Source organism: Pleomorphochaeta caudata, assembly GCF_055395745.1.
On record NZ_AP042458.1, the window covers coordinates 2,479,876 to 2,537,546 of the forward strand.

At 28.8% G+C, this 57,671-nt stretch carries 48 protein-coding genes and 1 tRNA gene (1 of these 49 running past the window's edge); 18 read left to right on the forward strand and 31 right to left on the reverse strand.

What is annotated here, in order from left to right:
• Positions 1 to 40: 40 nt before the first annotated feature.
• The 9 genes from ACZ5RS_RS11450 to ACZ5RS_RS11490 all read right to left on the reverse strand — a co-directional run bounded on the left by ACZ5RS_RS11450 (position 41) and on the right by ACZ5RS_RS11490 (position 8,528).
• The gene (locus ACZ5RS_RS11450; RefSeq protein WP_464635544.1) at positions 41 to 991 is read right to left on the reverse strand and encodes a hypothetical protein; all 951 of its coding nucleotides are present in this window, start codon (positions 989 to 991) and stop codon (positions 41 to 43) included.
• Positions 978 to 2,102 (reverse strand): glutamate 5-kinase, encoded by a 1,125-nt coding sequence (proB, locus tag ACZ5RS_RS11455; RefSeq protein WP_464635546.1) that lies wholly within the window; start codon positions 2,100 to 2,102, stop codon positions 978 to 980. Before proB ends, ACZ5RS_RS11450 begins: the two co-directional genes overlap by 14 nt.
• A gap of 20 nt (positions 2,103 to 2,122) precedes the next feature.
• Entirely contained in the window at positions 2,123 to 3,412 is a 1,290-nt protein-coding gene (locus ACZ5RS_RS11460) for a glutamate-5-semialdehyde dehydrogenase (RefSeq protein WP_464635548.1), read from the reverse strand.
• A gap of 135 nt (positions 3,413 to 3,547) precedes the next feature.
• Positions 3,548 to 4,624 (reverse strand): ABC transporter substrate-binding protein, encoded by a 1,077-nt coding sequence (locus ACZ5RS_RS11465; RefSeq protein WP_464635550.1) that lies wholly within the window; start codon positions 4,622 to 4,624, stop codon positions 3,548 to 3,550.
• Positions 4,624 to 5,271, reverse strand: coding sequence for a hypothetical protein (locus ACZ5RS_RS11470; protein ID WP_464635552.1), 648 nt, complete (start codon positions 5,269 to 5,271; stop codon positions 4,624 to 4,626). The genes ACZ5RS_RS11465 and ACZ5RS_RS11470 overlap by 1 nt, the downstream gene beginning before the upstream one ends.
• 2 nt (positions 5,272 to 5,273) lie before the next feature.
• Positions 5,274 to 6,044 carry an ABC transporter ATP-binding protein gene (locus ACZ5RS_RS11475; protein WP_464635554.1) on the reverse strand — a complete coding sequence of 257 codons (771 nt, stop codon included), beginning with the start codon at positions 6,042 to 6,044 and terminating at the stop codon, positions 5,274 to 5,276.
• A complete protein-coding gene (locus ACZ5RS_RS11480) occupies positions 6,041 to 7,072 on the reverse strand; it encodes a FecCD family ABC transporter permease (RefSeq protein WP_464635556.1) in 1,032 nt (343 codons plus the stop codon). Before ACZ5RS_RS11480 ends, ACZ5RS_RS11475 begins: the two co-directional genes overlap by 4 nt.
• Positions 7,065 to 7,433 (reverse strand): winged helix-turn-helix domain-containing protein, encoded by a 369-nt coding sequence (locus tag ACZ5RS_RS11485; protein WP_464635558.1) that lies wholly within the window; start codon positions 7,431 to 7,433, stop codon positions 7,065 to 7,067. Before ACZ5RS_RS11485 ends, ACZ5RS_RS11480 begins: the two co-directional genes overlap by 8 nt.
• 267 nt (positions 7,434 to 7,700) lie before the next feature.
• Positions 7,701 to 8,528 carry a polysaccharide deacetylase family protein gene (locus ACZ5RS_RS11490; protein ID WP_464635560.1) on the reverse strand — a complete coding sequence of 276 codons (828 nt, stop codon included), beginning with the start codon at positions 8,526 to 8,528 and terminating at the stop codon, positions 7,701 to 7,703.
• A gap of 290 nt (positions 8,529 to 8,818) precedes the next feature.
• Between ACZ5RS_RS11490 and ACZ5RS_RS11495 the strand changes: the two genes are divergently transcribed.
• Positions 8,819 to 9,247 (forward strand): AraC family ligand binding domain-containing protein, encoded by a 429-nt coding sequence (locus ACZ5RS_RS11495; RefSeq protein WP_464635562.1) that lies wholly within the window; start codon positions 8,819 to 8,821, stop codon positions 9,245 to 9,247.
• Positions 9,208 to 9,633, forward strand: a complete 426-nt coding sequence (locus tag ACZ5RS_RS11500) for a helix-turn-helix domain-containing protein (RefSeq protein ID WP_464635564.1) — start codon at positions 9,208 to 9,210, stop codon at positions 9,631 to 9,633. The genes ACZ5RS_RS11495 and ACZ5RS_RS11500 overlap by 40 nt, the downstream gene beginning before the upstream one ends.
• Positions 9,634 to 9,688: 55 nt before the next feature.
• On the opposite strand, the gene ade is transcribed toward ACZ5RS_RS11500, so the two are convergent.
• A complete protein-coding gene (gene ade, locus ACZ5RS_RS11505; protein WP_464635566.1) occupies positions 9,689 to 11,425 on the reverse strand; it encodes an adenine deaminase in 1,737 nt (578 codons plus the stop codon).
• Positions 11,426 to 11,752: 327 nt separating this feature from the next.
• On the opposite strand from ade, the gene ACZ5RS_RS11510 reads away from it, so the two are divergent.
• Positions 11,753 to 13,048 carry an NCS2 family permease gene (locus tag ACZ5RS_RS11510; protein WP_464635568.1) on the forward strand — a complete coding sequence of 432 codons (1,296 nt, stop codon included), beginning with the start codon at positions 11,753 to 11,755 and terminating at the stop codon, positions 13,046 to 13,048.
• Positions 13,049 to 13,160: 112 nt separating this feature from the next.
• Here ACZ5RS_RS11510 and ACZ5RS_RS11515 read toward each other — a convergent pair whose 3' ends face one another.
• Both ACZ5RS_RS11515 and ACZ5RS_RS11520 read right to left on the reverse strand, forming a co-directional pair.
• Positions 13,161 to 14,186: a branched-chain amino acid aminotransferase gene (locus ACZ5RS_RS11515; RefSeq protein WP_464635570.1), complete on the reverse strand. Its 1,026-nt coding sequence runs from the start codon at positions 14,184 to 14,186 to the stop codon at positions 13,161 to 13,163.
• Positions 14,187 to 14,251: 65 nt separating this feature from the next.
• Positions 14,252 to 16,177 carry a YgiQ family radical SAM protein gene (locus tag ACZ5RS_RS11520; RefSeq protein ID WP_464635572.1) on the reverse strand — a complete coding sequence of 642 codons (1,926 nt, stop codon included), beginning with the start codon at positions 16,175 to 16,177 and terminating at the stop codon, positions 14,252 to 14,254.
• A 132-nt stretch (positions 16,178 to 16,309) separates the two neighbouring features.
• Between ACZ5RS_RS11520 and ACZ5RS_RS11525 the strand changes: the two genes are divergently transcribed.
• Positions 16,310 to 17,950 (forward strand): B12-binding domain-containing radical SAM protein, encoded by a 1,641-nt coding sequence (locus ACZ5RS_RS11525; RefSeq protein ID WP_464635574.1) that lies wholly within the window; start codon positions 16,310 to 16,312, stop codon positions 17,948 to 17,950.
• 60 nt (positions 17,951 to 18,010) lie between these two features.
• Here ACZ5RS_RS11525 and ACZ5RS_RS11530 read toward each other — a convergent pair whose 3' ends face one another.
• Both ACZ5RS_RS11530 and ACZ5RS_RS11535 read right to left on the reverse strand, forming a co-directional pair.
• On the reverse strand, positions 18,011 to 19,225 hold the full coding sequence (locus ACZ5RS_RS11530; protein WP_464635576.1) for an NADP-dependent isocitrate dehydrogenase: 1,215 nt from the start codon (positions 19,223 to 19,225) through the stop codon (positions 18,011 to 18,013).
• A gap of 196 nt (positions 19,226 to 19,421) precedes the next feature.
• Positions 19,422 to 19,493, reverse strand: a tRNA-Val gene (locus ACZ5RS_RS11535).
• Positions 19,494 to 19,604: 111 nt separating this feature from the next.
• Here ACZ5RS_RS11535 and yfcE point away from each other — a divergent pair.
• Positions 19,605 to 20,138, forward strand: coding sequence for a phosphodiesterase (yfcE, locus tag ACZ5RS_RS11540; protein WP_464635578.1), 534 nt, complete (start codon positions 19,605 to 19,607; stop codon positions 20,136 to 20,138).
• Here yfcE and ACZ5RS_RS11545 read toward each other — a convergent pair.
• Positions 20,121 to 21,629, reverse strand: coding sequence for a sensor histidine kinase (locus tag ACZ5RS_RS11545; RefSeq protein WP_464635580.1), 1,509 nt, complete (start codon positions 21,627 to 21,629; stop codon positions 20,121 to 20,123). The genes yfcE and ACZ5RS_RS11545 overlap by 18 nt on opposite strands.
• Before the next feature lie 21 nt (positions 21,630 to 21,650).
• The gene (locus tag ACZ5RS_RS11550) at positions 21,651 to 22,361 is read right to left on the reverse strand and encodes a response regulator transcription factor (RefSeq protein WP_464635581.1); all 711 of its coding nucleotides are present in this window, start codon (positions 22,359 to 22,361) and stop codon (positions 21,651 to 21,653) included.
• A 172-nt stretch (positions 22,362 to 22,533) separates the two neighbouring features.
• Between ACZ5RS_RS11550 and ACZ5RS_RS11555 the strand changes: the two genes are divergently transcribed.
• The 4 genes from ACZ5RS_RS11555 (at position 22,534) to ACZ5RS_RS11570 (ending at position 27,834) form a co-directional block, all read left to right on the forward strand.
• Positions 22,534 to 23,136 carry a hypothetical protein gene (locus tag ACZ5RS_RS11555; protein ID WP_464635583.1) on the forward strand — a complete coding sequence of 201 codons (603 nt, stop codon included), beginning with the start codon at positions 22,534 to 22,536 and terminating at the stop codon, positions 23,134 to 23,136.
• A 357-nt stretch (positions 23,137 to 23,493) separates the two neighbouring features.
• Positions 23,494 to 26,166 carry a bifunctional acetaldehyde-CoA/alcohol dehydrogenase gene (gene adhE / locus ACZ5RS_RS11560; RefSeq protein WP_464635585.1) on the forward strand — a complete coding sequence of 891 codons (2,673 nt, stop codon included), beginning with the start codon at positions 23,494 to 23,496 and terminating at the stop codon, positions 26,164 to 26,166.
• A 133-nt stretch (positions 26,167 to 26,299) separates the two neighbouring features.
• A complete protein-coding gene (locus ACZ5RS_RS11565; protein ID WP_464635587.1) occupies positions 26,300 to 27,550 on the forward strand; it encodes an MFS transporter in 1,251 nt (416 codons plus the stop codon).
• Between the two features lie 50 nt (positions 27,551 to 27,600).
• The gene (locus ACZ5RS_RS11570) at positions 27,601 to 27,834 is read left to right on the forward strand and encodes a hypothetical protein (protein ID WP_464635589.1); all 234 of its coding nucleotides are present in this window, start codon (positions 27,601 to 27,603) and stop codon (positions 27,832 to 27,834) included.
• 72 nt (positions 27,835 to 27,906) lie between these two features.
• Here ACZ5RS_RS11570 and ilvB read toward each other — a convergent pair whose 3' ends face one another.
• The 9 genes from ilvB to ilvN all read right to left on the reverse strand — a co-directional run bounded on the left by ilvB (position 27,907) and on the right by ilvN (position 39,063).
• Positions 27,907 to 29,592 carry a biosynthetic-type acetolactate synthase large subunit gene (gene ilvB / locus ACZ5RS_RS11575; protein ID WP_464635591.1) on the reverse strand — a complete coding sequence of 562 codons (1,686 nt, stop codon included), beginning with the start codon at positions 29,590 to 29,592 and terminating at the stop codon, positions 27,907 to 27,909.
• 8 nt (positions 29,593 to 29,600) lie between these two features.
• The gene (ilvD, locus tag ACZ5RS_RS11580) at positions 29,601 to 31,286 is read right to left on the reverse strand and encodes a dihydroxy-acid dehydratase (protein WP_464635593.1); all 1,686 of its coding nucleotides are present in this window, start codon (positions 31,284 to 31,286) and stop codon (positions 29,601 to 29,603) included.
• 54 nt (positions 31,287 to 31,340) lie between these two features.
• Positions 31,341 to 32,402, reverse strand: a complete 1,062-nt coding sequence (gene leuB / locus ACZ5RS_RS11585) for a 3-isopropylmalate dehydrogenase (protein WP_464635595.1) — start codon at positions 32,400 to 32,402, stop codon at positions 31,341 to 31,343.
• Between the two features lies 1 nt (position 32,403).
• Entirely contained in the window at positions 32,404 to 32,901 is a 498-nt protein-coding gene (gene leuD / locus ACZ5RS_RS11590) for a 3-isopropylmalate dehydratase small subunit (protein ID WP_464635597.1), read from the reverse strand.
• Between the two features lie 3 nt (positions 32,902 to 32,904).
• Complete coding sequence (gene leuC / locus ACZ5RS_RS11595) at positions 32,905 to 34,173, reverse strand: 3-isopropylmalate dehydratase large subunit (RefSeq protein ID WP_464635599.1); 1,269 nt, start codon at positions 34,171 to 34,173, stop codon at positions 32,905 to 32,907.
• A gap of 11 nt (positions 34,174 to 34,184) precedes the next feature.
• Positions 34,185 to 35,777: a citramalate synthase gene (gene cimA, locus ACZ5RS_RS11600; RefSeq protein ID WP_464635601.1), complete on the reverse strand. Its 1,593-nt coding sequence runs from the start codon at positions 35,775 to 35,777 to the stop codon at positions 34,185 to 34,187.
• A gap of 10 nt (positions 35,778 to 35,787) precedes the next feature.
• The gene (locus ACZ5RS_RS11605; protein ID WP_464635603.1) at positions 35,788 to 37,377 is read right to left on the reverse strand and encodes a 2-isopropylmalate synthase; all 1,590 of its coding nucleotides are present in this window, start codon (positions 37,375 to 37,377) and stop codon (positions 35,788 to 35,790) included.
• Positions 37,378 to 37,499: 122 nt separating this feature from the next.
• Complete coding sequence (gene ilvC, locus ACZ5RS_RS11610) at positions 37,500 to 38,492, reverse strand: ketol-acid reductoisomerase (RefSeq protein ID WP_464635605.1); 993 nt, start codon at positions 38,490 to 38,492, stop codon at positions 37,500 to 37,502.
• Positions 38,493 to 38,535: 43 nt separating this feature from the next.
• Positions 38,536 to 39,063: an acetolactate synthase small subunit gene (ilvN, locus tag ACZ5RS_RS11615; RefSeq protein WP_464635607.1), complete on the reverse strand. Its 528-nt coding sequence runs from the start codon at positions 39,061 to 39,063 to the stop codon at positions 38,536 to 38,538.
• A 671-nt stretch (positions 39,064 to 39,734) separates the two neighbouring features.
• On the opposite strand from ilvN, the gene ACZ5RS_RS11620 reads away from it, so the two are divergent.
• Positions 39,735 to 40,505 (forward strand): response regulator transcription factor, encoded by a 771-nt coding sequence (locus ACZ5RS_RS11620; RefSeq protein ID WP_464635609.1) that lies wholly within the window; start codon positions 39,735 to 39,737, stop codon positions 40,503 to 40,505.
• Between the two features lie 88 nt (positions 40,506 to 40,593).
• On the opposite strand, the gene ACZ5RS_RS11625 is transcribed toward ACZ5RS_RS11620, so the two are convergent.
• Entirely contained in the window at positions 40,594 to 40,986 is a 393-nt protein-coding gene (locus ACZ5RS_RS11625) for a metal-dependent transcriptional regulator (RefSeq protein ID WP_464635611.1), read from the reverse strand.
• 357 nt (positions 40,987 to 41,343) lie between these two features.
• On the opposite strand from ACZ5RS_RS11625, the gene ACZ5RS_RS11630 reads away from it, so the two are divergent.
• Both ACZ5RS_RS11630 and ACZ5RS_RS11635 read left to right on the forward strand, forming a co-directional pair.
• Positions 41,344 to 42,264: a 2-oxo acid dehydrogenase subunit E2 gene (locus ACZ5RS_RS11630; RefSeq protein WP_464635613.1), complete on the forward strand. Its 921-nt coding sequence runs from the start codon at positions 41,344 to 41,346 to the stop codon at positions 42,262 to 42,264.
• Between the two features lie 104 nt (positions 42,265 to 42,368).
• The gene (locus ACZ5RS_RS11635; RefSeq protein WP_464635615.1) at positions 42,369 to 43,646 is read left to right on the forward strand and encodes a beta-phosphoglucomutase family hydrolase; all 1,278 of its coding nucleotides are present in this window, start codon (positions 42,369 to 42,371) and stop codon (positions 43,644 to 43,646) included.
• A 66-nt stretch (positions 43,647 to 43,712) separates the two neighbouring features.
• Here ACZ5RS_RS11635 and ACZ5RS_RS11640 read toward each other — a convergent pair whose 3' ends face one another.
• The gene (locus ACZ5RS_RS11640; protein WP_464635617.1) at positions 43,713 to 45,128 is read right to left on the reverse strand and encodes an oligosaccharide flippase family protein; all 1,416 of its coding nucleotides are present in this window, start codon (positions 45,126 to 45,128) and stop codon (positions 43,713 to 43,715) included.
• Positions 45,129 to 45,483: 355 nt separating this feature from the next.
• Here ACZ5RS_RS11640 and ACZ5RS_RS11645 point away from each other — a divergent pair, with 355 nt between their 5' ends.
• The 5 genes from ACZ5RS_RS11645 (at position 45,484) to ACZ5RS_RS11665 (ending at position 51,642) form a co-directional block, all read left to right on the forward strand.
• Complete coding sequence (locus ACZ5RS_RS11645) at positions 45,484 to 46,662, forward strand: glycosyltransferase (RefSeq protein WP_464635619.1); 1,179 nt, start codon at positions 45,484 to 45,486, stop codon at positions 46,660 to 46,662.
• A gap of 139 nt (positions 46,663 to 46,801) precedes the next feature.
• Positions 46,802 to 49,246 (forward strand): efflux RND transporter permease subunit, encoded by a 2,445-nt coding sequence (locus tag ACZ5RS_RS11650; protein ID WP_464635621.1) that lies wholly within the window; start codon positions 46,802 to 46,804, stop codon positions 49,244 to 49,246.
• 112 nt (positions 49,247 to 49,358) lie between these two features.
• The gene (locus ACZ5RS_RS11655) at positions 49,359 to 50,171 is read left to right on the forward strand and encodes an amino acid ABC transporter substrate-binding protein (protein WP_464635623.1); all 813 of its coding nucleotides are present in this window, start codon (positions 49,359 to 49,361) and stop codon (positions 50,169 to 50,171) included.
• 62 nt (positions 50,172 to 50,233) lie between these two features.
• Complete coding sequence (locus ACZ5RS_RS11660) at positions 50,234 to 50,869, forward strand: amino acid ABC transporter permease (RefSeq protein ID WP_464635625.1); 636 nt, start codon at positions 50,234 to 50,236, stop codon at positions 50,867 to 50,869.
• Positions 50,870 to 50,880: 11 nt separating this feature from the next.
• Positions 50,881 to 51,642 (forward strand): amino acid ABC transporter ATP-binding protein, encoded by a 762-nt coding sequence (locus tag ACZ5RS_RS11665; protein WP_464635627.1) that lies wholly within the window; start codon positions 50,881 to 50,883, stop codon positions 51,640 to 51,642.
• On the opposite strand, the gene ACZ5RS_RS11670 is transcribed toward ACZ5RS_RS11665, so the two are convergent.
• Positions 51,639 to 53,264: an N-acyl-D-amino-acid deacylase family protein gene (locus tag ACZ5RS_RS11670; RefSeq protein ID WP_464635629.1), complete on the reverse strand. Its 1,626-nt coding sequence runs from the start codon at positions 53,262 to 53,264 to the stop codon at positions 51,639 to 51,641. The two genes, ACZ5RS_RS11665 and ACZ5RS_RS11670, sit on opposite strands and share 4 nt — an antisense overlap.
• Before the next feature lie 112 nt (positions 53,265 to 53,376).
• Positions 53,377 to 54,315, reverse strand: a complete 939-nt coding sequence (locus ACZ5RS_RS11675) for a hypothetical protein (RefSeq protein ID WP_464635631.1) — start codon at positions 54,313 to 54,315, stop codon at positions 53,377 to 53,379.
• Positions 54,316 to 54,541: 226 nt separating this feature from the next.
• Between ACZ5RS_RS11675 and ACZ5RS_RS11680 the strand changes: the two genes are divergently transcribed.
• Entirely contained in the window at positions 54,542 to 55,822 is a 1,281-nt protein-coding gene (locus ACZ5RS_RS11680; protein ID WP_464635633.1) for an FAD-dependent oxidoreductase, read from the forward strand.
• 37 nt (positions 55,823 to 55,859) lie between these two features.
• Here the strand turns inward: ACZ5RS_RS11680 and ACZ5RS_RS11685 are convergent, their stop codons facing one another.
• Together ACZ5RS_RS11685 and ACZ5RS_RS11690 are read right to left on the reverse strand one after the other, a co-directional pair.
• Positions 55,860 to 57,095, reverse strand: a complete 1,236-nt coding sequence (locus tag ACZ5RS_RS11685; RefSeq protein ID WP_464635635.1) for a hypothetical protein — start codon at positions 57,093 to 57,095, stop codon at positions 55,860 to 55,862.
• A gap of 258 nt (positions 57,096 to 57,353) precedes the next feature.
• Positions 57,354 to 57,671: the final stretch of an alpha/beta hydrolase gene (locus ACZ5RS_RS11690; RefSeq protein ID WP_464635637.1), read on the reverse strand. It continues 477 nt past the right edge of the window; the window shows 318 of its 795 coding nt (coding positions 478-795); the start codon falls outside the window, past its right edge; the stop codon is at positions 57,354 to 57,356.

Genomic DNA, 57,671 nt, shown 5'->3' on the forward strand with positions numbered 1-57,671 from the left:
ACAATAATTCTTGAAAAACAGATTTCGAAACATAAAAGTATTAGTCTTCATTAGTCTCTATGGATTCTTCTGGAGTATATTTCCAAGTTGATACTAAAGTATTAAAATCTTTTTTAATTAAAATAATAATCTTATTTTTCACTTCATCATTAAAGGTCTTTTTATCAAAATGTCCTCTAAATTTATGAGCAAAATTCTTACCATTAATTGTTTCAACACCTAATACTCTTGTATGAACTTTACTAAGACCTTCAACAGGAGATCTATCTTCAACAATACTCAGTCTATCAGGGAAACTAATTATAAAAGCACTTGTACAACCAATAATATGACCAAATAAATTACATCTAAGACCAAAATCTAAATATTGATAATATTCACTTTTTACTTCAGTATCAAAACCTCTTAAACGCTGGAAGAAAGCCCTATCAAATAACCCAATACCATAAAATGGATAAAGGGTTTGATAAACTTCAGTTGATGCTATATGAGGGAAATATGAAACAGGATCAATTAATGTTCCATCAAGTTTTGGAGCTCTCATTGAAGGAATTATTTCCTTATTGCTATTAGCAATTGCAGGAACTAGTGCAATTGGAGATTCTTTCTTATTTAATAGATCAAAAAGATAAGCTCCTTCAAATCTGATTATTTCAATATCACTTCTAACAACCATAAAAAATGTTGTAAAGCATTCATCAGCAAAGGCATTTGTACATTCACCAAAAGAAGTTATTGATGGGAAAACTATAAAAGTAACATCAGGGAATTCTTCTTTAAAAGATTTAACATCCCCTCTTTCAGCACTTATAACAGCATGCAAGCAGAAATTCATATTCTTTGAGTACCATTTGAGAGATTGCATTAACTGTTCTAAAGTTCCAACATCAATAATTCCAATAGCCAATTGTTCACTTCTATGCAATTGTTCTATTTTTTTACCTACATCTTGTTTTCTATGATAAATTCTATATTTACTAATTTGACTCATTTATAAAAACTAAATCCTCTGGACGGAAAATTACTGTTTTTTTCCCAGGTCCTAATAAATTTTCAATATCGCTACTATTGTGACCACTTATTGCTACAATATCAGTACTATCATAATAAGGTACGGCTTTTGCAAAGGCAAGTCCGTTTTTATCACAAATTTCTATTACATCCCCTGCCTCAAAAACACCAGTAAGTTCAATAATTCCACTTGGTAATAAACTTTTGTTATGCTCAAGTGCTCTTTTTGCACCATCATCTATCAATATTGTACCATTAGTTGAGCTATTAATTATCCACCTTGCGCGTTGACTTTTCTTTTCTTTTGAATGAATAAAAGTTCCAAAATCTTCATTATTAATAATCTTGAGTAGTGCCTTATCATCCATTCCACTAGCAATAACACAACCACAACCAGCTATTGCCGCAATTTTTGCAGCTAATAACTTAGTTCTCATACCACCAGTTGCAAATGTAGAACCTGCCCCTTTTGCATAACCCATGATTTTATCATCAATGGTATCTATTTCATCAATAAATTTTGCATTTTCATTGGTATTAGGATTATCATCATATAAACCTTTGATATCAGTAAGAATTACTAATAACTCAGCATCAATTTTTGATGCAACTAAAGCGCTCATTCTATCATTATCACCAAAGGCTGAACCAATTTCAGCAGTACTTATTGAGTCATTTTCATTAAGAATTGGAACAATACCTAAATCAAGCAAAGTAAAAATACTATTTCTTAAATTAACATAAGTTTTTCTCTTATCTAATTCTTTTCTAGTAATTAATACTTGAGAACAAACTATATCTTCCTCTTTAAAGTATTTTCTATATGTACTCATTAAGATGGGTTGTCCAATTGATGCTAAAGCTTGTCTCATTGCAATATCTTTAACACTTTGTTTTATATGCAATTCTTTAGCACCCATTCCAATAGCACCGGATGTAACTAAAACAACTTGATAACCACGTTTTTTTAGTTCAGCTATTTGATCAACAATAATCTTAATTCTTTTTTCATCAATTTTTGTTTCACTAGATAGTAAATTGGTTCCAACCTTTATTACTACTCTTTTTATATTTGAGAAATCTCTCGACATTTTATACCACCACTAAGAAATTATTTTAATTCCTTATGTTTAAAACTTTTTTTATTAGAACTATAATCTTCAACTATTTGATTATTTCCCTTTAATAAGTATTTAGTACTCATTAAGCCCTTAACACCTACTGGACCTCTAGCATGCAATTTTGAAGTTGAAATTCCAACTTCGGCTCCTAGTCCAAATCGATATCCATCAGCAAATCTAGTACTACAATTGCTAAATACATCTGCACTATCAACACTATTAAAGAATTTTAATATATTTGCTTCATTCTTAGTTAAAATAGCATCAGTATGATGGGAACCATGAATAGCAATATGATTAATAGCTTCATCAACATCATCAACTACTTTTATAGCAACTTCATAATTCAAATACTCAGTATCAAAATCTTCATCTGTTGCTTTTATACAGTCAATAACTTCACATACTAATTCATCACCATGAATTATAACATCTTTTTTATCTAATTCAGTTTTTAAAAGCGGCAAAAACTCTTTATAAATATTGTTATTAATTAATATTGTTTCTACAGCATTACAAGCTGAAGGATATTGCGTTTTTGAATCATAACAAACAATTGCTGCTTTTTCTAAATCAGCTGATTCATCTACATAAATTGAGCAAAGACCATCTGAATGTCCCATTACTGGAATCTTTGAATTATTCATTACATAGGAAACAAAAGCGTTTGATCCTCTTGGAATAATTAAATCAATATAACCATCCATTGTTAATAATGTATCTACATCACTATGACTTTCAATTAAAATAACCCAAAATGATTTTAATACAGAAGCTTCTAGAGATTTATTAATACTTTCAATTAATGCTCTGTTTGTATAATTTGCTTCTTTACCACCCTTTAAAATAATTCCATTACCACTTTTTAGGGCCAAAGAAACTATTTGTATAAGAGCATCAGGTCTAGATTCAAAAATCATTGCAATAACACCTAAGGGGAAACTTACTTTTTCAAGAATTAAATCATCATCCAATAATCTTTTTTCTAGAACATCACCAATTGGATCACTTTGAGAAATGACCATATCTAGTCCTAATAAAGAGGCTTCTAATTTTTTTTCATCAAACTTTAATCTTGAAGCTATAGCTGAGGGTAAATTTGATTCTTTAGCAGCTTGTAAATCTTTGCCATTTGCTTCAAAAATCATTTCTTTATCTCTAACTAGTCCATTTTTAATTAAAGTTAAAGCTTCATTTCTTACTGATAGAGAACTACTTGATAATCTTACAATTTGCTCTCTTAATTCAATTATTTGTTTTTCTAAATTATTTAAACTCATAATTTTAGTATCTCCTAGGTTATTAAAAAAATACTATGAATTAATTATGTTTGCAATATATATAAAAAATTAAAACTTAATTATATATAAAAAAAAGCTATTAAAAGAATTTTCATTCCTTTAATAGCAAAATATTTATCTAATTGAATTTTTTAAAAGTTCATCAAGTTCTTGATCACTTAAATCATAATTATAGAATAAACTATAGAAAGTTTTTGCTTCCTGTTTTACATCATAATTAAATTTATCAGGATAAATTAAATTTCCTAACCATTTCATACCTAGAACTCTGTTCATGGCTGGTGGTCTATCTATCCAGTTAAAGGGCCCTTCAGGTATTACAAAAATATGATTTTCCTTAATTGCCTTTAAGTCTTTAAAAGGACTATCTTCACTTAAGAATGATTCATAACCGCCTTCTCCAGTTAAAATAATATATTCAGGATCCCAAATAATTAATTGTTCAGGACTTACTTTTATTGAATTACCTTTACCTTCAACAATATTATTAACACCAACTAAAGGGAATACTTGAGTATGGAAACTTCCTTTAGGGAATGATGTTAATCCATCTTGCTCAGTACCATAATAGATTGTAGGTTTTGTATCTTCACTAATTGTTGCTAAAACTTCTTTTGCTTCATTTACTGTTTGATCACAATATTCAGCTCTTTCTTCCCCTGCTTCTTTTTTGTTTAATAAATCACCCAAAGCACGGTATGTAGACCCCATATCATCTAAATATGAAGCTATAAAAACAACAGGAATATTTAACTTTGCTTGTAAATCATCTAAGTCTTTAGTCATTTCTTCTACAGAGCCTTTTATTTCTCCAATATCAACAACAACTTGAGGATCAGCAACTAATAAAGCTTCCATATTTAAGTTTGCTTTTTTACCATAAAAAGCACCATAAACAGGTCTATTAACTACTTCTTGTTTAAAATATTTTTGCATCTCAGCAGTAGGACGAGAACCCCAACCTACCATTTCGTCAGGAACGATTGAATAAATTATCTGTTGTGATAAATTTCCTGATGGAGCAACTCTTTCAATATTTGTTGGAACTTCAACTTCTCTACCAAGGGAGTCAACGAATATTTTTGTTTCTTGTTGCTTTTGGATATATGAGTTTTCTTTTTGACCTTCTGCAAAAAGAAGACTACTAGCTAAAAGCAAAGAAAAAAGAACAAATATTATTTTTTTCTTCATTATTTATCTCCTTTCTCTATAATGAATAAAATTATTTTTTTTCTATTATTAAAGACTACTAAATCATCTTTATAAGGTTTAAAGTTTTGTAATAACTTCTCTTTTTTTTCTTCAGTCACCTGAGAATAATATTGATTTAAATAATCATTAATTTCACTTTTCTTTAATACTTGATTAAAATCTAATTGAATCTTTTTATAAGAATAATTAGCTTTTTTCTTATTTAAATAGGATTCAACTTCACCATCATTACAATGTCTTTGATTAACTATATAAAAAATTTTTTTATTAACTAACTTTAAAAAGTCATCAAGACTATCGTTTATATACATCCTAGAAAAAAATGAAAGTAATAAATAATCAGCCTTTTTATTATATTTACTCCAATCAGTATTGATTATTGTTTGATTCTTTAATTTATGTTTATTTAAAAAATCTATTGCAACATCATTATTATCTATTAAAACCATTTTTTTTAAATATGGAGATAACTCTCTCTCAAGAAAACCCAAACCACTACCTAAAGACAAAAGCGAATCATCTTTATTTATATAAGGTATTATTTGCTGTGCTAATTTTTTATGAAAATCAGTCTCTTTGGCACTTGAACTAAACCAATTAATATTTTTCTCATTCCAACTAAACATAGCTATTCCTCAATTCTTGGCACACATAAGGTTTTGCCATCTTTTTCTATCAAATCAATATCAATTGAATAAATTTTCTTTAATAACTCTTCATTAATAACTTCTTGAGTATTTCCAAAAGCTAATACTTTTTTATCATCAAGTAACATAACTTTATCACTAAACCACATTGCCTGCTCAGGATTATGAGTTGATAAAATAATTGCATAACCCATTTCTTTTAATTTTGATATAGTTTTCATTACTCTAACTTGATTACCATAATCTAAATTTGCAGTTGGTTCATCCAAAATTAAAATCTTAGAACCCTGGGCTACAGCTCTAGCTAAAATAACTAACTGTCTTTCACCACCACTAATAGCATCACTATTTTTATGGGCTAAATGTTCTATTTCAAATTGTTTTAAAGCATCAAAGGCTATTTTTTTCTCTTTTGCTTTAGGAGAGCCTAATGTATCTAATCTACAAGTAGTTCCCATTAAAACAGTATCAAAAACAGTATAATTAAAAGCACTTGTTGTATATTGAGGAATATATGCAATTTTTCTAGCTAATTCTTTCCTACTAAAATGTTCTAAAGGTTTATCATCAATTAATATTTGGCCAGATGCTTTATGTAAAAAACCAAGCAATAGTTTAAATAAAGTACTTTTCCCTACTCCATTTCTACCTAGAAGACATACAAAATCCCCAGGATTAATTTCAAAGGAAATTTCATCTAATATTTTTTTATCTGCATAACTAAAACTTAAATTATCAACCTTTAAACTCATACTTTCTTTGCCTCCCTAATCATGAGGTATAAGAAAAATGGTGCACCTATAAAGGAAGTTAAAATACCAATTGGAATTTCACTAGTTAATAAACTTCTACTAATTGTATCTACTAACATCAAAAATGATGATCCCATCAAAATTGATACAGGAAGAGATACTCTATAATCACAACCAACTACCATTCTTGTAAAATGAGGAATTACTAAACCTATCCAACCAATATGCCCACCTACACAAATTGAGGCACTAGTCATTAAAGTTGCACAAACTATAACAATTTTTCTTAATAAAATAGTATTAATTCCTAAGCTCATAGCTTCATCTTCATCGAGTGTTAATAAATTTAATTTCCACCTCAATAAGAAAAGAGGAATTGCACCTATTACTGTTACTATCAAAAGAAAATATACATCTGATTTTCTAACAGATGCTAAAGAGCCCATTAACCAATATGTTATTGCTGGTAATGTATTATCAGTATCAGCAACTAATTTTACAAAAGAAGTCGCAGACGAAAATAAAGAACTTATCATTATTCCACCTAGAATTAATGCAAGTGTTCTTTGATTCATAATTTTTGAACTAATAAAAGTTACTAATATCACTGCCAATAAACCAAAAGCAAAACTTATAAAGCTAATTGTAAAATATGATAGGCCAAATAAAATGGCTAAAGAGGCACCAAAGCCAGCTCCTGCACTAGTTCCTAAAACATCAGGAGATACCATTGGGTTCTTAAACATTCCTTGATAACTTAAACCAGAAAGAGAAAGAGCTGCTCCAATTATTGCTGAACTTAATATACGAGGCAATCTTACATTAAGAATTATTGATTCAACTGTTTTTGACCAAGTAGGTTCAATATTAAAAACTCTTGATAACAAGACTAAAACTAATTGTGATGGTTTTATTGGATATCTACCAATAAAAAATGAAGCAAAAAATATAACAAAAAATAAAATTGCAAATAAAGATATTATTACTTTAGGATGTTGTAAATGTTTTCTAAAATCTTTTCTAGTCATCATTTTCCTCTAAATATTGATCAAATCTATTTTTTGCATATTCTTTAATATCTTTTTCAAGATTTCTAAAAGATTCTAATAAAGCTTTACCTTGTTCACTTAAGATTGTTTTTCCCCCGTTAATCCCACCTTGTTGTCTAATTACAGCGTCATAACCGGTTTCATCTTTTATGATATTTAATATTTTCCAGCCCTTCGAATAAGACATATTCATTAATTTACAAGCTTTACTAACACTTTCCCCTTTGTCTATTAACTCAAGTAAACGTGCAGCACCTGGACCAAAATAAAATTTTTCACAACTAAATCTTACTCTAACCTCAATGTTATTATTATTGTCTTTTGTCTTTGGAACTTTCATAAATATTAAACACCTCAACCGAATTGTTTTTTAAAACAACTTGGTTGATAATACCATACCTTTTAATTAAAAGAAAGGTTTTTTATTGCATTTTTTGATTATTTTTATTCCATTATATTTTTTATTCAATAAAGGTAAATTTAAAGATATTTTTTTTACATTTACATAAAAAACAACTATTATAAAAACTTTATAATAGTTGCCTTGAACAAGAAATTACTAAATACAATTATCTTATTCTAATTTGTTAATAAGCACATATATATTTTACTCAATATAGAGTGTCTTCCCTTTTTCAATACATTTGATCTTATCATCAACGCTGATCCATAAATCTAATGAAGTAGGATTTGTTACTATTGTTTGATCATAAGTAAATTCTAATTGATCTAAAGCTTTTAGATAATTATAGATTTCCATATTTGTAGCTTTCCAAACATCTTCTCTATCTTTAAAAATACTACAAATCTTATCTATATGATTCCACATATTATCTGACTCAATTTCATAAGAATGGCCCCAAATATATAATAATTCTAAGGAATCTTCTTTTGATTCAATAAATTTTGAAATTAAATCAAAGATTTTTTCATCTTCAAAGTGACAGGTTGGATGCCACTGTAAGAAATCTGTTGGAATTTCATAATTATGGGTATCTTTAATGGTTCTAGCATATTTAACACCTAAAGCTTTTAAAGTATCTATAACCGTTTGATTATAAGTCCCATAGGGATAAACAAATCCTCTAACAGGATATTTTGCTATAGCTTCAAGATTTTTTCTATCAGTAATAATATCTGAAATAATTCCCTCAACAGACATTTTTTCTAAAAAAGGATGCACACTACCATGACTTGCAATCTCAAAATCATAATAATTATCCTTAACTTGTTCTTTTGTTAATCTTGATACCATTACATTCTTATATAAAAAACAATTTCTTTGTCCCATAATCTCTGAATTAAGATTAAATGTACATTTGCTATTATTTTTTCTAAATATTTCTTGTAAATGTAAATCTTGTTCTATCCCATCATCAAAACTAAAAGTTAATGCTTTTTTACAACCATTAGGAAAACAATTTTTATAAACCATAAAAGCCTTCTTTAATAATAATTAAATTATATTTTTAAATCAAAATTGAGTCTTTTATTATCTTTAAAATTTATAAAAATTAGAGAACAACATATGGATCAATCTAATTATTTTTTCTCTAATCGTTAATTTAAGGCTCAAAAGTGATATTTATAATATATTTACATATTATTTATATTACCATTCAAGGGAAAAATGTATATAATTATATCGTTCATTTTATTATATATTTCATGCATTTTTTACTAATAAAATGGATTACAAAACAAAATTTATTGAGGTAAGAAACCATGAAAGGCTTTGACTTTTTTTTTGAAGATGGTGATTTTTATAAAGATTCTGATTTATCCGTTATCAATGTAGGACTATCACATAATGAACCAGGATTTACATTCGGCCATGACTGGAGAACATATTATATTCTCCATTATGTAGTTAGTGGTAGTGGAATCTATACTGTAAATAATTCAACATATACTCTAAATAAACAAAATTGTTTTTTAGTTCCCCCAAACACTCCTGTAATTTATAAAGCGGATGATAAGGATCCTTGGACTTGTTATTGGGTAGGATTTAAAGGAAATAAAGCTAAAAAATATATTGAAAGAGTTTTGGGAAAGACAAATTTACATATAATTTTGATCATGACATTTCTTATATTACTTCTTATTTCGAATCTATGTTCCAAGAAGTTAGTAATGAACATTACTCTCCTTTGATAATTGAGGGATTATGTTATCAAATTTTCGGCAACTTAATAAAAGAAAAAAGTTATTACAAAACTAAAAAAACAAAATTAAATAAATTTAAAGAAATAGATAGAATTATGCACTCAACTGTTAGAAATAATTATCAAATCCAAGATATTTCTAATACAGTATCGCTTAGTTGTTCACAAATATATAGAATAATTAAAAGAGAAACGGGATTATCTCCTCATGAATATTTAGATAAATTAAAAATTGAAAAAGCTATTAATTTTATTGAATCTACTGATTTGTCTTATAAAGAAATATCATTATTGCTGGGATATCAATACGAATCTCACTTTTATAATACATTTAAAAAAGTCACAGGTAAAAAGCCTTCAGACTATAGAATATAAAAAACCGTTGAAATAATATTCTATCTCAACGGTTTAATATACTAACAATTATTATTTACAATTCTAAATCAACAAATTTAAATTCAGTTACATCAAATAATCCCATATCAGTTATTTTATATTCAGGAATTACTGGAAGAGACATAAAACATAAGGTCATAAATGGATCTAAGCTTTTACTAATGCCCAAATTATCATAAGCTTTAATTACCATTTCATTCAGTCTTTTTGCTACAATATCAGCATTTTGATCACTCATTAATCCTGCAATAGGATGTGAGAAGGAATCAATAACTTTATTATCTAATGTAATTGTCATTCCTCCTCCAATTTTTATTAATTTATTTATTGCTAAATATATATCTTCATCATTTTTACCAGCAGCAATAATATTATGAGAATCATGTGCAACACTTGTTGCAATTGCACCCTGTTTTAGTCCAAACCCTTTTAATAAAGCTACAGCATAATTTCCAGTTGCTTTATGTCTTTCAACTACAACAATCTTACAAATATCATCATCACTATATTTATAGAGACCATTTTCAATTTCAACTATAGATTCAGCTTTTTTAGTGACTACTCCACCAGGGACTATTTCCATTGTTCTAACTTTACTAGATTTCAAAGGCAATTCTAAACTTTTCAAACTAAAATCTTTAACTCTCATTTTAGATTTTACTTTATCTGGAATTGGTTTTATTTGAACTTCATCAATCATTTTTTTAGCTTTTGCAACTAATTTACCATTAACAAAAACATAATCCATATTAAAATCTTTTAAGTTCTGAGTTAAAGAAAAATTAGCAATATATCTTGGCGCAATTGCACCTAAATCTTTCAAATTATAACATTCAGCACTATTAATTGTTGCCATTGAAATTGCAATGAATGGATCTAAACCATTTTCTACAGCCAATCTTACATTATTATTAATACTTCCTAATTCTAATAATGATTCAACTTGTCTATCATCAGTGCAGAAAAGACATCTTCTATAATTTGCCTCAGTTACACCTTTTAATAGATTAACTTCATCTTTACAAACTGTCCCTTCTCTTAACATTACATACATACCACGTCTAATTCTTTCTTCCAAATCCTCTTTTGTAGCACATTCATGATCATCTTTTATCCCTGCTGCACAATAAGCATCTAAATCGCTTTCATAAACATTTGGAGAATGTCCATCAATTATTTTATTATTGTCATGTGCTAATTGAATTTTATCAATTACAGATTCATCATTATTTATAACTCCTGGATAATTCATCATTTCACCAAGACCAAGAACCCTTTCACAATTTATTCTTTTTGCTATTTCTTTTGCATCTAAAATTGCACCACTATGTTCAAAGTCCGTAGCGGGGACACAGCTTGGAACCATAAAATAAGCTTTTAAAGGCAAATCTTCACTTGCTTCAAGCATATAATCTAATCCGTCTAAACCATGACAATTACAAATTTCATGAGGGTCGGCTATAACAGTAGTAACTCCATTAGGTACTAATAAATTTGAAAATACTTCAGGAGTGCAGTGAGAAGATTCAATATGGACATGCGAATCGATAAATCCAGGAATCATATATGAAAAGTTTGCATCAAAGATTTCTTTTGCTTTTCCATACCCACATTTTGCAAAGCCTGCGATTCTATCTTTAATAATTAAAACATCACTTTCAAAAACATTTCTATTAAAAACATCAACAACTTTTGCATTTTTTATACAAAGATCAGCGACTTTTCTTTTTGATGAAACATCAATTAATTCCATCATTTCTTTTTTATCCATATTATTTTTCTCCAATTACTTGTTTTATTCATTTCTTTAAATTGTCTAATATTCTAACATCTATTTATTAAATTTCACAAGGAAAATTAATTAAAATTTAACAAAAACTCCCAAAAAACAAAAAAAATGTCTTTTTTTATCATTTATATTTACTACAATAATAATATATTTTTTTTAATTTTAACGAAATATTTCATATAAATACTGTAATATACTATAATTCTTTATATGGCAACAAGGTGCAACATTTATAAAAATATTTCTGTACTTATTGATAGTTATACTATATAATGGTAACGACAATCACTAAATATAAGGAGTGCATTAATGGACAATTTCTTTAAAATTTCAGAAAGAAAATCAAATGTACGTACAGAAATTATGGCTGGTGTAACCACTTTCTTAACAATGGCTTACATCCTTGCTGTTAATCCAGGTATCCTATCAGCTGCTGGTATGGAATTCTCTCGCGTTTTTGCCGCTACTGCAATTGCAGGTGCTTTTGCAACATTAGTAATGGGATTACTTGCTAATCTACCTTTTGCTTTAGCTCCAGGTATGGGTTTAAACGCATTCTTAGCTTTCACCGTTGTTTTAGGTATGGGTAAGACTTGGCAATTTGCTCTTTCAGCAGTATTTGTTGAAGGTATTATCTTTATCTTATTAACAGCATTTAACGTTCGTGAAGCTATCGTAAATAGTATTCCTAGCAATTTGAAAAAAGCTATTTCTGTTGGTATCGGATTATTTATCGCATTCATTGGTTTCCAAAATGCTGGTATTATCGTTGCAGACGGTGCAACTTTAGTACACTTAAATCCAGCTTGGACTTCAGGAGCTCCATTAGTTGCTATGATCGGTTTAGTAATAATTGCTTTCATGATGGCTAAAGGTGTTAAGGGTGCAATGCTTTATGGTATCTTAATCACAACTGTTATTGGTATCCCATTCGGAGTTACTTCATACGCAGGTGGTTCTTACTTACCTTCAGCACCATATTTCTTCCCATTTGAATTCTCTCACATGCTTTCATTAGATTTCGTTGTAGTATGTTTCACATTCTTATTTGTTGACATGTTTGATACAGTTGGTACATTAATTGGTTGTGCTACAAAAGCTGACATGATTCAAAAAGATGGTTCAATCCCTAACTGTAAAGAAGCTTTATTTGCTGATGCTATTGGTACTACTGTTGGTGCTATCTTAGGTACTTCAACAATCACAACATTCGTAGAATCTTCTTCAGGTGTTGTTGCTGGTGGTAGAACTGGTTTAACTGCAGTTGTTGTTGCTATTTTATTTGCAATTTCATTGTTCTTAGAACCAATCTTCGGATCTATTCCATCTGCTGCTACTTCTCCAGCTCTTATCATTGTTGGTGTATTAATGATTACTCCTGTTACTGAAATTGATTTCCATGACATTACAGAAGCAGTTCCTGCATTCTTATGTATCATTATGATGATTGTAGCTTACTCAATTTCTGATGGTATTATGTTCGGTATCTTAAGTTACACAGTATTAAAACTTGTTACAGGAAAAACAAAACAAATTACTCCAATGACTTGGGTTGTTACTGCTTTATTCTTAATAAAGATTTTATTAACAGTTATTTCTGCTTAATTACATTGAAAGAAAGAAACTCTAGGTATTTGCCTAGAGTTTTTTTATGCCTTTATGAGAATTAAAAAGGAGTGCTAATGCACTCCTAAACAAAAAATATATATATTACCTATTATAGAATTTCTTTTATCCAGCCCTTAGGACCTTCAATATCTCCCAATTGAATTCCAGTTAAGGTATCATATAGCTTTTTAGTAATTGGTCCGACTTTATTTGGATCACCATTAAAGATAATATCTTTCTCTTCAGTATGTACAAGACCAACAGGAGAAATTACTGCAGCAGTACCACACAAACCACATTCAGCAAAATCTTCAACTTCATCAAATTTAACAGGTCTTTCTTCAACTTCTAAACCAAGAATATCTTTTGCTACAACTAAAAGAGATCTTCTTGTAATTGAAGGTAAAATTGTTTCACTTTTTGGTGTTACTACTTTATTATCTTTAGTTACAAATAAGAAGTTTGCACCACCAGTTTCTTCAACATAAGTTCTAGTCTTTGAATCTAGATACATATTTTCAGCATAACCTTTTGATTTAGCTAAATAACCAGGATATAAACTCATTGCATAGTTTAAACCAGCTTTAATATTACCAGTTCCATTTGGTGCTGCTCTATCATAGTCACTTACCATAATTTTAATTGGATTTAATCCACCCTTAAAATAAGGACCTACAGGTAAAGCAAACAATCTGAATTGATATTCTTCACAAGCTTTAACTCCAATAACTGGAGAAGAACCAATAATAAATGGTCTCAAATATAATGAAGCAGAAGTTCCATAAGGTGGAACATAAGCAGCATTTGCTTTTACTACTTGTTCTACAGCTTCAAGAAACATTTCTTTAGGGAATTCAGGGATACATAGTCTTTTGCATGTATCTGCCATTCTTTGAGCGTTTAAATCAGGTCTGAATACTACAATTTTACCATTCTTTGCTGTATAAGCTTTTAAACCCTCAAAACATGTTTGAGCATACTGGAAAACACCTGCACTTTCATTTAGTGTAATTGTTTCATCTTCAGTTAGCTCACCTTTACTCCATTGTCCATTTTTACAATGAGCAACATATCTTTTTTCTGTTTTAGTGTATTTAAAACCTAAAGCACTCCAATTAATATCTTTCTTTTCCATAATTGCTCCTAAGCGTCGAAAAAACTACGCTTTTTCAAGAATTTTAATCACTTAGGTAAGAACTGTCAATTTACTTTATGATTTTTATTAGGTTTTTTTCGTATATTTTTTCTATTTTTATACAAATTTTGTTTATTGTCTGATAGCAATACTTTCGCTAAGTCCATTCTATTTGCTTTTCTTAAAGCTTCTAGTACTAAAGCCCTATTTTCAACCTTATTATATTGTAATATTGCTCTTTGTAATTTTTTCTCTCTACCTTTAGGTACATATACTTTTTCAAAATTTCTATTAGGTCTTGGATCTAATCCTGTATAGTACATACAAGTTGATACTGTTGAAGGGGTTGGATAGAATTCTTGACCTTGATCAGGCACAAAACCTTCTTTTTTTGTATGAAGAGCTAAATTAATTGCACTTTGTAAAGTTGAACCTGGATGAGCAGCAATATAATAAGGAATAGTATATTGCTTTTTATTAAACTTTTCATTTGTATCTTTAAAGGCTTTAATAAATTCTTCATATACATCAACTGTTGGTTTTCCCATAATATCTAAAACTTTTGGATCTACATGTTCTGGAGCAATTTTTAATTGACCACTTACATTATTTAATACTAAATGTTTTAAAAATCTATTTTTAGTCTTTTCATCACATACTCTCATTAAATAATCAAATCTAATACCAGATCTAATAAATACTTTTTTAACACCATCTATTTTTTCTATAGCTTCAAGAATATCTAAATAGCGAGAATGGGAATCTTTTAAATTTTTACATGGCACTGGAAATAGACATTGCTTTGTATCACAAGGACCACTTTTTAATTGTTTATCACAAGCAAGGGCTTGGAAATTTGCAGTTGGTCCACCTAAATCATGAATATAACCTTTGAAATTAGGTAATTTAGTTAGTAAAGTAGCTTCTCTGACTAAAGATTCCTTACTTCTAACTTGAATCATTCTACCCTGATGAGTAGTTATTGCACAGAAAGAACAAGCTCCATAACAACCTCTATTACTAGTTATAGAAAATTGAACTTCATTTAATGCTGGGATTCCACCATCTTTATCATAATCAACATGAGAAACTCTTGTAAAAGGTAATTCATAAACCATATCCATCTCTTGTGTAGTCAAAGGCCTTTGAACAGGATTTCTCAATACAATTCTTTTCTCTGAGCTTTGAATTAGACATTCTTTTCTCATTGGATTTTCTCTTAGCATTTGCATTTGGAAAGCCTTGGCATAATTTAACTTACCATTTTCACTTGGAATATTACTTTTCTTATCTCTATCACTAACTTCTTCAAAACTAGGCAATTCAAATATTGGATATTTAATTTTATCTTTAATGTCTTCAAAAGCTTTTTGAGAGAAAGAAACTACACTACCAATAACATCATATAAATTATCAATAGTTTCTCCATTATTAAGTCTATCAACAATTTCTAAAGTAGCTAGTTCCCCCATTCCATAAATTAATAAATCAGCCTTCGAATCTAAGATTAATGAATGTCTAACTTTATCACTCCAAACATCATAATGTGCAAATTTTCTTAAAGAAGCTTCAATACCTCCAATAATTATAGGAACATTTTTCTCAAAAACTTCTTTTGCTTTTGTAGTATAAACAATTGTTGCTCTATCAGGTCTAAAACCAGCTTTACCACCAGGGGAATAATAATCATTACTTCTTTTTTTATTTGCACTTGTATAGTGAGAGACCATTGAATCAATATTTCCACCACCAATCATTACACAAAGTCTAGGATTACCAAATCTTAGAAAATCTTCTTTATTGTTGATATCTGGTTGAGCTATAATGCCTACTCTATAACCTTTACTTTCTAACAATCTAGCTAATAAAGGCACGCCAAAGGATGGATGATCAACATATGCATCACCACTAATCATTACAACATCAACATAATCCCAACCTCTATTTAACATATCTTCTTTTGTAGTTGGTAAAAATAATTCTCTTTTCAATTTATTTAATTTCTCACTATTTTTTAAAGTATTTATATATTATCAAAAAAACAACAAATAATAAAACAAAACATTAATAAAATAAATACTTTTAGCTTTATATGTTTATCTTTTTTTGTTAATGTTGATTTTGTGAATATATTATTAATATCAACTGCAATTGAGAAATCAAATCTATCATTTCCTTTAGGAGCTCTATGTATAGAATCTGCTATAAAAAATGATAAAGAGTTAAACTCAATAATTACTGTAAAAACGAATCTTTACGATTTGGAAGATAATCCAATACAAATTGCAAGAGAACTTGCAAATAAGGATTTATATGCTATAGGACTTTCAATTTATCTCTGGAATAGAGATTGGTTTGATAGCTTTACTAAAGAATTAGAAGCCTTAAATAAAAATATAATTATCTTTGCTGGAGGAAGTGAGATAAGTGCAAATGCAACTAGCTTTAATTTAAATTTATATAGGTTTTTAGTATCTGGAGAGGGTGAAGAAACAACTATTATTGCTCTAAAAAAGTTAATAAATGGTGAACCATTAATACATAAAGGTATTCTATCAAAAGAAAACCCTACTTATTCTTTATCTGATAATGTGGATTTAGATTCTCTTTCTTCTCCTTTTTTAACTCAAGTTTGCGATCCTTTCTTAGATGAGAATTGTTCAATCCTGTGGGAAATGACTAGAGGATGTCCTTTTAAATGTGGCTTTTGCTTTGAATCCAAAGGGCTTAGAACTGTTAGAAATTATCCTTTTGAAAGAATAGAAGCTGAATTAAACTATATTGTAAGGAAGGGAATAAAAGATATTTTTGTCTTAGATCCAACTTTTAACATTGATAAAAAAAGAACTATAAAAATTCTAAATCTTATAAAAGAGAAAGCACCAGATATACACTTTACCTTTGAAATTAGAGCAGAATTAATAGATGAAGATATTGCTAAAGCTTTTAGTGAAATTTTCTGTTCTCTTCAAATTGGACTTCAGAGTATTCACAGTGATGTTTTAAAAACAGTGAATAGAAATTTTAAACTAGATTTATTTAAAGAAAAGATTTCAATATTAGAAAAATTAAATCTTGTTTACGGGCTTGATTTAATCATAGGTCTACCTAATGATAATTTAGCTAAATTTAAAGAAAGTTTAGATTTTACAGTATTTTGCAAACCCAGTAATATTGATATTTTCTTACTCTCTCTATTACCTGGTACAAAAATATATGATGAAATTGATAAATATCAAATCAAATATAATAAAGAATCCCCATATACTTTAATTCAAAATCCTAGTTTTAAACTTGATGATATTAAAAAAGCTCTCAAAATTAAAAAAGGATGTGATTTATTCTATACAAAGGGTGAAGCAGTAATGTTTATGAAAGTAATTTCAGATGCTTTTGATATTACACCAAGTGCCATTTTTGAATCCTTTATTGATTTCTTAGAAAATAATTATAATGAAGAAGAAATTGAAAATATTGATATTTTTGAACTACAAGATGCTTTTATTAAAGATTCATTACCAAGGCATGGAGCACTTTATCTAGAAAAAGCTTTGCTTTCCTATATTGAAATGCATCAAGGCTTAGCTTACTACCTTGAAGTCGGAGAATCTCCTATATTATCTCTAAATTACACTCCAAATAAACTAAGTTATTTAGATAATCAAAATATTAAAAATTTTGTTAAAACTAATAAGCCTTTCAAAAAGCCAAAAAATTATTATATAGTTGGTGAATATGGAAATATTGATATAATTGAATATTAAAAAACTTGGATACTAAAAAGTATCCAAGAATTTTTTTGTTTTAATAATTTTTTATTTTTACTAACTTAGTATAGCTTCTAAGTTTTTTCTAATCTCTTTAATAAATTCAGAGGAATTAACACTTCTTGTCTTAAGACCTTCAGCTAAATGTACTAAATCTTTAGTCATTACACCACTGTTTAATGTATCAAAACAAGCTTTTTCTAATGAATCAGCATATTTAATTAATTGTTCATTATTATCAAACTCACCTCTTTTCCTAAATGCACCAGACCAAGCAAAAATTGTTGCCATTGGGTTTGTTGAAGTTTCTTGACCTTCTAAGTATTTATAATAGTGACGTGTAACAGTACCATGTGCTGCTTCATATTCATATTTTCCATCAGGAGATACTAAAACACTTGTCATCATAGCTAAAGAACCAAAAGCTGTTGAAACCATATCACTCATAACGTCCCCATCATAGTTCTTACAAGCCCAAACAAAACCACCTTCACTTCTAATAACTCTAGCAATAGCATCATCAATCAATGTATAGAAATAAGTAATGCCGGCTTTTTCAAAAGCTTCTTTATATTCTTTTTCATAAACATCTTCAAAAACTGCTCTAAAATGATGATCATAACTTTTACTAATTGTATCTTTAGTTGAGAACCATAAATCTTCTTTAGCATCAAGTGCATAAGCAAAACAAGATCTTGCAAAACTGATTATTGAAGAATCTTTATTATACATTCCTTGAATAACCCCAGGGCATTCAAAATCATAAATTGTTTCTCTAAATTTTTCATTACCATTTTTATCAGTAAATACTAATTCTGCTTTTCCTTCTTCAGGAACTCTATACTCTGTAGCTTTATATACATCGCCATAAGCATGACGAGCAATAGTAATTGGTTTTTTCCAGTTTTTTACAACAGGTTTAATTGAATCTATGCAAATTGGAGTTCTAAATACTGTACCATCTAAAATAGCTCTTAAAGTACCATTAGGGCTTTTGTATTTTTCACTTAGCTTATATTCACTCATTCTCTGTTCATTTGGAGTAATAGTTGCACATTTTACACCTACTCCATATTTTGCTATTGCATTAGCTGCATCATAAGTGACCGCATCTTTAGTTTCTTCTCTATGTACTAATCCTAAATCATAATACTCTGCTTTGTAGTCCACAAAAGGTAAAATTAATTCATCTTTTATCATCTTCCAAAGGATTCTTGTCATTTCATCCCCATCTAATTCAACTAAGGGTGTAGTCATTTTGATTTTATCCAAAATATTTCCTCCTAAATATATTTACTTCTAATAAGATAAAGTTTATTTATAATCTTGTGAAGAAGAAATATAATTAATTATAAAATATATACTTTATAAATTTATATTCTATAGAAAGAATAAAATCAATAATATTATTGATTTATCAATTATAATTTTGAAACTATTAAAGAAAAAATGAATGGGCATAAAAAAATGGGGCCGATTGGATTTGAACCAACGACTCCCACGATGTCAACGTGGTACTCTCCCACTGAGTTACGGCCCCAAATGTTCTCAAAATGAGAACCTTTGATTTTATACCACAAAGTGCAACAAAGTGCAAGTCATAAATTATAATACTTGAAATAATATATTATAATTGCTATATAATTAGGCTATGAAATTATTAATAGCCTCAGACATTCATGGTAGCTACTACTATGCAAAAAGTCTTATAAATATTTATGAAAATGAGAAGTTTGATAAAATTCTCCTATTAGGAGATATTCTTTATCATGGACCTAGAAATGATTTACCAAAGGACTATGACCCTAAAAAAGTTATAGCTTTATTAAATGATTTAGCAAAAGAAATAATTGCTGTTAGAGGCAATTGTGATGCAGAAGTAGATCAAATGGTTTTAGATTTTGAAATATTAAGTGAAAGTGCAAAACTATTTATTGATAATAGAACTTTTACTTTAGTTCATGGACATCATCCATATCCAAAAACTAATGAAAATGACGTAATTTTAAGTGGACACACTCATATACCATTATATGAGATAACTGAAAATAAAACTCATCATTTTAATCCAGGATCAATATCCCTTGCAAAAGGTGGATTTAATAATTCTTATATGATATATGAAAATAATAGGTTTACAATTTATGATTTTGATAAAAACATTATTTTAGATCAAACTATTTAAATGTTTTTCCCATTTTAAAGTTGCTATAACTTTATCGTCTATATTTTTTAATTTTATTGAACCTTCATGAAGTCTCATTACTTCATGTACAATTGAGAGACCTAGGCCATTTCCGCCACTAGTTCTACTCTTATCGCCTCTCTCCCATGGTTCAAAAATTGCAACATTATCTAATAAATGCCCTTTATTTGTTACTTTTATTTCACAACGAGATAATTCTACCAAAACCTCACCCTTTCCATATTCAAGAGCATTCTCTATCAAACAAGAAACAGCTAAAACAATAGTAGAATAATCAACTTCAACAATCTTACTATATTCAACAAATTTAACTCTAGAAAAATCTAAATCAACTTTCTTTAGAGCACTTATTATTTCAGCAGTACTACAGATTGATAACATAATCTCTTTATCAGGACTTTGTAAGGAAGCATATAAAACAACTCTATTAATTCTCTTTGATAGACTTGAATGTTCTTTCTTTAATAAAGAAATTGTTTCTTCATTTAATGGGAAAATCTTATCTTCAACACCATCGAGTAAAATTTGCATAGAAGTAACAGGTGTATTTAAATCATGAGTAATATTTCTAAGCCAGGCTTTTCTATTTTTCCTATTTAAACTTAAATCACGATCTAATAATTTAACAGCCTTGTTTATATCTTGATACTCTTCAACTTTATATTGTGGTAAATCTACGTTTTCTTCACCTTTTGATAATTTAAATAATGCTTTTTTTAACCCTTTTGCATAATTTTCAATTTGTTTTGAGAAATGATAACTTAAAACCAATGAAAATTGTAAAGCTATTAACACAATAGCTAAAAGCCAAATTCCACCAATACTAAATATATCTTTACTATATTTATAAGTTGTTGGAGTGAAAACTAAAACATCTATAGCATAGGAAAACTCATCATTTTCCATAATCATAATAGAGCCTGTTATAAAACTATCTTCAACACCACTTGGGACTTCAATTTCTCTTTTTTCAAAAATGCTATCAGAGCTAGATAAATGTATCAAATCTACAAATAAATTATTATTTAAGTATTTAGTTTGAATCAAATTAATTGGACTTGTCGTTACAACAGTTTTAAATTCTGTTGAAGGTTTATTATTTAAATCTAAAACAATCTCATTTAAATCAACATCTTTATCATCAGGTCTTTGTGATAAACTGTCCCCTATTTGTGTTTTTCCAAAAGAATAAACAACTTTACCCTCTTTATCTCTAAAGATTAATCCACTAATTCTGTTATCTTCTAAAGAACAATTAAGGGAGGTTTCAATTAAAGTTGAAATATCAACGGGCTCAGTATTTTGAGCTAAACAAATAGCTAGCCTATGACTGAAATCATTAAAGGAATTAGCAGACCATTGTCTTGATGCTCGAATAAAAAAGAGAGTTATAAAAAACATAACAAAGACAAGCACAAATAATGATACACTTAATATTGAAATAAATAGTCGCCCAAATAATTTCTTCATATTTAAAAAGTCTCTCTAATATTACTTAGATTCTTCAACACCAACAAATCGATATCCGTAACCTCTTACTGTTTCAATCCAATTGCCTTTATAAAGCTTAGCTCTAATATTTTTTATATGAGTATCTACTATCCTTTCATAAGACTCACTTGAATAATTAAAACATTCATCTAATATCTTATTTCTAGATACTAATAAATGTGCATTATCAATTAAACAAAGTAATACTCTCCATTCAGCTGCTGTTAATATAACTTCATTATCATCAACTTTTAATGAATGAGCATTTCTGTCTATAAATAATTTTGAATCATCTTTCTTAAAGACAGTCTCATCTTTAACACTTGGATTTACATCTCCTGTTCTTCTTAATACAGCTTGAACTCTTAATACTAATTCTTTTGGAGAAAAAGGTTTAGTAATATAGTCATCAGCTCCAATTTCAAAGCCCAATATTCTATCAGACTCCTCAGCTCTTGCTGTCATAAAAATAACTGGGAAATTATATTTTTTTCTTAGTTCTTTGACAAATGAAAAACCATCTCCATCGGGTAACATAACATCTTGAATCAATAAATCAGGAAGTTTTTTCACAAAAGCTTCTTTTGCGGTTTCTAAATTATAAAATACTTCACAATTTAAATTACTAAATTCCAAATACTGCTTAACACCATTTGCAATTACTTGATGATCTTCAATGATATAAATTAATTTGTTCTCTTCACTTTCCATAGAAACTAACCTTTTTATAAATATTATTCTTTTTAAAAGTATAGTACATTATTTGAGTTAATACAAAACAATTGAACCAACGACACATAAAACACATATATATTCACCTTGATTATAAAATTATTATTTACATATCGCAATAAAATGTTACCATATATTAAGAGGTTATATAATGAAAAAAATATTACTGTTTTTCTTATTTTGTTTTGTGTTTTTAAATCCGATTTTCTCTTCTCCTCTTGATTTTGCTATAGGAATAATTGATACAACACAAAAAATTAAAGAAGATACTAAAAATCAGAGATATCCATATTATAATGATTTGAAATTAGAAATTAATAATTTAGATTTAAATGCTGATATAAACTTATTTTATAATGAAAATAAAATACCAACATTAATGCCTACAGTAAAAGCTTTATTATTGGGATTTGGTAGCGGATCTAAAGCTCAAGGAAAAGCAGTTAGCCAAAATATTTATTTTCTCTGTGATGCTACAATAATTGGGACTGGAATATCAATTGCATTAATTTATGGATTTACTGAAGGATTTGTTGGTTCAGTTAGCAATACTTCATCTGATTATAGTTATTTTACAACAGCATTAATTTATACTGCTGTTATTGAAGCAATCTCACATACAATTCAAGCTCTTGATGCTGTAATTTATTCAAATATTTACAATGCAAAATTAAGGCACGACTTAAATTTAATTGCAAATATAAATCCAAATAATCTTAGTGTTTCTCTAGGCTATAAAGTAAAACTTAGCTAATCTAATTCATTCTTGTTTTTCAATTAAACTTGTCCTATAAGTTTAAAAATTTTTCTTAAATAATAAGTTTTATTTACAGAAAAAAGATACATTCGTCTTTAAAATGACTAAAAAATATTCTTAAATTAATTTTATATAATTACATTTAATATTCTAATTAGTATTTTATTTCATAAAAAATACATTATATTTATTTTTAATTTAACTAATAGTTATATTATTTTGGTATATTTACATATTTTATATTAAAATTTTAAAATACTTCACTTATTTTTTCAAACTCTATTGACCTAATCGATATATTTTTATATATTGCAAACATCTTAAGAAGATAAATTTAAAAACATGGAGAAAAAAATGGCAACTAAGACAAAAGAAACCAAAGAACTTTTCCCTGGTCAACTTGAATTACAAAGTATGATCGAAAAAACAGCTAAAGCTCAAGCAAAATATGCAACCTATTCACAAGAACAAGTTGATAAAATTTTTAGAGCAGCTGCTATCGCGGCTAACAATGCACGTATCTCACTAGCACAAGAAGCTGTTAATGAAACTAAAATGGGTATTGTTGAAGATAAAGTAATTAAAAACCATTTCGCTTCTGAATATATCTTTAATAAATATAAAGATGATATCACTTGTGGAATAATTGAAAGAGATGGTGGTTTTGGAGTTCAAAAAGTTGCTGAACCACTTGGTGTTGTTTGTGGCATTATTCCTACAACTAACCCAACAAGTACTGCTATTTTTAAAAGTTTAATTGCTCTCAAGACTCGTAATGCTATTATCTTTAGCCCACACCCAAGAGCAAAAGACTGTACTAATCATGCTGCACAAATTATTTTAGAAGCTGCAGTTAAAGCAGGTGCTCCTGAAGATATTATCTCTTATATTAAAGAACCTAGTATTGATAAAACAAACTATTTAATGACAAATCCATTAATTAATATTATTTTAGCTACAGGTGGTCCTGGAATGGTTAAATCAGCTTATTCTTCAGGTAAACCAGCTATTGGTGTTGGTGCTGGTAACACTCCTGCATTAATCGATAGTTCAGCTAATATTAAAATGGCTGTTAGTTCAATTCTAATGAGTAAAACATTTGATAATGGTGTTGTTTGTGCATCAGAACAAGCAATTGTTTGTCATAAAGATGTTTATAAAGAATTTAAAGATGAAATGTTAAGCCGTGGTGCTTATTTCTTAAATGCTGAAGAAGAAGATAAGATTAGAAAAGTTATCATAGATCCTAAGCGTGGTACAGTAAATCCATTAATCGTTGGTCAACCAGCTGCAAAGATTGCAGAAATTGCAGGCTTCAGTGTAGCTCCAAAAACAAAAGTTCTTATTGGGGAATGTTCAAAAATTACTCTTAGTGAACCTTTTGCACATGAAAAACTATCTCCAGTACTTGGTATGTTCAAATGTAATAGCTTTGAAGAAGGTGCTGACATGGCTGAAGAACTAGTAGCTCTAGGTGGTTTTGGTCATACTAGTGTTTTATATGTAAATGAAAAAGAATTAGATAAAATTGACCATTTTGGACAAGTACTAAAAACAAGCCGTGTTCTTGTTAACATGCCAACCTCTCAAGGGGCTATCGGTGATATTTATAACTTTAGACTAGAACCTTCTCTAACTTTAGGTTGTGGTTCTTGGGGTAACAACAGTGTAAGTGAAAACGTTGGTCCTAAACATTTATTAAACGTAAAAACTGTAGCTGCAAGGAGAGAAAATATGTTATGGTTCAAAGTTCCTTCAAAAATTTACTTTAAATACGGCTGTTTACCAGTAGCTTTACAAGAATTAAAAGACAAAAAGAGAGCTTTCCTTGTAACTGATAGCTATCTATTTAATAGTGGTATGACTGATTTAATAACTGATCAATTAAATGAAATGGGTGTTGAATCAGAAATTTTCCACCAAGTAAAACCAGATCCAACTTTAGGTACAATTTCTGTAGCAATGGAAAAAATAAAACACTTCCAACCAGATGTAATTATTGCATTAGGTGGTGGTTCTCCAATGGATGCTGCAAAAATAATGTGGTTATTATATGAAAACCCTGATGTTAAGTTTGAAGGTTTAGCTCTAAGATTTATGGATATTAGAAAAAGAATTTATGCCTTCCCTAACATGGGTAAAAAAGCTGAATTGGTTTGTATCTCAACAACTAGTGGTACTGGTGCTGAAGTTACTCCATTCGCAATTATTACAGATGAAAAGACTGGAACAAAATATGCAATTGCTGACTATGCTTTAACTCCTTCTATGGCTATTGTTGACAGTAGACTTGCAGTTGGGATGCCTAAAGGACTAACCGCTGCATGTGGTATTGATGTATTAACTCATGCTATTGAAGCACTTGTTTCTTGTATGAGTACGGACTATACAAATGGTTTATCACTAGAGGCTGCAAGAATTATATTTAAATACTTACCACAAGCATATCACCATGGTGATAATGTAATTGCAAGAGAAAAAGTACATAATGCTTCAGCTATTGCAGGTATGGCTTTTGCAAACGCATTCTTAGGTGTTTGTCACTCAATGGCTCACAAACTAGGTGCAAAATTCCACGTTCCACATGGTATGGCTAATGCTTTACTTTTAACTAATGTTATTCGTTTCAATGCAACAGATAATCCAACTAAACAAGCGGCTTTCCCTCAATATACTTACCCATCAGCAATAAGCCGTTATGCTCGTCTTGCAGATTACTTAAATATGAAGGCTAATGAACAAGCAAATACTGAGTTCCTACATATTAAAGAAAATGCAACACAAGAGGATAAAGTTGAAGCATTAATTGATGCTATTGAAAGTTTAAAGAAAGAGTTGGGAATCCCAGCATCCATAAAAGAATGGGGTGTTGATGAAGAAGAATTCTTAGCAGCAGTTGATGAATTATCAGTTAATGCTTTTGATGACCAATGTACTAGTGCTAACCCAAGATATCCATTGATTAGCCAAATTAAACAATTATACCTTGATTGTTACTATGGTAAAAAATGGGTCGAAGAAGCATAAGTCCTCTTATTTCGACATTTGGAGTGGTTTTAAACCACTCCTTTTTTATTTTTACTCTAATTTTATTAATATAGTAACAAAAAACACAACAAAGAGTTGAATAAATAACTTTTTTAAGATATACCTAAGAATTATGTATAGAAATTTACCTAAAAGCATTTATTCCTTAGCTTTTATAAATTTTATTAACGGCTTTGGTAATTTCGTATTTCCTTTTTTAACATTATTTTTAACTCTTAAATTAGGCTACAGCTCAGCAGACGCAGGATATTTCATGATGATAAGCATGGCAATGTATGTTCCTGGTTCCTTACTAACTAGTAAAATAGCTGACAAAGTCTCTAGAAAAAAGATAATGTTGATATCTCAAGCACTTTTTTCTTTTACATTTTTAGTCTGCGGGATTATTTATGACTATAAAGAAATAATTCCATATGTAATTCTGTTAACATTTTTCTTTGATGGAGCAACAGACCCTGCTAGACAAGCTTTACACACTGACCACACAAATTTTGATAATAGACAAGAATCTTTTTCACTTTTTTATCTAGCGTATAATATTGGATTTGGAATTGGACCAGCTATAGCAGGATTGCTTTTTAACTCCTACCCTAGACTATTATTTTTAATTGCTGGTGGTTTTGGTTTATTAGTTACTTTTATCATCGCATTTACAATTGATGATAAAAAACCTGATGCTCAAATGATTGAAGATAGTATTAAAAACAATCAAACAGATAAAGCTGTTGAAGGCAATGTTTTTAAAGCATTAATGGCTAGACCAAAGTTATTAACATACATTGTTATTACTGGAATTTTCTTTTTATGCGTAAGCATTGTTTTATTCTTACTACCTTTATATTCAACCGCTTCATTTGGAGAGAAAGGTCCAACTATTTATGGATTCTTAATGAGTACAAATGCAGTAACTGTTGTAATTATTACCCCATTTATTGTTAAATTAACTCATAAAAAGAATACTTTAACAGTTATGGTAATTTCATTTATCCTTTATTTATTAGGATTTAATATTTTAACTATAACTGCTGTTGCTATTATTTTTGGACTTGGTGTTATTGTATTTAGTGTTGGAGAATCTGTTCATGCAACCAACAATGATTACTTTGTTGCAAACCATACACCATTAGGGCACAGAGCAAGATTTTCAACTATAGTAAATATTATTCAAGGCACAGGCTATGCAGTTGGTCCATATATTAGTGGTTTATTATTAGATACTTATTCTTATAAACAAGTAATTCACATTGTTTCTGCTGTAGTTTTATTCTGTGTCTTAGCAATGCTTTATTTAAGACATACATACATTAGAGATGGAGAAACAATTGTTCCAACTAATGAAACTGAACAAGCTATAAGTGAATAGTTTTTCCTCTTTACTTTTTTATTAATTAGTATATCTTTATATATGATATTATGAGTAACACAAATAAAAACACAGATATTATCAATTTATATAAAAAACAAAAAGGTAATATTTATAAAGTTATAATTGAACAAAAAACTGCTAAAAAGTCCTTTTTTGAACAACTTTTTAACAAAAGACCTAAGCGCAAAAAAAATTTCAATTTTAATATGGCTTTAAAAAATAGTGGACAAATCTTTACTCTAAGTGATCCTTCTCAAGATACAGGAGTTGATCCTATATAAAAAAATTGACTTTCCTTAAAAACTTTAAGGAAAGTCATGAAGAAGTACTTATTAGATAAATTATAATAAATACTAAATTACATCACTAATTTCAACAACACCTTGCATATCTTTAATTGAATTGCCAGGAGGTACAATTGGGAATACTTTATCATCTAATGGTATCTCAACGTCAACTACTACAGGTTTATTCATACCTATAGCTTCTGCCAATTTAGCTTTCGCATCATCACCAGGTAAAATTCTAACTCCTTCTACCCCATATGCTTTAGCTAATAGCAACCAATCGATTGGTGTGTCTAATGTAGTTTGACTATAGTGTCCTTTATAAAATAAAGTCTGCCATTGTCTTACCATACCTAGAGTATGATTGTTCATGACAATAATTACAATAGGTAGATTATATCTTTTTATTGTAGTTAATTCATTTGAATTCATTCTAAAACAACCATCACCGGCTATATTTACAACTCTAGAGTTTGGGTTTCCCATTTGAGCACCAATTGATGCACCAGTACCATATCCCATAGTTCCAAGTCCACCAGAAGTTAAAAATCTTCTAGGATTTTTATGATTTACAAACTGAGCAGCCCAAATTTGATGCTGTCCAACTTCGGTTGTTACTACATCATCTTCACTTAAAATTTCATTTAAAGAATGAATTACTTCACTTGCTCTTTGACTTTCTTGATTAGTTAATAATGGGAATCTTCTCTTATATTGAGCTACTGTATTCATCCAGTCCTTATGAACTAAAGGCTTTTTAATTTTTGCCATTAATTTATCAAGAACCACATTAATATCACCGAGCAAATGACAAGTAGTTGCAATATTTTTATCAATTTCAGCAGGATCTACATCAATTTGAATTATTTTAGCATTCTTTGCAAAACTACTAGCTTTACTTACTACTCTATCAGAGAATCTAGCTCCAATTACTATCAATAAATCACAGTTATTTATACTAACATTAGAAACTTTTGAACCATGCATACCAACAAGGCCAGTATATCTATGGCTATCAGATCTAATTGCACCACAACCCATAAGTGAAACACAGGAAGGAGCATCAATTAATTCTAAAAATTTTCTAACTTTTTCACTTGCATCAGAAATTATTACCCCGCCACCAACATAGCACATTGGACTTTCACTTTTTGATAATAATTTAACAGCTTCTTCTAAACTAGCCTCTGATAATCTTTCACAAATATATTCAGCCTTTTTAGGGGTATATTTAACATATTCACAAGTATCTGTTTGAACATCTTTTGGGATATCTATTAAAACAGGACCTGGTCGACCTGTACTAGCAATTTCAAAAGCTTCACGGATAATATATGCTAAATCTTTAATATCTTTAACAATATAATTGTGCTTTGTAATAGGCATAGTCACACCAGAGATATCAACCTCTTGGAAACTATCTTTTCCCAATAGAGGAACAGATACGTTACCTGTGATAGCTACAAGGGGAACACTATCCATTTGAGCTGTTGCAATACCAGTGACTAAATTAGTAGCACCTGGTCCACTAGTTGCAATACAAACTCCAACTTTACCTGTTGATCTAGCATATCCATCTGCAGCATGGCTTGCGCCTTGCTCATGAGCTGTAAGAACATGAGTAATTTTATCACTCTTATCATACAAAGCATCATAAAGAGGAAGAACCGCACCACCTGGATAGCCAAAGACTGTATCAACATTCTGCTCAATTAAACATTCTACTATAATTTTTGCACCTGTTAATTCCATAAAATCTCCTATTCTTTGTATACCGCACCCTTAGAGGCATCACTTACAAGTTTTGCATAACGGCCTAAGTAACCATTCTTGATAGTTGGTTCTTTTATAACCAAATTATCACGTCTCTTCTTCAAAGTTTCTTCATCAACTAACATCTCTAATTTATAATTAGGTATATCAATTGAAATTATATCACCTTCTTCAACTAATGCAATTGGACCACCTTGGGCAGCTTCTGGACATACATGCCCAATTGAAGCACCTCTTGTTGCTCCACTGAATCTTCCATCAGTTAATAAAGCTACATCTTTATCAAGTCCCATACCTGCAATTGCACTTGTTGGAGATAACATCTCTCTCATACCAGGTCCACCTTTTGGACCTTCATATCTAATTACAATTACATCACCTTTCTTAATTTCTGAACCAAAGATTGCTTTAATACATGCTTCTTCACTTTCAAAAACTCTTGCAGGACCTTTATGAACTAGCATTTTTTCATCTACTGCACTTCTCTTTACTACTGCACCCATTGGAGCTAAGTTACCACTTAATACAGCAATTCCACCAGTTGGTGAATAAGGATTATCAATCTCTCTTATTACCTCAGGATTGTAATTAATTGCATCTTTAAATGATTCACCTATTGAGCTTCCTGTTACAGTTAATAAATCTCTGTTGAGTAAATTCTTTTTATCTAATTCTTTCATAACTGCCATTACGCCACCAGCAAAATATAAATCTTCAATATGATGAGGACCTGCTGGAGCAAGATGACATAAATTTGGTACATCTTTACTAATATCATTTGCACTAAAAATATCAAAATCAATATTTGCATTATGAGCAATAGCTGGCAAATGTAACATAGTATTTGTACTACAACCTAGAGCCATATCAACAGTTAATGCATTCTTAAAAGATTCTTCATTAACAATATCTAAAGGTCTAATATTGTTTTTTAATAATTCAAGGATTTGTCTTCCTGCAGCTTTTGCTAAAATATCACGTTGTGAATATACTGCTGGAATTGTTCCATTTCCAGGAAGAGCAAGACCAAGAGCTTCTGTTAGACAGTTCATTGAGTTAGCAGTAAACATACCAGAGCATGAACCACAAGTTGGACATACATTATTTTCATAACATAATAGAGTTTTCTCATCCATTGTGTGATTATTATAGCTACCGATAGCTTCAAACATAGAAGCTAAATCTTTACCTTCTTTAACTCCTGGAACTTTACCAGCTAGCATTGGACCACCAGAAATAAAAATTGATGGAATATTAAGTCTAAGAGCAGCCATTAACATACCAGGAACAATCTTATCGCAGTTTGGAACAAAAACTAATGCATCAAATGGATGAGCCATAGCCATAACCTCAATTGAATCAGCAATCAATTCTCTTGAAGCTAATGAATACTTCATACCAGTATGTCCCATAGCAATACCATCACAGACACCTATTGTTGGAAAAACTACTGGATGACCACCAGCTTCTCTTACCCCTGCTTTAACAGCATCAACAATTCTATCTAAATGCACATGGCCAGGTATTACTTCATTTTTTGCATTAACAATTCCAATAATTGGAGAGTGTATTTCATTATCACTCCAACCCATTGCTTTCATAAGAGATCTATGAGGAGCTCTTTCTATTCCTTCAGTCATTTGACTTGATCTTAATTTATCATCTTTCTTCATTTCTTGCCTTCTCTTTGTTTAATATGTTTTATATATTAGCACTATTTACAAAGATTAGATAGCATCACAAATTAAGCTACCCATTTCTTTTGTTCCAACTTTAGTTGTACCTTCACTGTAGATATCAGAAGTTCTATAACCACTTTCTAATACGTCATATACAGCTTTTTCAATAACTAGTGCTTCATCTTCTAAACTAAATGAATATCTAAGCATCATAGCAACGGAAAGAATTGTTGCAATTGGATTAGCAATATCCATATTAGCAATATCAGGAGCACTACCATGAATTGGTTCATACATTCCTAAATTATCATAACCTAATGATGCACTTGGAAGCATTCCAATACTACCTGTAATTTGAGAAGCTTCATCACTTAAAATATCACCAAACATGTTTGTTGTTACAATAGTATCAAACTGTCTTGGATTTCTAACTAATTGCATTGCAGCATTATCAACATATAAGTGATTTACTTCTACCTCTGGATAATCTTTAGCCATTTTATTAACAATATCTCTCCAAAGTTGAGAAGAATTTAATATATTAGCTTTATCAACACTAGTTAGTTTTTTGCCTCTAATCATTGCAATTTCAAAAGCTTTCTTTGCAATTCTTTCGATTTCTTCTTTTTTATAACTTAAGGTATCATAAGCACTATTATCTGCATCTCTACCTCTTTCACCAAAATAAATACCACCAGTTAATTCTCGAACTACCATAATATCGAGACCATCACCAACAATCTCATCTTTTAAAGGACATGCATCTTTTAATTGTGGATACATTACAGCTGGTCTTAAATTACAGAAAAGATTTAAACCACTTCTAAGTCCTAAAAGCGCCTTTTCTGGTCTAATTTCTGATGCAACATTATCCCATTTTGGGCCACCAACTGCTCCAAGAAGAACAGAATCACAGCTTTTACAAATTTCTAGTGTCTCATCTGGTAATGGGTTGTTAAATTTATCAATTGCAGCTCCGCCAGCTATTGCTTCTTTATATTCAACACTATGATTGAATTTTTTTGCTACTTTGTCTAAAACTTTTACAGCTTCATCAATAATATCTGGGCCAATTCCATCACCTTTTACTAAAGCTATTTTCATATCCATTTTATTTGTTCTCCTCTCTATTTTTGATATATGCAGCTAAGCCACCAGCCTTGATTAACTCTTGCATAAATGGAGGAAATGGTTCAGCTTGGAATTCTTTGTTCTTAGTAATATTTTTAATTTTTCCAGTATCAAAATTAACTTCAACTTCATCGCCACTTTCAATATTGTCACAAGCTTCAGGGCATTCTAAAATTGGAAGACCAATATTTAGAGAGTTTCTATAGAAAATTCTTGCAAAAGATTTTGCTATAACACAAGAGATTCCACTAGCTTTAATTGCAATAGGAGCATGTTCTCTAGAAGAACCACAACCGAAGTTTTTATCTCCAACAATTATATCGCCTTCTTTAACATTTGAAGCAAAATCAGCATCAATATCTTCCATGCAATGTTTTGCAAGTTCACTATGTACAGAAGTGTTTAAGTATCTTGCAGGGATTATTACATCTGTATCTACATTATCACCGTATCTAAAAACTTTACCTTTACTTTCCATTTTCTAGTTCTCCTCAATTGTATTAGGATCTGTTATATAACCTGTTATAGCGGATGCTGCTGCAACCTCTGGTCCAGCTAAATAAACCTCAGATTTTACATGTCCCATTCTACCTACAAAGTTTCTATTTGTAGTTGAAACTGCTCTTTCCCCTTCTGCTAAAATACCCATATGGCCACCTAAACAAGGTCCACAAGTAGGAGTTGATACAGCACAACCAGAATCGATGAAGATATCAAAAAGGCCTTCATGCATTGCATCTTTCCAAATTTGTTGAGTTGCTGGAAGAACAATACATCTAATGCTATCACTAATTTTATGTCCCTTTAGAATCTTTGCAGCTTTTCTAAGGTCTGATAATCTACCATTAGTACAAGAACCAATTACAACTTGGTCAATTTTTACCTTATCAAATTCATCAAATGTTTTTGTATTTTCAGGTAAATGTGGGAATGCAACTGTACTCTTTATCTTAGATAAATCAATATCATAAACTTTTTCATATTCAGCATCTGCATCAGCTTCAAAAATTGTTGGCTCTTTTGCTCCATGTTCTTTTAAATATTCAAGGGCAATATCATCAACAGGGAAGATACCATTTTTACCACCAGCTTCGATTGCCATATTTGCAACTGTGAATCTATCATCAATTGTCAAATTTTTAACACCAGGCCCTGTAAATTCCATGCTTTGATAAAGAGCTCCATCAACACCTATCATGCCGATAATATGTAAAATTAAATCTTTACCACCAACATTTTTACTAAATTTATTTGTTAGATTAAATTTAATAGCTGTTGGAACTTTGAACCAAGCTTGTCCTGTTGCCATTCCACATGCCATATCGGTTGAACCAACACCAGTAGAAAAAGCACCTAATGCACCATAGGTACAAGTATGAGAGTCAGCACCAATTACTAAATCTCCAGCAGTTACTAATCCTTGTTCAGGCAATAGTGCATGTTCAACACCCATTTGGCCAACTTCAAAATAATTAGTAATTTCATTTTTTCTTGCAAATTGTCTCATGCAATTACATTGTTCAGCTGCTTTAATATCTTTATTTGGAGCAAAGTGATCTGGAACCAAAGCGATTTTATCTTTGTTAAATACATCTTTTTTACCAAATTTATCAAATTCCTTAATAGCAACTGGAGCAGTAATATCATTACCTAATACTAAATCCACATTAGCCATAATTAATTGACCAGCTCTAACTGATTCAAGGCCAGCTTTTTGTGCTAGTAACTTTTGTGACATTGTCATACCCATAATTCTATCTCCTATTTCGCTGGTTCTACACCAGATTGTTCTAAGTACCAAGTTATGCTATCGCTTAGAGCTTGCCAGCTTGCTGCGATAATATCGTGATTAACACCAACGGTGTTCCAAGTCTTTTTACCATTAGAGGATTCAATTAATACTCTTACTACAGAAGCTGTTGCGGCATCTATTGAATCTAATACTCTAACTTTATAGTCACTAAGATAAACATCTTTAAGGACAGGATAAAAAGGTTCTAATACTTTTCTTAATGCTTTATCTATTGCATTAATTGGACCAGCTCCTTCTTCTGCTGTTATAGCACTTTCTCCTGCTACTTCAACTTTTATCATAGCGGTGTGTGGAGTTTCTTGAATATCCACATCGTAATATTCTTTTCCTATTGTTTGATAATAGGATAATTTGAAATATGATTTTTCATTTTCTAAATATCTTTTTATAAGTAAATCAAAAGAGGCTTCTGCTCCTTCAAATTGATACCCACAGGCTTCTAATTCTTTTAATTTATTAACAAGATCATACACTCTAGGATCTTTTTGATCAAAGTTAGGATAATGTTTCTTTATCTTTTCAATTAATAAAGCTTTTCCTGCAACTTCACTTGTTAATAATCTTCTGCTATTTCCAACTAATATTGGATCCATATGTTCAAAAGATAAAGGATTCTTTCTAACTCCGTCGATATGCATTCCACCTTTATGAGCAAAAGCACTTCTGCCTATAAAAGGAGTTGATCTTGGAATTCTAACATTTGATATTTCAGCAATTTCATGTGCTATAGTTGTTAAATTCTCAAAAACACTATCATTTAAACAATCAACATTAAGTTTATATTTTAAATTACAAACAATTTCAGATAAATTTGCATTACCACATCTTTCACCAAAGCCTAAAAAAGTCCCTTGTATATGTGAAGCTCCCGCTTCATACGCTAATAGAGAAGAAGCAACGGCAAGTCCTCCATCGTTGTGAGTGTGAACACCTATTGTTACATTAGGATATTTCTCAACCATTAGGGCTGTAATTTCTTTAACTTTACTTGATAATAAGCCACCTCTAGTCTCACAAAGAATAAGTTTTGTTGCACCGCCTTTTATTGCTGCATCTAATGTTTTTATTGCATACTCTTTATTGTTTATATAACCATCATAAAAATGCTCAGCATCAAAAAATACTTCTTTACCTTTTTTAGTTAAATATCTAATAGTATCTTCAATCATCTCAAGATTCTTATCTAAGGTTGTATGTATTATATCTGTTACATGGAAATCCCAAGATTTACCAAAAATACTTATAATATTAACTCCACAATTTAATAAAGCATTAAGATTGTTATCATCTTCAGCTTTAGTGTTATATCTTCTTGTGGATCCAAAAGCTACTAACTTTGAATTTTTTAATTCAATTTTTTTTAGTTCATCAAAAAATAGCATATCTTTTGGATTAGATCCGGGATTACCTGCTTCTATAAAATCAATATGTAACTGATCAAATAGATTAACAAGTTTTAATTTATCAGAAACTGAAAAGCTTATACCTTCAGCCTGTGCCCCATCTCTTAGAGTCGAATCAAATATTTCAACTTTCTTCATTCACTAATCCTTACTGTTTATCACTATGCCCTACTAACATATCATCACTTAAATCTAATTTCTGTGCATTGATTGAAGATCCAAGTGCCAATTCACTAGTATTTAACATATGGTTTACTGCGGCTAATGTTGATAGAATTGATGCTTCAATTACATCAGTTGATACACCTCTACCTCTATAGAATTCTTTTCCATCAGTTATTTTTACAAATACTTCACCTTGAGCATCTCTATGTTCTGTTACAGCATTTAAGCTATAATCACAAAGTCCAAATGGATGCTTAACTATTTTTTCTACTGCTCTAATTGCTGCATAAACAGGACCAGAGCCAACTGCAACTTCTTGATATTTCTTGCCTTTGTGTTTTAATGTCACACAAGCTGTGCTTGTCATTAAATTACCACTGTTTACAACAAAGTTATCAAGAGCCCAATCATTTTCACCCCAGCTTTCGCTAGATTCAACTAAAGCTAATAAGTCACTATTATTAATTGTCTTCTTTCTATCACATAAAGCTTTAAAATCTTTAAATAATCTATTTGCATCTTCACTAGTTAAATTATAACCAAGTTCTTCCATTCTCTTAACAAAGGCATGTTGACCTGAATGTTTACCAAGTACTAATTCAGTTTTAACCATTCCAACACTTTCAGGTGTCATAATCTCATAAGTTTTTGAATTTGCCATAACACCATGTTGGTGAATACCTGATTCATGAGCAAAAGCATTAGCACCAATAATTGCTTTAGATGGGAAAGGTTTTACATTGGTAATGGATGATAAAGTTCTAGCTGTTTTATAAATTTCTTTAGTATTTATAGAAATACTATAAGGGTAAATATCATTTCTAGTTTTTATTGCCATTGTGAACTCTTCAATAGCTGTATTACCAGCTCTCTCTCCAATTCCACAAATAGTTCCTTCAACTTGTCTAGCACCTGCTTTAATTGCTGCTAAAGAGTTTGCAAGGCCAAGTCCTAAATCATTATGGCAATGAGCACTTAAAATTGCTTTATCAACATTTGGAACTCTATTTAAGACAGTTTTAAACATATTTTCTATATCTGATGGAGTTGCATAGCCGACTGTATCAGGAAGGTTAATTGTTGTAGCACCTGCTTTAATTGCAGCTTCTACAACTTGGCACATATAATCTAAATCTGTTCTAGTTGCATCTTCTAGTGAAAATTCAACATCATCACAAAGATTTCTAGCATATTGAACCATTTTAATAGTTCTATTTAAAGCTTCTTCACGACTCATTTTTAATTTATATTTTAAATGTAAATCACTTGTAGCTAGAAAGGTATGAATTCTAGATCTTTTTGCATTTTTTACAGCTTCAAAGCTTGCATCAATATCTTTTTCTAAGGCACGTGAGAGGGATGCAACTATTAAATCTCCAGCATTATCTGCTATTGCTTTAACAGCTTCAAAATCACCAGGACTTGCTATAGCAAAACCAGCTTCAATAACGTTTACTCCAAGTTTTTCCAGTCTTCTAGCCATTCTTAGTTTTTCTTCTAAATTCATGCTATAACCTGGTGCTTGTTCACCGTCTCTTAATGTTGTATCAAAAATTATAATTTGATCTTGCATCATTGCCTCCAATATTTTTAATTCGAAAAAAGTAGCTAAAAAGCATCTAACTACTTTTCTTAAATCAAGTATTTTGATTTCCCTCTAATCAAACATTTGAAAAGAGGGAAATAATTAAATACTTATTTCTTTAACCAGCTCATTAATGATCTAAGTTTTTTACCTGTTTGTTCTAAAAGACTTTCACTTTCAATTCTTCTCTTAGCATTGAAATAAGGTCTCTTAACTTGGTTTTCTAACAACCAATTACGAGCAAAAACACCTTCTTGAATGTCTTTTAATACATCCTTCATAGCTGCTTTTGATTCTTCAGTTATGATTTTATCACCTGTGATGTAGTCCCCATATTCAGCAGTATCTGAGATTGAATATCTCATGTAGGAAAGTCCACCTTGGTTAATTAAATCAACAATTAATTTCATTTCATGACAACATTCGAAATATGCCATTTCAGGTTGATAACCTGCTTCAACTAAAGTATCAAAACCTGCTTTGATTAATGCAGAAACACCACCACAAAGAACAGCTTGTTCACCGAAAAGGTCAGTTTCTGTTTCTTCTTTAAATGAAGTTTCAAAAATACCTGCTCTACCAGCTCCTAAACCTTTTGCATAAGCTTTAGCAACTTCCATACTATCTCCACTTGGGTCTTGATGAACACAAACTAAAGATGGAACACCTTTTCCTTCAACAAATTGAGATCTAACTGTATGACCAGGTCCTTTTGGAGCAATCATTATTACGTTTACAAATTCAGGAGGAACAATTTGACCAAAATGAATATTAAATCCATGAGCAAAAGCTAAATAGTCACCTTTTTCTAAACCATCTTTAATTGCACTATCATATAAAGAAGATTGTTTTTCATCTGGAACAAGCATCATAATAACTTGAGCAGCTTTAGCAGCATCTTTTGCTTCCATTACTTTCAAGCCAGCTTCTTCAGCAACGCTCCAACTCTTTGATCCTTTATAAAGACCAACTACAACATCTACACCACTTTCTTTTAGATTTAGTGCATGTGCATGTCCTTGGCTACCATAACCAATAATAGCAACTGTTTTACCTTCTAGGTACTTTAGATCTGCATCACTGTCATAATACATTTTACTCATTTTTTTTCATCCTTTGGCTTAGCCTTTTATATTAATATTTTATTTATAGCACATCGTATGGGGCATCTTTTAATGCAAGCTCCCCGCGACCTATTGCTGTAATACCCGTTCTAGTTAATTCCACAATCCCATAAGGAGAAGCAAGATCTAAGAAAGATTTAATTTTCTGATTATTACCAGTTAATTGTAAGGTAATTGTATTTAAAGTAACATCAACAACTTTTGCATTAAATAATTCACTTAATTCAATTACTTTACTTCTATCTCCATCTTTTGTAGAAATCTTTACAAGAATTAATTCGCTCTGAATTCCATTTTCATCAGTAATAATTGCAACACGATAAACATCAACTAGTTTCTCAACTTGATTTTTAATCTGCTTAACTATTGATAGATCTCCTAAAATAACAATAGTAATTCTACTTATACCATCATCATTAGTTCTTCCGACACTAAGACTATCTATGTTGTATCCTCTTCTAGAAAAGAGGCCAACCACTCTTTGTAATACACCTGAATGGTTCTTTACTAATAGTGACAATGTAAATCTTGTCTCTTTTGTTTCTTCCATAATGTTTACTCCTTTATTAAATGGGTATAGTAAATCACTCCCTATATATTTTTACTTTGGGAGGTCTTTACCACGGTCTATTGCTTAATTTCTAAGCGCCGTGGCTACATAATAATAAGTAGGCTTGATAAAATAAGGACTATAATTAAAGCAGGGAGTAGCACGACCACATTGAGAATGTGGCTTAAGACGATATTAGAAAGTGTAAAAATACTGTTTTTCATCTTAGTTTTTTCCTTGCTTTAAAAGTTATAGGTATAATCTATTTTATTTAACGAAATAGGTCAATACAATTATTAAAATTTTTATGCATTTTCTTGTATATATATTCTTTTAATATACACACACTCTTTCTCCCAAACTATCTGTACAAATAATAACATACTTTTTGTCTATACAAAATAAAAAAACAACTAGTTTATTTTTTTTAACAAAAATGATATATTAATAACGTTCCCAAAAATATCTCAAAAAAATATTCCCAAAATATAATAAATTATGTATAGTTATTCATATATAAGTTGTTATGATGATTAAGTTGAACTTTTTAGATTTTTTGTTACAATAATAGATATTATTTTTTCAATTATCTTGTAAAAAACTCAAATCTTAATATATCATATGTTTTATAATATATTTGTATTGTTTTATTAAATAAAAGGAAAGATCTTTTGAGTTATTCATTAATTATTGTCATCAAAGATGATTACACGAGACTAGAATTGATTTCGTCAATTGATTGGAAACAGTTAGGGATTGAGATAATTGCTTCCTTAAAAGAGGGTATTATTGCACAAAAAATAATAGAGCTACTAAAACCAGATATGGTAATTACTGATTTTTCAGTAAGAGGTATTTATCCGATGCTACAATCGTGTCCTATATACCATACTTTAATATTTGGTAATAACGAAAGCGAAATGAGTAGTACTCACAAAGCTTTTGGTTTAGGAGTTTTTGAATTTGAGAAAAAACCAATATCCGCTAAGGCATTTTACTTCAAATTAATCAAAATGAAGGAAAAAATCGATAAAGACAAAGTTAATTTTATTAAACACGATGTTGAGAAAAAACATATCGCTATAAAATTACCTAACTCTACTTCTAATCATTTAGCAAATTCTGCAATAACATTTATTGAGCAGAATTATTCAAAAAATATTGGGCTTCAAGAAACAGCTGCTTTTCTAGGAGTTAGCGAAGCTCATTTATCAAGAGTTTTTAAAGCGGAAACCACTTTAAATTTTGTTAAATATTTAAATTCTTATAGAATAAATGAAAGTGTACATTTAATGTATGACACTTCATTAAGTATTAATCAAATTTGTAACGCTGTTGGAATTCATAACCCAAGTTATTATTCAAAAATATTTAAATCATTATTAAAAGTAAGCCCTAATAAATATAGGGAATCTTTTATAAATTATAATTCTATAGAATAATAAATAAAGACCTCCATCGAAAACAAACTGTTTTCTTTGGAGGAGGATAATAAAAAATTAGGTCTCGATTAAATGTTTTAGTTTTTATCTAAAGCTTTTTGTCAGCTTCGATAGGTCCTAAATGACCTTCTAAATAACTAGCAATCTTTTCCATAGTTTCACTAGATACATCATGTTCAATTAAACATGCATCTATATTACTAGTTTCTTCACTTACGTTTAAAATTTCTCTTAAAAATCTAACTAAAGTAGTATGACGCTTATAAACCATTGAAGCATATACTTTTCCCTTTTCAGTCAAAGAGATTTTACCATATGTTTCATGATTTATATACCCCTCTGAACTCAATACTTTCATTGCCCTATTTACACTTGGTTTGGAAACATTGAGTTTAGCTGCTATATCCGTTGTTCTTACAACACCTTTTTCATTCTCAATATTTAGAACAGCTTCTAAATAGTCTTCACCTGATTTATTCATATGTAACAATATAAACAATAATAACAGTTTTGTCACTCACTATTTTAACTTTTTTTTATCATTTTATAGATATATCCGACATAATACAGAAACCAATTACTTATTATATAAAGAATTACATTATAATAGATGCATAATTATCACTATATTTTTTATTAGCTTTAACTAACTTATTGTTCCAAAACGTTAACAAATTTATACTTTTTATATTTTTTTTTGTAAAAAAAAACTTAAAACATATAAAAAAAAATATTTCACAGTTAAAAATAATTTATTTTGACAAAAAAACATGTACAAAACCAAACTTCATGCTTTAAACTAATAAAATAACAATTCCACAAAACAAAAGGTAATTTTATGCCAAGAAGAAATGATGCCACATACATCTACGATGTTCAACCATTTAAAAAAATATTTCCTTATTTAATGCCAAGGAAATGTGATTCTTTAGTATATATAAATGTCGATTTAGATTTTTCATATGCTTTAGATTTTATAAGGAATAACCCTTCCCCCACCTTAAATAGAAAATATAGAGTTTTTGAAGTAATAATTGCAGCTTTAATTAGACTTTTTGTAGATCGCCCTGAACTAAATAGATTCATTATGAACAAGAGACTTTGGCAAAGGAAAGATTTATCTATAAACTTTATTGTTAAAGAAGATTACAAGGATGAATCTCCAGAACATAGTGTAATTATTAAATTTGACCCAACAATGACTCTTGATAAAATTGCCACCTTAGTTGATAAAAAAATAACTGAAGCTAGAGAAACAACTGAAGATAACAATAATAATGCTGCTGATAAATTGGTTAATATTTTTACAGCCTTTCCTACTTTTATTACAACTTCTCTTGTAAATATTATAAAATATATGGATACAAAAGGTATTGCTCCTCTATCCATAACTCAAGAAGACGGTCTTCATTGTACTGCATATTTAAGCAATCTAGGCAGCATTGGATTAAATAATGGAATTGCACACCATCATCTTTATCAATGGGGTACTACTAGCCTATTTATTACTATCGGATCTTTAAAAAGACAAAGAATAATGAAAAATGAAATTATTCATAAAATTGATAAAATTGAATTAGGCTTTACCTTAGATGAAAGAATAGCAGATGGCTATTATTTCGTTCAGTCCTTATCAAGATTTCAACAAATTATAAAAAACCCAGAACAACTATTATTTAAACCAAAAGAAATTCTTCCTCGCCCTGCAAAAAGCAAAAGAGAATTAAAAAAAAGAATTAAAGCAAAAATGATTAGTTAAACAAAATTGATAAAAAATAAACTAAATTAACATATTATTAATTTTCACTTGTTAAATAATTTCCCCTTTGATAACCTATAAAAAAAACAAAGGGAGGTATTGTTTTGAAAGCCGCACTATTTGATATGGATGGGGTTCTTTGTGATACCCAAAAATATCATCATTCATGCTATGTAGATATTGCTAAAGAATATTATAATGTTACTTTAGATGACAATATTGAAAATAAATTGAAAGGAGTATTAAGATATGAAGGAGCTAAAACAATCTGTGAAGCTGTTAATATCACTCCTAATGAAGAAAATATAAAATATATTTCTGATTTAAAAAACAAGCACTACTTAAAAAAGATTGAGGAAAACAAAGATTCACTTTTAAAAGAAGGTGCTATTTCTTTACTAAAAAAGTTAAAAGATAATGATGTAAAGATTGCTCTTGCTAGTGCATCTTCAAATGCAAAATTTATTATTGAATTAACTGGTATAGATAAATACTTTGACTATGTAGTAGATGTAAAAAAAATTAATAAAGGCAAACCTAATCCTGCTATTTTCTTAGATGCAGCATCACATTTATGTGTAAAACCTAGTGATTGTGTTGTATATGAAGATGCAATTAGTGGAATTCAAGCTGCAAATGATAGCAACATGTATTCAATTGCTGTAAACATTGATTTTAGTAATACTACTTACACTTATACTAATAAGATTGCAGATAGACATGTAACATCCTTAACTGATCCACTTTGTTATAAAGGATTATATACTAACATCTATGATAATGGAGATGATTGTTCACTCTTTATCTTTGATGCAGGTAATGTAGTTTTATATAATATTCATTGCTTTAATGGTATTTTCGATAAATACAACTTTACAACTCACCAACGAAATGAATTTATTAAAGATTTTAGTTATTACAATGCACCATTAATGGATGGGAATATTTCAACTGATTTCTTTTTAAAACATATAAATGATACTATGGATTTAAATATAGAAGGAGATCCTTTCTATGATTTCTTTAAACCTGAATTTAATCCAGAAATTGTTGAGTTAATCAAAAGACTCAAGAAAAATGGTAAGAAAGTTGTACTAGGTTCTAATACTTTTGAACCTCATACTAAAAAAATGAAAGAAATTGGCCTTTTTGATTTATTTGATGAGATTTATGTAAGTAATGAAATTCATCACTATAAACCTAACCCATCATTCTTTAGATATATTTTAAGAAATGAAAATACAAAGGCTGAAAATGCTTACTTTATTGATGACTTAGATGAAAATGTTGCTAGTGCAGCCTCTTTAGGAATCAATGTATTAAATTATGTAGGACAAGATAAAGATAAAAATTTAAAATCTGCTTTTAATAAATTTATTTAAACAAATTACACAATTAATTCAAAAGGAATTGAAATTTAACTCCAATTCCTTTTTTAATATTATCTACTATTTATCTCTTTTCAAAGTTTCTTTAACTTTTTCTATTGTTTTGGGAAGAATATTTGGGGCTGCTATAATTAATGCAACAACTACTAAAATTAAGTTCTGGGTTGTATCAAAAATAATACTTAAATATCCTATTATCATTGAAATTAATATATATATAGAAATCTTAATAAATTTAATATTATAATGGTTTTCAAATTTCAACCAATAGAATCTAATCAACGCAACTATAACAAATCCAATACAGTCCGAAATCGCTGCACCTACTATTCCGTAGTTATTAATCATCATATTAATAATTAGTAAATCAACTACAGCACCAATTGTTGTAGAAATCATTAATGGTTTACTATTAATCTTATTTCCAAAAATACTTGCTAAGAATAAACTAAAGAAATCAACAGTTCTTCCTGCAGTAGCAATAACAACTACAGCTACAATATTATGATATGAGGAATCTAAATAGTAAGGAATAATCAATGTTACAAAAGGGACAAATACCATATATATACAAGAGAGAGTTACTATTACTTTGCTAATAGTATCTGCAAAAAACTTATTCTTATCCTCAGTTTCTCCTCTTACTGAGAATGCAATCTCTTCCCAAGCAATAATTATTCCATTTGCAAAAGTTGGAATTGATCTAGCAAAATTTAAAGCCATAGTATACAACCCATTAGAATCTGAACCTAATAAAGCAACAAGTCTAATATTTGAATAAAATTGTAGAACCCAAGTACCTACTGCAGCAATTGCAAGAGGAATTGAAAATCTTAACATTCTTGGAATCAATCTAAAATTAATATATTTTCTGCTAAAAGATGAAATAATTTTTAATTTTGATTCTAAGTAAATAATTTGTGTTAAATATGAAATGCTTAAAGAAATAAATAATGATTCTGCATTTCTCTTTAATATCACAAGAAAAATAAAATTGGACAACAAATTTGTTATATGAAAAATTGAAAACGCAGTTGTATAATCATATTCCCTATCTAAACCTCTAGCACAGTTCAAATAAAATAAGCCAAAAGTAAAACAAAATCCAAAAAATAAACTTACTCTATGATACGGGAAAAATGTAACTTTTGTTGTAAAATATCCAATAATTACCAATAAAACTGTCGATAAGGTTCTAAATAAAGCACTGCTATATATAGCTTCTTTTTTAGTTTTATTATTCTCATTTTTTATACCATACATAAACCTTAACATCGTTACATGAGTTTCAAAATAACTTATTGTAATGATTAAAAAGGTTAATGAGTATGCTAACTCATAATTACCATAATCTGCAGGCTCCAAATACTTGGAAAACATTGGTATCAACAACAAGGTTGAAATACTGGAAATCAAAGTACCAATTGAATATATTAAAGACTTTTTTGTTATATTACGAATCTGTAGTTTTGCCATAAAATGAAGATTAATAGTTTTTCATATTTAATGCTAGTATGAAAATTCTAAAAAAGTTATTTTGTTTTGTATTTTTAATGTTTTTTTTAAATATTAACAAAACCATTACAATAATGCAATTTTTTAACATTTTGATTAATAATTAAATTAAAAATTGATACGTATTAACAAAATCAAAGAATACACATAATATCTTATATTCGTATAATAATGTAAAAATAAAGTTTATAAACTTAATATTTATACTAAATATAAAACTTTACTACTAAATTATATTTCACTTAAATTGCTTGTTTTAATTATTGCTTAAATATACTATAGTAAGGTGACAAAAAAATAAAAGGATATTGATTTTATGAAAATATTAATAACAAGCGATTTCTATTTCCCAATTATTTCTGGAATTGCAAATGTTATTTACACATTAAAAAAACAATTAGAAAAAGAAAATCATGATGTTAGGATTTTAACCTTCAAAAAATGTAAAAAATCATATTACGACACTAATGAAAAAATTTATTTTTTCAAATCACTAAACTTTCAATTTTATAAAGATAGTTTAAATGGAATTAACACACATGATTCTTTAATGAAAGAATTATATCTTTGGAATCCTCAAATAATTCACACACAAACAGAATTTTTCTCAATGAGATATGCCAAAAAAGTAGCTAAACATAGCAACTGCCCAATAATACATACCTGGCACACAAATTTCTCTGCTTACAGTGATAATTTTATTGTAGGGAAAAAGTTTTTCTTTTTTATATTAAATTTTATACTTCATAAAAGTTTAAGATATCCTGTAATCAAAATCATTGCACCATCCTCATCTACTAAAAAAATGATAAAGCTGGATTATTCAATTAATATACCAATTGTTGAAATACCTAGTGGAATTGATTTAAAATTATATTCAAGCCCATTAACTGAGGCAGAGAAAACTGAATTATTCACTAAATATAACTTTAAAAAAGATTGTTTTAGAATAATTACAATAGCAAGATTAGCTAGTGAAAAAAATATTGATAAACTGCTGAAATATTTTAGTGAATTAAAATTAAATACAAATAATTTACAATATATAATAGTGGGAGATGGGCCTGAGAAAAAAAAATTGGAACAAATTACTAAATCATTAAAATTAGAAAATAATGTAATTTTTTGTGGAGAAATACAACCAAAAGAAATTCATAAATTTTATAAATGTGCAAATCTTTTTATTAGTGGTTCTTCAAAAGAGACCCAAGGCCTTACATATTTTGAAGCTCTAGCTTCTAATCTCCCTATTGTTTGTAAGGAAAATGAAGTATTAAAAAAAATATTAATTGAAGGGCAAAACGGATATATTTTTGATACTAAAGAAGAATTTATATCAAAAACTAAAACTATTATTGATAACAAAGATCTATATAATTATTTAGTAAAAAATGCACCACTTTCTGTCGCAAACTATGGAGATAAATTATTTATTGATAAACTTGTAAAAATTTACAAAGAGACAATAAATGAATATAATAATAAACAAAAATGAAACTCTTTTGACTATTAATTATTTAAACTATATTGATATATAATTTTTAAATATTGATTAATTAATATATTAAATTATAAAATAGTAATGGTGATTTTTTTTGCCAATATTATACAAAAATTTTAAATTTAGAGGATTTATGCCAAACAGATATTTTTCTTTTCAAAAAAAACATAAAATTACTTATTTAGTTATTTTAAGTCTTTTAACTATTTTTTTCTTAATCAACGCACTTAATTTAGAGATTAACGCAGATTTCAGTTCAATTTTTAGCCAAACTGAATCTCAAATTTATAAAGTGCATGGAGATTTTAATCAAGAAGAAATTAACCAATTACTCGAATCATATAATCAAATAAAAAAAATAGATTCAAATGAAATTGCAAAAGAATCAATACCTGAAAATTTAAGTGATTCTGTAGAATTTGATTACCCAGCTACAACAATTAGTAAAACAGATGAACCAACTGCATCAAGTCTATTATTAATGATAAAATCTAAAGATTTCTTTACTCCAGTTTTTTTAAATACTTTAGATATCTGTCTTCAAAATTTAGAAAATTCTTCCCAAGTTCAAAGTATATCATCAGTATTTGACTATATAACAATTGAAAAAAAGGGAACGCGTTTAGCTGTCACTCCAATTTCATCTCACAAACCTGGTGAATTATGGACAAACGAGGAAGTAGAAACATTAAAGCAAAAGCTGGCAAAAGATCCAACAATTACAGGGTACTTAGTAAGCCAGAATTTAGATGCTGTAATGTTTGTTTTAAACATTTCAAATTTAAATGAAAACGAAATTTATAATTTATTAGATAATTTTGAACCACTTGATCAATTCGGAGGTAAATATGCAATCACCGGTGCATTACCAATTAATTATAGAATAATGCACTACTTATCTCATGACTTAACACTACTACTGTTTTTATGTTTTATTGTTATTCTTATTGTATTTTATCTATCATTTAGAGCGAAAAGAGCCATGATTTTACCTTCTCTACTATCAATTATAGCAATAATTTGGACCTTTGGAACAATGGCTTTATTAGATATTCCAATTACTATTATAAATATTATTACCCCCTGTATGGTTCTTATATTAGGCAGTTCTTATTCTGTGCATATAGTAAGTGAATATTTTGCAAAATATAATTTAGGAACAATAAAGAATCTTGCAGAAATTGCAGCCTCTCATATTTATAGAACAATAATTTTTGCAGGACTTACAACCATTGCAGGATTTATTAGTCTAATGATTTCTAAAGTATCAGGATTAAGAGATTTTGGAATTGTTGTATCAATTGGTATTGTTTATTGTATTATTTTATCATTAACTTTACTCCCAATAATCCTTTCTTTAATTTCTCTTCCAAAAGATAAACAAACTGAAGTTGTAGAAAATGGATTTTTAACTAAAACAATCAAAAAAACATCATCCTTTGTTGTTAAAAATTGGATATGGTTCTGTGTTTTATATGTAATAATTATATTCGGATTTATTTACACTAAAGATAAAATTAGTGTGGATACAAATTACATGGAATACTTCCCTTCCTCTGATAAGATTGTTGAAGATACAAAAGACATATCAACAATTTTTGGTGGAGATATACCATACAAAGTTACAATAACAGCACCAGAAGAATCAGAAAAATATTTTTTAGATCCAGTCAATTTAAAAAAAGTATATGATTTTGAAACCACAGTAACTCAAAGTCCAGATATTCTTCAAAATATTTCATTTTCTTCGTATGTAGCTTATTTAAATGAGTTATATAATGGAAAAAATGAAATTCCAACTAATCCAGCTTTATTAAACTTATTTAACAGATTAATGATTTTATTGAGGGAACATAATGCTGGACTAATTAATCAAACATTAAGTGAAGATGGGAATACACTCACAATATTTTTACAATGCTACGACAGCATTAATAATGATTTAACGACAGTTACAAGTAGTCAAAAATTAGAAGATTTGATGTTAGCTGCTATGCCTCTATTACCTAATGATTGTAATGTAGAATTTGGAGGTACAAATGCCGATGCACTTCGCTTTAGTACACAATTAATTAAAGATCAAAACAACTCCCAAATTATTGCATACTTATTAGTTTTCCTAATTGCAGGAATTGCTTTCAAATCCATATTTAGAGGTTTATTAACGCTTGTTCCTGTATCAGTTGGAGTTATGGCTAATTATATATTTATGTATTTATTAAACATTCCATTCGATATGGTTACTGTAAGTTTTGCATGTGTTGCAATTGGAGCGGGAGTTGATGATGCAATACATTTCTTATTAAAATATTCTACTTTAGTATCATGTGGAGATAACCACTATAAAGACTGCTTAAAAACCACAATAATTGAAACCGGTCGTCCAATTGTTCTTACAACAATTTCAATCGTTATGGGAATGATAATGCTTACCTTTGGTAGCTATATGCCTATAAAATATTTTGGCGTTTTAATGAGTGTTGCCCTAATGAATTCAATGTTAGCAACAATAATAATCTTACCTGCAGTAATAATTTTATTTACAAAAATAAAAAATTTGTTAAAAATTAAAAATTAAATTAAAATAATAATTTTTTTCAATTCTCTTTATGCATAAATATTCATTTTTACTTGTATATTTTTGCTTTATTTATTATACTTTTTTCAAAATTACTAAAGGAAGTTATTATATGAAAAAATTACTAACTCTATTTATACTAACTACTTTTTCTATTGCTACAATTTTTGCTAGTGGGGCAAAAGAAGCTCAAGGAGATAATTCTCTAGAAAAAGTTATGGAAAAAGGCGTATTTATTTTAGGTCTTGATGACTCTTTCCCTCCAATGGGCTATAGAGATGAAAACAATGAAATTGTTGGCTATGATATTGATTTAGCTAAAGAAGTAACTTCAAGAATGGGTGTTGAATTAAAATTACAACCTATCGATTGGAGTAGCAAAGAACAAGAATTAGCTACTGGTAATATTGATTGTATTTGGAATGGTTTCACTATTACTGAAGACAGAAAAGACGTTGTACTATTTACTGAACCTTATTTAGATAACGCCCAAATTTTAGTTGTTAAATCTAATTCACCTTATCAATCAATTGATGATTTAAAGGGTAAAGTTGTTGGCTTACAAGGTGGTAGTACTGCTAGTGATGCAATGGATGCTTCTCCTGAATTTAAAGATAGTCTAAAAGACATAATTGAATTTAGCGACAACTTAACAGCTTTAATGGACTTAGAAACAGGTGGAGTTGATGCTGTATTATTAGACCTTTTTGTTGCTAATGATAATATTAAAAGAAGTGGTAAAGATTTCAGAATCATAGATGGCAGTTTAACTAAAGAAGAATATGGTGTTGGATTTAGATTAAATGATGTTGCTCTAAGAGATAAAGTACAATCTGTTTTAAAAGATATGGCTAGTGATGGCACTATTGCACAAATCTCAACAAAATGGTTTGATGCTGATATTAGTGTAGTTGAAAAAAACTAAATAATTGATATATTAGTTAAGGACGTATATATCTTACGTCCTTAATTTTTTTGGAGATAAATATGAAACAATTATTAATACCAATGTTAGAAGGAACTTTAGTCAGTATAAAAGTTTTCTTCTTCACTCTATTATTTGCTTTACCTCTAGGTATGGTTGTTGCACAAGCAAAAAAAAGCAAGTTTTGGATTGTGAGAAAAATTACAAATATTTATATAATGATTATGAGAGGAACTCCTTTAATTTTGCAATTAATCTTTGTTTACTTCGCTCCATATTATATTTTCAAAACATCCCTTGATAGAATGAATGCTGCAATTGTAGCTTATGTAATTAACTATGCTGCATATTTTGCAGAAATCTATAGAGGTGGTATTCAATCAATTGATAAAGGGCAATATGAAGCTGGAAAAGTCCTAGGATTTACAAAATCTCATACATTTTTCCACATAGTATTACCTCAAGTTATAAAAGAAATAATTCCTGCTATGGGAAATGAAGTTATAACATTAGTTAAAGATACTGCTTTAGCTCAAACAATTGGTGTTGCTGAAGTATTTAGGGTTGCTAAAACAGCTTCTGCAAGAGAATTTAGTACAATGCCTTTATTCATTGCTGGTGTTTTCTATTTTATTATGAACGGGGTTGTTTCAAAAATATTTGAAAAAATAGAGAAAAAACTAAGCTATTACGATTAATGGAGCGAACTATGGAAAAAAATAAATATATTATTGAAGTAAATCATTTAGAAAAAAATTATGGAGATGTACAAGTTTTAAAAGATATTTCTTTTCATGTTTGTGAAGGTGAAGTTTTATCTATAATTGGTCCATCCGGAAGCGGAAAAAGCACATTATTAAGAGCAATAAACCAATTAGAAACAATCGAAGGTGGAGAAGTAATAATTTGTGGGGATACTCTTTGTAATGATAATAACTTAGTTTTAACTAAAGAAGAAAAGAGAAAAATACAACTACATAACGGTCTAGTTTTCCAAGATTTTAATCTCTTCCCTCATATGAGTATTTTAAGAAATATTACTGAAGCATTAATTTACGTACTCAATAAGGATAAAGAAGAAGCAAAAGAAATAGCATTAGAACTATTAGATAAAATGGGCCTTAAAAATAGAGCAGATGCATATCCTTGTCAATTATCTGGTGGACAAAAACAAAGAGTATCAATTGCGAGAGCCCTTGCACTTAAACCAAATGTATTATGGTTTGATGAACCAACTTCTGCATTAGATCCTGAATTAACTGGAGAAATATTAAAAGTTATAAAGGATTTAGCAAAAGAAAAAATGACTATGGTTGTTGTTACTCATGAAATGGCTTTTGCTAAAGATATAAGTGATAGAGTTATATTCATGGATGATGGAATCATTGCTGAAAAGGGCACTCCAGAAGAAGTCTTTGAGCACCCTACTAATCCAAGAACAAAACAATTTTTACAACGTTTTAATAATTAATTATATCTAAGAATTCTACCTGCTTGATGTGCTAGTATTTGTTTATTGTGATAAACACAATTTCCATTTACAAAAACATAATCAATACCTTCAGGTGGAATTTTTGTATTTTGCATGCTTGAGACATCTTTTAAATTATCTAAATCAATTACTAAGAGATCTGCAAAGTTACCTTCTTTAATAACTCCCCTATTTTCTATTTTAAAACGAGAAGCACTTTTGCCTGTCATATTATAAATTAAAGGAACTAAATCAATTGCTTTTCTTTGTTTATAAAAAGTATCAATCAAATGAACAGCAGCTTGATATGATCTAGGATGAGTGGGAAGAGTGAGATCATCACCACTATATAATGCATCTGTTCCAAAACACATTAAAGGATGAGTTAAAATCTTTTCGATACTTTCCATACTTTGAGTAATATCTAACATAAGTGCAGTACCCGTTTCTTTTAACAAAATATCAAAAAAGGTATCAAAACAAGAATCTTCATCATCACTTTGCTTTAGTTTAATTGCTAAATCTTTTAAACTATAATTTTCTAATTCTCTCTGACTTTCCAAATACATTGTATAAATATTATCAAAACCACTCATTTTAATAATTGAATCCCATCCATTAGGATTTTTTATTAATTCTTTAATTTTATTTCTTTCATCTTTATCATTTAAAGCAAGCTTTAAATCTTTATTAGTTAATTTTAAATATTCTGGAGGCAATAAACTATATATAGAAGTTGATCCATATTCATAAGGGTATTGATCAAACCCAATATCAACTCCATCTGCTTTTGCTTGATCAATTAAACTAAGCATTTGATCAACATACTTCTGATTATCTTTACCAATTGCCTTTAGATGGCTAACCTCTAATTTTACCCCACTCTTTTTAGCTAAATTAATAACTTCTTTAAGGGAATTTATTACATAATCACCTTCACATCTATGATGGGTACAAAAGATTTTATTATTAGCTTTAACAACTTTTAATAGAGCTACAAGTTCTTTCTCATCAGCATAAATACAAGGAGCATAATATAGACCTGTAGAAAATCCTATGCAACCTTGTTTTAAACTTTTATCAAGCATATTACACATTTTATCTATTTCTTCATCAGTTGCTGCTCTATTTGCATTTGGTTTTATTACGTTTGCTCGTAAAGCAGTATGACTTTGTAAAAATAGAATATTTGTATTAGGCAAATTCTTTTGAGCCTTTTGATAAAATGATTCAAAATCTGAATAATCATAATTATAGGAACCTAATACATCTTTAGTAAATTCATGGATTGCATTTACAATATTTTGATCCTTTAGATCAATTGGAAATGCACCAACCCCACAATTTCCACCTATTTCAGTAGTAATACCTTGTTGTATTTTACTCATCATATCAGGAGTTCTAAATATTTGAAAATCAGAATGTCCATGAACATCAATAAAGCCTGGTGTGATAATTTTATTTGAGCAGTCAATAATATTTTTTGCTTTAACTATCTCATTATTATTTTTTATAATTTTTTCAATTTTATCATCATTAATTAATAAACTTGCTTTATAAGCTTCTTTATTATTTCCATCAATTATTGTTGCATTTTTTAGTAAAAAAGAATTTTTTTCCATTTTTATTTTAGACCTCACATGATTATTTAAAATCATAAATTCTAATTTAGGTCTATCACAAATACATTTTCTGAGCAAGTGAGTTTTTTATTCTTTAAATGCAAAAAACAAATTATATTGAAAGAAGATTATCAAGTTCTTTTTCAATTGATGATTCAAACATCCTTATTAATTTTGTATAGTTAGATCTATTTAAAGTTAATGTTAAATTAGCTTTTAATTCAGGAATTAATTCTATAGAAATAAAGGCTAAAGGATAATTATCTTCTAATAAAATTTGTGCGAAAATTAAGGATGCAAATAAGAAATCATAACGAGCAAAAGGTTTAAGTCTTAATAATTGAGCAAACATAAAGGAAGCTTTAACAAGTCCATCTAAATTTATCCATTCTCTTTCATACTGAAATATTAGAGTCTCCATTTGCAAAGAAATATCATATTCTTTATCGTCCATTGATGATAAATTAGGTATTGTTCCAGTTTTATATTCTGGAACATAAAAATCATCAATAGATTTAAATAATTTTTCATATGTTTCATTCAATCTATGTTCACTAATATATGGTTTAGCTTTTATATTACTAGATAAAACTGGGCCGTAGCCAGTTTGTTTATAACATTCAACTAAAATTGATTTAGCATTTAAAATTAAAAGTTGAGTATTATAATCTAGATTAACTACTCTTTCTTTATTTAAAACTCTAATTATATCATTTGGATCAATTGGTTCTTGAGAAAATGCCATTAATAAAAATTTTGTAATACTTTGATCAAAATATTTTTGATATAAAAGTGGATCTTTAACAATTTTATTAAATTCTTCTTTTTTTTCAATTATTGATTTTAAGTTAATAGAATCAATTCTTAAGGAAACATTTTTTATATGTCTAATAGTTCTACCATCAGATGGTTTTTCAACATTGGATGGAATATTCCAAGCCCAAGAGGATTTAGTAACACCATCGATACGATTTTCACTACAGAGGATTCTAACTCTTCTTTCAGAAATTCCCCATTTTTTACTTGCTTCTTTAACACTAATATATTCCATATAATACCCCTATTTATAAAATACCTATATAGGAAGAATATTATAAAACACATATTGCAACAAGCTAAAAATTAATATTTTTGTTAAATAAATAATAATTATACAACAAAAAAATAACATAACTCTTTATTAATATTTTCGCAATATGCTTTGACCTTTATTAAGTTTTTTTAGATAATAGAAGAAGTGTTCAAAACACCAAGCTTAAACCAAGGAGCTTAAACATATGGAAAAATATGATGTAATTATTGTTGGATCTGGTCCAGCAGGTATGGGATGTGCTTTTACCCTTCTAGAAAGTCGTCCTAATCTAAAAATCTTAATTCTTGATTCACATAAATATTCTACAGGTGGAATGAGAAACGATTGTAAAATGAATTTTACTTATCCAATAGGATTCCCTTTAGAATATTGGACAAAAGAAATGGCAGATGAATATTTAGATAAAGTTATTGATTTCTTTAAACCAAATATTTTAGAAAAAAATAATATCAAAAATTATCAAAAAAGAGCTGAAAGATTAGGATGCAGTTTAATCGAAATAAAGCAAACTCACTTAGGCACAGATGGTGGATTATTATTAATAAAACAACTTCTTAAAAAACTAGATGAATATGGTGTAGATCTTGCGCTTGGAGAAACAATGCAAACTATTGATAGTGCTAATAAAACTATCGATACTGATAAAAGAACAATTGCTTATGATAAGATTCTTATTGCTCCAGGTAGACAAGGATTCCATTTCTTACAAAATGTCATGAAATCTCTAAATATTGATTATGTTGATAATATTGTTGATATTGGAATAAGAGTTGAAACAAAAATTGAACAATACCCTATTGTTAAAGATTATTATGATCCTAAATTTTACTTCCCAGAAAAAGTTAGAACATTCTGTACAAATAGTGGAAAAGCTCACGTTGTTAGAGAAACATATACTACAAACAATAACGAAAAATGGTTTAGTGTAAATGGACATGCATATTCTAATGATGGGAATAATCAAAATGGGTTAGTTAACTTTGCTATTTTAAAAACTGTTAAATTAACAGCACCATTAGCAAGTGGTCAACAATATGCAGAAAATTTAGGCTTACAAGCTGCTTTATTAGGAGGAGGAAGACCTCTAATGCAAAGAGTTGGGGATTTTAGACTTGGATCTAGAAGTAAAGAATATACCTTCAACAATGACCCTTATAATTTTAAACCTTCCCTTCCCAACTGTACTCCAAGTGATATTTCACTAGCGATGCCTTCAAAAATACTTAGAGCAATTTGGAAAGCTATGAAAAACCTTGATACAATTGTTCCAGGCGTTTTACATCCATCAACTATTATGTATTACCCTGAAATCAAATTATATGCAAACAAACCAACATACAAAGATGATCACTTTAAGGTATGTGATAATATTTACTTTGCTGGTGATGGAGCTGGTACTTCTAGAGGTATTACAGGAGCTTGGGCAAGTGGCATGAGAGTTGCTATTGGAATGCTTCAAGAATAAATAAAAACTAATAATTTAATATCAATCCTCTTATAAACTAATTATGAGAGGATTTTCTTATTTTATCCATGTAAGTTAAACCATATAACATCGACAATGTAAACATGAATAACAGAGCATGTAAACTCTGAGTAAATAATGGAAATTCTTCAAAACAACCACAAAGTAATATAGCTAATAATTGAATTCCAAATATTAATTCAAATCTCTTTCTTCTATATGAAGCATGAATATAATGTTGAATTACTGTTATTGCAGAATATGCAAGTAAAGCAATAATACCTAACATTGCAAATATGCCATAATTGCCTAACATTGCTAAGAACATATTATGATATCTACCAGAATTATTAATAAAACCAGAACTTACACTTGCAGGCACTATATCTTTAATTAGTGAATACATCTGAGAATCACTAGCCCCAAATAAAATATACTTTGGATCTAGAGAAAAAACCGCTCTCCAAATTTCATAAACTTCCGAACGAGTTTTATAAGAACCATATAAAAGAGTTCTCAATCCTTTACAAAATCCAAAATCACAATTCAGTACAACTACAAATAATCCAACTACTATAATTGAAACAGACATTACTATTATAACAATAGATTTAGGTTCTATATATGAATATTTCTTACTTAATACAATATATAAAACAACAAAAATTATTGCTGTCGTAATTAAAACAAAAATTGGTATAAATTCTTTAGAAATAAATAAATTAAAAACATCATTAACAATTAAAAATATAAATAGATACTTTAATTTCGTTCTTTTATAATAAACTAGCAAAAACAATAATAAATATATTGAATAAACTAATAAGTGTGAATAAGTTGCACTAGTATTAAATAAACCTAAGAAACCACTTCCAATTGGAATAAAAGATAATAAAGTAGCTCTAAGATTCTCGCTAGAAATAGCATCAAATAAAAAAGTATTAGTAACTAAATATAAAATAGTAGTTATAATTGAAAGGATTCCTATAAAACCAGTAAATAATAAGGCTATTTTTACACAAGATTTTATCCATTTATATTTATCACAATAAATAAGAGAGATAAAAAAGAACATGGAAGAATGCAATATAAAGAAAGCATTATTGTAGATTTCAAAAGTTGTTTTATGGAATATTGTTAATATTACCAAATAAAAATTAAATAACAAAATCCATTTTACAAAAGGTACTTGCAAAACGGAACTTTCATGATTCAATTTATAATCTTGAATTAATAAAAAAGTACCAAAAAATAATATATAAATTTGAGACATAATGAGTAATGCTACATAAACCATTCGAAAGTTATGAACAAAAGAATCAAACAAATATACTTCAGAATTTAAAATGGTTAAAAAAATATAAATATAGAGATATCTATTCTTCTCAACCATTAACTTGCTATGAGTAATATTTCACCACCTTATTTTATTAGAACAACACACAACAACCATTTTACAATATTATTAACAATAAATAAACTTGTTAGTTACATAAAATAATTAATATTTAAAAACTAAATATTCTGAATCTTAGAAGGATAAATACTTATGCAACCAATTTACACTTAAAGCTTTCCATTGACCACAATGTTCATCCAATTTATAACACTCATTAGTGCACATTGATAAACCATGTTCGCCATTTGGGAATAAATGATATTCACAAGGGACATTATTTTTTATTAATTGATTTACATATAACATACTATTATTGATATCAACTAGTTCATCGTCTTGAGTATGCCAAATAAAAGTTGGGGGTGTATCTTTAGTAACTTGATTTTCTAAACTTAATAATTCTATTAATTCAGGGTCATTATTTGTGACTTTTTCTTTTGAACCTTGATG

Coding starts and splice junctions, on each gene's coding strand:
- ACZ5RS_RS11680 (WP_464635633.1), top strand. CDS start 54,542: ATGGAAAAATATGATGTAATTATTGTTGGATCTGGTCCAGCAGGTATG.
- ilvC (WP_464635605.1), bottom strand. CDS start 38,492: ATGAGTAAAATGTATTATGACAGTGATGCAGATCTAAAGTACCTAGAA.
- ilvB (WP_464635591.1), bottom strand. CDS start 29,592: ATGGAATTAACAGGTGCAAAAATTATAGTAGAATGTTTAATTGAGCAG.
- ACZ5RS_RS11510 (WP_464635568.1), top strand. CDS start 11,753: ATGGACAATTTCTTTAAAATTTCAGAAAGAAAATCAAATGTACGTACA.
- leuB (WP_464635595.1), bottom strand. CDS start 32,402: ATGGATATGAAAATAGCTTTAGTAAAAGGTGATGGAATTGGCCCAGAT.
- ACZ5RS_RS11655 (WP_464635623.1), top strand. CDS start 49,359: ATGAAAAAATTACTAACTCTATTTATACTAACTACTTTTTCTATTGCT.
- ACZ5RS_RS11550 (WP_464635581.1), bottom strand. CDS start 22,361: ATGGAAAGTGAAGAGAACAAATTAATTTATATCATTGAAGATCATCAA.
- ACZ5RS_RS11650 (WP_464635621.1), top strand. CDS start 46,802: ATGCCAAACAGATATTTTTCTTTTCAAAAAAAACATAAAATTACTTAT.
- ACZ5RS_RS11485 (WP_464635558.1), bottom strand. CDS start 7,433: ATGAAAGTTCCAAAGACAAAAGACAATAATAATAACATTGAGGTTAGA.
- ACZ5RS_RS11675 (WP_464635631.1), bottom strand. CDS start 54,315: ATGGAATATATTAGTGTTAAAGAAGCAAGTAAAAAATGGGGAATTTCT.
- ACZ5RS_RS11570 (WP_464635589.1), top strand. CDS start 27,601: ATGAGTAACACAAATAAAAACACAGATATTATCAATTTATATAAAAAA.
- ACZ5RS_RS11475 (WP_464635554.1), bottom strand. CDS start 6,044: ATGAGTTTAAAGGTTGATAATTTAAGTTTTAGTTATGCAGATAAAAAA.
- ACZ5RS_RS11660 (WP_464635625.1), top strand. CDS start 50,234: ATGAAACAATTATTAATACCAATGTTAGAAGGAACTTTAGTCAGTATA.
- ACZ5RS_RS11685 (WP_464635635.1), bottom strand. CDS start 57,095: ATGTCTCAAATTTATATATTATTTTTTGGTACTTTTTTATTAATTCAA.
- ACZ5RS_RS11495 (WP_464635562.1), top strand. CDS start 8,819: ATGAAAGGCTTTGACTTTTTTTTTGAAGATGGTGATTTTTATAAAGAT.
- ACZ5RS_RS11630 (WP_464635613.1), top strand. CDS start 41,344: ATGCCAAGAAGAAATGATGCCACATACATCTACGATGTTCAACCATTT.
- ACZ5RS_RS11625 (WP_464635611.1), bottom strand. CDS start 40,986: ATGAATAAATCAGGTGAAGACTATTTAGAAGCTGTTCTAAATATTGAG.
- ACZ5RS_RS11640 (WP_464635617.1), bottom strand. CDS start 45,128: ATGGCAAAACTACAGATTCGTAATATAACAAAAAAGTCTTTAATATAT.
- ACZ5RS_RS11465 (WP_464635550.1), bottom strand. CDS start 4,624: ATGAAGAAAAAAATAATATTTGTTCTTTTTTCTTTGCTTTTAGCTAGT.
- ilvN (WP_464635607.1), bottom strand. CDS start 39,063: ATGGAAGAAACAAAAGAGACAAGATTTACATTGTCACTATTAGTAAAG.
- leuC (WP_464635599.1), bottom strand. CDS start 34,173: ATGGGTATGACAATGTCACAAAAGTTACTAGCACAAAAAGCTGGCCTT.
- proB (WP_464635546.1), bottom strand. CDS start 2,102: ATGTCGAGAGATTTCTCAAATATAAAAAGAGTAGTAATAAAGGTTGGA.
- ACZ5RS_RS11500 (WP_464635564.1), top strand. CDS start 9,208: ATGTTCCAAGAAGTTAGTAATGAACATTACTCTCCTTTGATAATTGAG.
- ade (WP_464635566.1), bottom strand. CDS start 11,425: ATGGATAAAAAAGAAATGATGGAATTAATTGATGTTTCATCAAAAAGA.
- yfcE (WP_464635578.1), top strand. CDS start 19,605: ATGAAATTATTAATAGCCTCAGACATTCATGGTAGCTACTACTATGCA.
- ACZ5RS_RS11470 (WP_464635552.1), bottom strand. CDS start 5,271: ATGTTTAGTTGGAATGAGAAAAATATTAATTGGTTTAGTTCAAGTGCC.
- ACZ5RS_RS11670 (WP_464635629.1), bottom strand. CDS start 53,264: ATGGAAAAAAATTCTTTTTTACTAAAAAATGCAACAATAATTGATGGA.
- ACZ5RS_RS11515 (WP_464635570.1), bottom strand. CDS start 14,186: ATGGAAAAGAAAGATATTAATTGGAGTGCTTTAGGTTTTAAATACACT.
- ACZ5RS_RS11450 (WP_464635544.1), bottom strand. CDS start 991: ATGAGTCAAATTAGTAAATATAGAATTTATCATAGAAAACAAGATGTA.
- adhE (WP_464635585.1), top strand. CDS start 23,494: ATGGCAACTAAGACAAAAGAAACCAAAGAACTTTTCCCTGGTCAACTT.
- ACZ5RS_RS11490 (WP_464635560.1), bottom strand. CDS start 8,528: ATGGTTTATAAAAATTGTTTTCCTAATGGTTGTAAAAAAGCATTAACT.
- ACZ5RS_RS11480 (WP_464635556.1), bottom strand. CDS start 7,072: ATGACTAGAAAAGATTTTAGAAAACATTTACAACATCCTAAAGTAATA.
- ACZ5RS_RS11605 (WP_464635603.1), bottom strand. CDS start 37,377: ATGCAAGATCAAATTATAATTTTTGATACAACATTAAGAGACGGTGAA.
- ACZ5RS_RS11545 (WP_464635580.1), bottom strand. CDS start 21,629: ATGAAGAAATTATTTGGGCGACTATTTATTTCAATATTAAGTGTATCA.
- ACZ5RS_RS11645 (WP_464635619.1), top strand. CDS start 45,484: ATGAAAATATTAATAACAAGCGATTTCTATTTCCCAATTATTTCTGGA.
- ACZ5RS_RS11460 (WP_464635548.1), bottom strand. CDS start 3,412: ATGAGTTTAAATAATTTAGAAAAACAAATAATTGAATTAAGAGAGCAA.
- leuD (WP_464635597.1), bottom strand. CDS start 32,901: ATGGAAAGTAAAGGTAAAGTTTTTAGATACGGTGATAATGTAGATACA.
- ACZ5RS_RS11565 (WP_464635587.1), top strand. CDS start 26,300: ATGTATAGAAATTTACCTAAAAGCATTTATTCCTTAGCTTTTATAAAT.
- ACZ5RS_RS11665 (WP_464635627.1), top strand. CDS start 50,881: ATGGAAAAAAATAAATATATTATTGAAGTAAATCATTTAGAAAAAAAT.
- ACZ5RS_RS11555 (WP_464635583.1), top strand. CDS start 22,534: ATGAAAAAAATATTACTGTTTTTCTTATTTTGTTTTGTGTTTTTAAAT.
- ilvD (WP_464635593.1), bottom strand. CDS start 31,286: ATGAAGAAAGATGATAAATTAAGATCAAGTCAAATGACTGAAGGAATA.
- cimA (WP_464635601.1), bottom strand. CDS start 35,777: ATGAAGAAAGTTGAAATATTTGATTCGACTCTAAGAGATGGGGCACAG.